54 protein-coding genes, 1 tRNA gene and 3 pseudogenes (1 of these 58 running past the window's edge) are annotated in these 57,173 nt (G+C 73.2%); 30 read left to right on the forward strand and 28 right to left on the reverse strand.

Going from position 1 to position 57,173, the window contains the following annotated elements; all coding sequences use genetic code 11:
* Positions 1–86: 86 nt before the first annotated feature.
* From arfA to KME75_RS05540, 6 genes are all read right to left on the reverse strand, one after another.
* Complete coding sequence (arfA, locus tag KME75_RS05515) at positions 87–1,601, reverse strand: arabinosylfuranosidase ArfA (RefSeq protein WP_219413437.1); 1,515 nt, start codon at positions 1,599–1,601, stop codon at positions 87–89.
* A gap of 130 nt (positions 1,602–1,731) precedes the next feature.
* Complete coding sequence (locus KME75_RS05520; protein ID WP_219413438.1) at positions 1,732–2,526, reverse strand: SCO1664 family protein; 795 nt, start codon at positions 2,524–2,526, stop codon at positions 1,732–1,734.
* A gap of 10 nt (positions 2,527–2,536) precedes the next feature.
* Positions 2,537–3,103, reverse strand: coding sequence for a DUF3090 domain-containing protein (locus KME75_RS05525; RefSeq protein ID WP_219413439.1), 567 nt, complete (start codon positions 3,101–3,103; stop codon positions 2,537–2,539).
* Positions 3,104–3,154: 51 nt separating this feature from the next.
* Entirely contained in the window at positions 3,155–3,859 is a 705-nt protein-coding gene (locus KME75_RS05530) for a histidine phosphatase family protein (protein WP_219413440.1), read from the reverse strand.
* Between the two features lie 38 nt (positions 3,860–3,897).
* On the reverse strand, positions 3,898–5,085 hold the full coding sequence (locus KME75_RS05535) for a Fic family protein (RefSeq protein WP_219413441.1): 1,188 nt from the start codon (positions 5,083–5,085) through the stop codon (positions 3,898–3,900).
* 129 nt (positions 5,086–5,214) lie between these two features.
* Positions 5,215–6,036, reverse strand: coding sequence for an undecaprenyl-diphosphate phosphatase (locus KME75_RS05540; protein ID WP_219413442.1), 822 nt, complete (start codon positions 6,034–6,036; stop codon positions 5,215–5,217).
* 50 nt (positions 6,037–6,086) lie between these two features.
* On the opposite strand from KME75_RS05540, the gene KME75_RS05545 reads away from it, so the two are divergent.
* Positions 6,087–7,031 carry an aldo/keto reductase gene (locus tag KME75_RS05545; RefSeq protein WP_219413443.1) on the forward strand — a complete coding sequence of 315 codons (945 nt, stop codon included), beginning with the start codon at positions 6,087–6,089 and terminating at the stop codon, positions 7,029–7,031.
* Between the two features lie 110 nt (positions 7,032–7,141).
* Positions 7,142–7,381 (forward strand): DUF5703 family protein, encoded by a 240-nt coding sequence (locus KME75_RS05550; protein ID WP_219413444.1) that lies wholly within the window; start codon positions 7,142–7,144, stop codon positions 7,379–7,381.
* A 16-nt stretch (positions 7,382–7,397) separates the two neighbouring features.
* Here the strand turns inward: KME75_RS05550 and KME75_RS05555 are convergent, their stop codons facing one another.
* Together KME75_RS05555 and KME75_RS05560 are read right to left on the reverse strand one after the other, a co-directional pair.
* On the reverse strand, positions 7,398–8,159 hold the full coding sequence (locus KME75_RS05555; protein WP_219413445.1) for an SDR family oxidoreductase: 762 nt from the start codon (positions 8,157–8,159) through the stop codon (positions 7,398–7,400).
* Positions 8,159–9,475, reverse strand: a complete 1,317-nt coding sequence (locus KME75_RS05560) for a M20/M25/M40 family metallo-hydrolase (protein ID WP_219413446.1) — start codon at positions 9,473–9,475, stop codon at positions 8,159–8,161. The genes KME75_RS05555 and KME75_RS05560 overlap by 1 nt, the downstream gene beginning before the upstream one ends.
* Before the next feature lie 72 nt (positions 9,476–9,547).
* Between KME75_RS05560 and KME75_RS05565 the strand changes: the two genes are divergently transcribed.
* The 5 genes from KME75_RS05565 (at position 9,548) to KME75_RS05585 (ending at position 12,048) form a co-directional block, all read left to right on the forward strand.
* Positions 9,548–9,634, forward strand: a tRNA-Leu gene (locus KME75_RS05565).
* Between the two features lie 150 nt (positions 9,635–9,784).
* Entirely contained in the window at positions 9,785–10,282 is a 498-nt protein-coding gene (locus KME75_RS05570; RefSeq protein ID WP_219413447.1) for a hypothetical protein, read from the forward strand.
* Positions 10,272–11,285, forward strand: coding sequence for a tyrosine-type recombinase/integrase (locus tag KME75_RS05575; RefSeq protein WP_219413448.1), 1,014 nt, complete (start codon positions 10,272–10,274; stop codon positions 11,283–11,285). The genes KME75_RS05570 and KME75_RS05575 overlap by 11 nt, the downstream gene beginning before the upstream one ends.
* Before the next feature lie 86 nt (positions 11,286–11,371).
* Complete coding sequence (locus KME75_RS42650; protein ID WP_308282577.1) at positions 11,372–11,734, forward strand: type II toxin-antitoxin system RelE/ParE family toxin; 363 nt, start codon at positions 11,372–11,374, stop codon at positions 11,732–11,734.
* Entirely contained in the window at positions 11,731–12,048 is a 318-nt protein-coding gene (locus KME75_RS05585; RefSeq protein WP_219413450.1) for a helix-turn-helix domain-containing protein, read from the forward strand. The genes KME75_RS42650 and KME75_RS05585 overlap by 4 nt, the downstream gene beginning before the upstream one ends.
* A gap of 166 nt (positions 12,049–12,214) precedes the next feature.
* Here KME75_RS05585 and KME75_RS05590 read toward each other — a convergent pair whose 3' ends face one another.
* Positions 12,215–13,075 (reverse strand): hypothetical protein, encoded by an 861-nt coding sequence (locus KME75_RS05590; protein ID WP_219413451.1) that lies wholly within the window; start codon positions 13,073–13,075, stop codon positions 12,215–12,217.
* 249 nt (positions 13,076–13,324) lie between these two features.
* Between KME75_RS05590 and KME75_RS05595 the strand changes: the two genes are divergently transcribed.
* From KME75_RS05595 to KME75_RS05605, 3 genes are all read left to right on the forward strand, one after another.
* Entirely contained in the window at positions 13,325–14,953 is a 1,629-nt protein-coding gene (locus KME75_RS05595) for a plasmid pRiA4b ORF-3 family protein (protein WP_219413452.1), read from the forward strand.
* Entirely contained in the window at positions 14,953–15,741 is a 789-nt protein-coding gene (locus tag KME75_RS05600; protein ID WP_219413453.1) for a hypothetical protein, read from the forward strand. Before KME75_RS05595 ends, KME75_RS05600 begins: the two co-directional genes overlap by 1 nt.
* A 189-nt stretch (positions 15,742–15,930) precedes the next feature.
* Positions 15,931–18,234 carry a 2OG-Fe(II) oxygenase gene (locus KME75_RS05605; protein WP_219413454.1) on the forward strand — a complete coding sequence of 768 codons (2,304 nt, stop codon included), beginning with the start codon at positions 15,931–15,933 and terminating at the stop codon, positions 18,232–18,234.
* A gap of 54 nt (positions 18,235–18,288) precedes the next feature.
* On the opposite strand, the gene KME75_RS05610 is transcribed toward KME75_RS05605, so the two are convergent.
* Complete coding sequence (locus tag KME75_RS05610) at positions 18,289–18,447, reverse strand: hypothetical protein (RefSeq protein WP_219413455.1); 159 nt, start codon at positions 18,445–18,447, stop codon at positions 18,289–18,291.
* Positions 18,448–19,184: 737 nt separating this feature from the next.
* Between KME75_RS05610 and KME75_RS42655 the strand changes: the two genes are divergently transcribed.
* Complete coding sequence (locus KME75_RS42655; RefSeq protein WP_308282578.1) at positions 19,185–21,323, forward strand: DEAD/DEAH box helicase; 2,139 nt, start codon at positions 19,185–19,187, stop codon at positions 21,321–21,323.
* A 156-nt stretch (positions 21,324–21,479) separates the two neighbouring features.
* Here KME75_RS42655 and KME75_RS05620 read toward each other — a convergent pair whose 3' ends face one another.
* Positions 21,480–21,950 carry a DUF6223 family protein gene (locus KME75_RS05620; protein ID WP_308282579.1) on the reverse strand — a complete coding sequence of 157 codons (471 nt, stop codon included), beginning with the start codon at positions 21,948–21,950 and terminating at the stop codon, positions 21,480–21,482.
* Positions 21,951–22,171: 221 nt separating this feature from the next.
* On the opposite strand from KME75_RS05620, the gene KME75_RS05625 reads away from it, so the two are divergent.
* Together KME75_RS05625 and KME75_RS05630 are read left to right on the forward strand one after the other, a co-directional pair.
* Positions 22,172–23,461 (forward strand): sensor histidine kinase, encoded by a 1,290-nt coding sequence (locus tag KME75_RS05625; protein WP_219413457.1) that lies wholly within the window; start codon positions 22,172–22,174, stop codon positions 23,459–23,461.
* An 81-nt stretch (positions 23,462–23,542) separates the two neighbouring features.
* A complete protein-coding gene (locus KME75_RS05630; RefSeq protein WP_308282580.1) occupies positions 23,543–24,223 on the forward strand; it encodes a response regulator in 681 nt (226 codons plus the stop codon).
* 32 nt (positions 24,224–24,255) lie between these two features.
* Here KME75_RS05630 and KME75_RS05635 read toward each other — a convergent pair whose 3' ends face one another.
* Positions 24,256–25,422 carry an ROK family transcriptional regulator gene (locus KME75_RS05635; RefSeq protein ID WP_219413458.1) on the reverse strand — a complete coding sequence of 389 codons (1,167 nt, stop codon included), beginning with the start codon at positions 25,420–25,422 and terminating at the stop codon, positions 24,256–24,258.
* Positions 25,423–25,525: 103 nt separating this feature from the next.
* On the opposite strand from KME75_RS05635, the gene KME75_RS05640 reads away from it, so the two are divergent.
* On the forward strand, positions 25,526–26,788 hold the full coding sequence (locus KME75_RS05640; RefSeq protein WP_219413459.1) for a YbiU family protein: 1,263 nt from the start codon (positions 25,526–25,528) through the stop codon (positions 26,786–26,788).
* Positions 26,789–26,870: 82 nt separating this feature from the next.
* On the opposite strand, the gene KME75_RS05645 is transcribed toward KME75_RS05640, so the two are convergent.
* From KME75_RS05645 to KME75_RS05680, 8 genes are all read right to left on the reverse strand, one after another.
* Positions 26,871–27,632 (reverse strand): pirin family protein, encoded by a 762-nt coding sequence (locus tag KME75_RS05645; RefSeq protein ID WP_219413460.1) that lies wholly within the window; start codon positions 27,630–27,632, stop codon positions 26,871–26,873.
* Between the two features lie 77 nt (positions 27,633–27,709).
* The gene (locus KME75_RS05650; protein ID WP_219413461.1) at positions 27,710–28,318 is read right to left on the reverse strand and encodes an energy-coupling factor transporter transmembrane component T family protein; all 609 of its coding nucleotides are present in this window, start codon (positions 28,316–28,318) and stop codon (positions 27,710–27,712) included.
* Positions 28,315–28,989 carry an energy-coupling factor ABC transporter ATP-binding protein gene (locus KME75_RS05655; RefSeq protein WP_219413462.1) on the reverse strand — a complete coding sequence of 225 codons (675 nt, stop codon included), beginning with the start codon at positions 28,987–28,989 and terminating at the stop codon, positions 28,315–28,317. Before KME75_RS05655 ends, KME75_RS05650 begins: the two co-directional genes overlap by 4 nt.
* On the reverse strand, positions 28,986–30,116 hold the full coding sequence (locus KME75_RS05660; protein ID WP_219413463.1) for a thiolase family protein: 1,131 nt from the start codon (positions 30,114–30,116) through the stop codon (positions 28,986–28,988). The genes KME75_RS05655 and KME75_RS05660 overlap by 4 nt, the downstream gene beginning before the upstream one ends.
* Entirely contained in the window at positions 30,113–31,405 is a 1,293-nt protein-coding gene (locus KME75_RS05665; RefSeq protein ID WP_308282581.1) for a class I adenylate-forming enzyme family protein, read from the reverse strand. Before KME75_RS05665 ends, KME75_RS05660 begins: the two co-directional genes overlap by 4 nt.
* Entirely contained in the window at positions 31,402–31,971 is a 570-nt protein-coding gene (locus tag KME75_RS05670) for a biotin transporter BioY (RefSeq protein WP_308282582.1), read from the reverse strand. Before KME75_RS05670 ends, KME75_RS05665 begins: the two co-directional genes overlap by 4 nt.
* Positions 31,972–32,059: 88 nt before the next feature.
* A complete protein-coding gene (locus tag KME75_RS05675) occupies positions 32,060–32,740 on the reverse strand; it encodes a PucR family transcriptional regulator (RefSeq protein ID WP_219413464.1) in 681 nt (226 codons plus the stop codon).
* A complete protein-coding gene (locus KME75_RS05680; protein WP_219413465.1) occupies positions 32,647–33,261 on the reverse strand; it encodes a hypothetical protein in 615 nt (204 codons plus the stop codon). Before KME75_RS05680 ends, KME75_RS05675 begins: the two co-directional genes overlap by 94 nt.
* Positions 33,262–33,412: 151 nt before the next feature.
* On the opposite strand from KME75_RS05680, the gene glyA reads away from it, so the two are divergent.
* Positions 33,413–34,750 carry a serine hydroxymethyltransferase gene (glyA, locus tag KME75_RS05685; RefSeq protein WP_219413466.1) on the forward strand — a complete coding sequence of 446 codons (1,338 nt, stop codon included), beginning with the start codon at positions 33,413–33,415 and terminating at the stop codon, positions 34,748–34,750.
* Between the two features lie 112 nt (positions 34,751–34,862).
* Here glyA and KME75_RS45640 read toward each other — a convergent pair whose 3' ends face one another.
* Entirely contained in the window at positions 34,863–35,048 is a 186-nt protein-coding gene (locus KME75_RS45640) for a DUF1737 domain-containing protein (RefSeq protein ID WP_219413467.1), read from the reverse strand.
* Here KME75_RS45640 and KME75_RS45645 point away from each other — a divergent pair.
* Together KME75_RS45645 and KME75_RS05705 are read left to right on the forward strand one after the other, a co-directional pair.
* A complete protein-coding gene (locus tag KME75_RS45645) occupies positions 35,039–35,236 on the forward strand; it encodes a hypothetical protein (protein WP_308282583.1) in 198 nt (65 codons plus the stop codon). The two genes, KME75_RS45640 and KME75_RS45645, sit on opposite strands and share 10 nt — an antisense overlap.
* Positions 35,237–35,422: 186 nt before the next feature.
* Positions 35,423–36,633 (forward strand): annotated as a pseudogene (locus tag KME75_RS05705) (DUF2254 domain-containing protein).
* Positions 36,634–36,649: 16 nt separating this feature from the next.
* Here the strand turns inward: KME75_RS05705 and KME75_RS05710 are convergent.
* Positions 36,650–37,414, reverse strand: a complete 765-nt coding sequence (locus KME75_RS05710) for a TetR family transcriptional regulator (protein ID WP_219413469.1) — start codon at positions 37,412–37,414, stop codon at positions 36,650–36,652.
* Positions 37,415–37,459: 45 nt separating this feature from the next.
* Here KME75_RS05710 and KME75_RS44755 point away from each other — a divergent pair, with 45 nt between their 5' ends.
* The gene (locus tag KME75_RS44755) at positions 37,460–38,779 is read left to right on the forward strand and encodes a glycosyltransferase (protein WP_281424419.1); all 1,320 of its coding nucleotides are present in this window, start codon (positions 37,460–37,462) and stop codon (positions 38,777–38,779) included.
* Between the two features lie 15 nt (positions 38,780–38,794).
* Positions 38,795–39,277 (forward strand): DUF2231 domain-containing protein, encoded by a 483-nt coding sequence (locus KME75_RS05720; protein WP_219413470.1) that lies wholly within the window; start codon positions 38,795–38,797, stop codon positions 39,275–39,277.
* 550 nt (positions 39,278–39,827) lie between these two features.
* Here KME75_RS05720 and KME75_RS05725 read toward each other — a convergent pair.
* Both KME75_RS05725 and KME75_RS05730 read right to left on the reverse strand, forming a co-directional pair.
* Positions 39,828–40,091: pseudogene (locus KME75_RS05725) on the reverse strand (NAD(P)-binding domain-containing protein); the annotation flags it as partial.
* Positions 40,092–40,300: 209 nt separating this feature from the next.
* Positions 40,301–41,158, reverse strand: coding sequence for a helix-turn-helix domain-containing GNAT family N-acetyltransferase (locus KME75_RS05730; protein WP_219413472.1), 858 nt, complete (start codon positions 41,156–41,158; stop codon positions 40,301–40,303).
* Positions 41,159–41,260: 102 nt separating this feature from the next.
* Between KME75_RS05730 and KME75_RS05735 the strand changes: the two genes are divergently transcribed.
* Together KME75_RS05735 and KME75_RS05740 are read left to right on the forward strand one after the other, a co-directional pair.
* Positions 41,261–42,586, forward strand: a complete 1,326-nt coding sequence (locus KME75_RS05735; RefSeq protein ID WP_219413498.1) for an NAD(P)-binding domain-containing protein — start codon at positions 41,261–41,263, stop codon at positions 42,584–42,586.
* 31 nt (positions 42,587–42,617) lie between these two features.
* Positions 42,618–43,826 (forward strand): MFS transporter, encoded by a 1,209-nt coding sequence (locus KME75_RS05740; RefSeq protein WP_219413473.1) that lies wholly within the window; start codon positions 42,618–42,620, stop codon positions 43,824–43,826.
* 57 nt (positions 43,827–43,883) lie between these two features.
* Here KME75_RS05740 and KME75_RS05745 read toward each other — a convergent pair whose 3' ends face one another.
* A complete protein-coding gene (locus tag KME75_RS05745; RefSeq protein WP_219413474.1) occupies positions 43,884–44,555 on the reverse strand; it encodes an ArsR/SmtB family transcription factor in 672 nt (223 codons plus the stop codon).
* 60 nt (positions 44,556–44,615) lie between these two features.
* Here KME75_RS05745 and KME75_RS05750 point away from each other — a divergent pair, with 60 nt between their 5' ends.
* From KME75_RS05750 to KME75_RS05760, 3 genes and pseudogenes are all read left to right on the forward strand, one after another.
* Complete coding sequence (locus KME75_RS05750; protein WP_219413475.1) at positions 44,616–45,998, forward strand: rhodanese-like domain-containing protein; 1,383 nt, start codon at positions 44,616–44,618, stop codon at positions 45,996–45,998.
* Complete coding sequence (locus tag KME75_RS05755; protein ID WP_219413476.1) at positions 45,995–47,266, forward strand: MFS transporter; 1,272 nt, start codon at positions 45,995–45,997, stop codon at positions 47,264–47,266. Before KME75_RS05750 ends, KME75_RS05755 begins: the two co-directional genes overlap by 4 nt.
* Positions 47,263–48,309, forward strand: a pseudogene (locus tag KME75_RS05760) (cysteine desulfurase family protein); the annotation flags it as partial. The gene KME75_RS05755 and the pseudogene KME75_RS05760, both read left to right, overlap by 4 nt.
* Before the next feature lie 75 nt (positions 48,310–48,384).
* On the opposite strand, the gene KME75_RS05765 reads toward KME75_RS05760, so the two are convergent.
* Positions 48,385–48,984 (reverse strand): class I SAM-dependent methyltransferase, encoded by a 600-nt coding sequence (locus KME75_RS05765; protein ID WP_219413499.1) that lies wholly within the window; start codon positions 48,982–48,984, stop codon positions 48,385–48,387.
* A gap of 50 nt (positions 48,985–49,034) precedes the next feature.
* Positions 49,035–50,222, reverse strand: coding sequence for a cytochrome P450 (locus tag KME75_RS05770; protein ID WP_219413477.1), 1,188 nt, complete (start codon positions 50,220–50,222; stop codon positions 49,035–49,037).
* Positions 50,223–50,276: 54 nt separating this feature from the next.
* On the opposite strand from KME75_RS05770, the gene KME75_RS05775 reads away from it, so the two are divergent.
* Entirely contained in the window at positions 50,277–50,855 is a 579-nt protein-coding gene (locus KME75_RS05775; RefSeq protein WP_219413478.1) for a TetR/AcrR family transcriptional regulator, read from the forward strand.
* 98 nt (positions 50,856–50,953) lie between these two features.
* On the opposite strand, the gene KME75_RS05780 is transcribed toward KME75_RS05775, so the two are convergent.
* On the reverse strand, positions 50,954–51,835 hold the full coding sequence (locus KME75_RS05780; RefSeq protein WP_219413479.1) for a MurR/RpiR family transcriptional regulator: 882 nt from the start codon (positions 51,833–51,835) through the stop codon (positions 50,954–50,956).
* Between the two features lie 194 nt (positions 51,836–52,029).
* Here KME75_RS05780 and KME75_RS05785 point away from each other — a divergent pair, with 194 nt between their 5' ends.
* The 5 genes in view from KME75_RS05785 to KME75_RS05805 are tightly spaced (each overlapping or abutting the next) and all read left to right on the forward strand, a layout consistent with a single transcriptional unit that may run on beyond the window.
* The gene (locus tag KME75_RS05785) at positions 52,030–53,562 is read left to right on the forward strand and encodes an ABC transporter substrate-binding protein (protein ID WP_219413480.1); all 1,533 of its coding nucleotides are present in this window, start codon (positions 52,030–52,032) and stop codon (positions 53,560–53,562) included.
* Entirely contained in the window at positions 53,559–54,527 is a 969-nt protein-coding gene (locus KME75_RS05790; RefSeq protein WP_219413481.1) for an ABC transporter permease, read from the forward strand. The genes KME75_RS05785 and KME75_RS05790 overlap by 4 nt, the downstream gene beginning before the upstream one ends.
* A complete protein-coding gene (locus KME75_RS05795) occupies positions 54,524–55,411 on the forward strand; it encodes an ABC transporter permease (protein ID WP_219413482.1) in 888 nt (295 codons plus the stop codon). The genes KME75_RS05790 and KME75_RS05795 overlap by 4 nt, the downstream gene beginning before the upstream one ends.
* The gene (gene murQ, locus KME75_RS05800; protein ID WP_219413483.1) at positions 55,408–56,463 is read left to right on the forward strand and encodes an N-acetylmuramic acid 6-phosphate etherase; all 1,056 of its coding nucleotides are present in this window, start codon (positions 55,408–55,410) and stop codon (positions 56,461–56,463) included. The genes KME75_RS05795 and murQ overlap by 4 nt, the downstream gene beginning before the upstream one ends.
* On the forward strand, positions 56,460–57,173 hold the 5' portion of the coding sequence (locus KME75_RS05805; protein WP_308282584.1) for an anhydro-N-acetylmuramic acid kinase. It continues 468 nt past the right edge of the window; the window shows 714 of its 1,182 coding nt (coding positions 1–714); the start codon lies at positions 56,460–56,462; the stop codon falls past the right edge of the window. The genes murQ and KME75_RS05805 overlap by 4 nt, the downstream gene beginning before the upstream one ends.

Below are 57,173 nucleotides of genomic sequence, written 5' to 3' on the forward strand. Positions count from 1 at the left end.
GCCCCGCGAGTCGCCCAGTCCCGCCCCGCGAGTCGCCCAGTCCCGCCCCGGGCGACTCGCGGGCGGATTCCGGGCGACTCGCGGCGTCAGGAGGGGCGGGGGCCGAGCCGCAGCATGCTCCACGACACCGGCGGCAGCTCCATCCGCAGGTGCCCGTCGACGAGGTCGGCGCTGGCGTTGGGCCGGGGCACGACCCGATCCGGCCGGTCCGCGGTGTTGCGCGCCGTGCGGTCCGCGTCGGCGAGCGTCACCGCCTCGAGCACCGCCGACACGCGCACCGCGCGCAGGTCGACGTCCAGCACGATCGGTTCGGCCTGGTCGCGGTTGACGGCGAACAGCACCGCCTCGCCCGTCTCGGCGTCCCACGTGCCGACGGCGGCCAGCACGGGGACCGGGCCGTACCGGGCCGTCTCGTAGGCCGGGGCCCGCGGCTCCACGCGCAGCACCTCGCCGCGCGCGTACCGCGACGTGAGCGCGAACGGGTGGAAGATCGTCTGCCGCCACGCGGGCCCGCCGGGCTCGGTGCGGATCGGTGCGATGACGTTGACCAGCTGCGCCTGGGCCGCCGCCGTCACCCGGTCGCTGTGGCGCAGCAGCGAGATCAGCAGGCTGCCGACGACGACCGCGTCGGTGACGTCGTAGACGTCCTCCAGCAGCCGAGGGGCCACCGGCCAGTCGGACGGGAGACCGGCGGCCCGGTGCCGGTCCTGGTACCAGACGTTCCACTCGTCGAACGACAGCATGATCTTCTTGCGGGACCGCAGCTTCGCTCCGACGTGGTCGGCCGTGGCGACCACCGCGTCGATCATCGTGTCCATGTCCACCGCCGCGGCGAGGAAGCTGCCGACGTCGCCGTCCACCGGGTGGTGGTAGGCGTGCAGCGACACGAAGTCGACGTCGTCATAGGCCTCCGCGAGGACCGTGGCCTCCCATTCGGCGAACGTCGGCATCCGGGAGTGCGAGCTGCCGCAGACGACGAGCTCGAGGTCCGGGTCGAGCTTGCGCATCGCCCTGGCCGTCTCGGCGGCGAGCCTGCCGTACTCGGCCGCGGTCTTGTGCCCGATCTGCCACGGGCCGTCCATCTCGTTGCCCAGGCACCACATCCGTACGCCGTAGGGCTCCCGCGCGCCGTTCGCCACCCGTCGGTCGGCGAGGGCGGTGCCGGGCGGGAGGTTCGCGTACTCGAGCAGGTCCAGGGCGTCGGCCATGCCCCGGGTGCCCAGGTTGACGGCGAGCATGGGCTCGGCGCCGGCCTTGCCGGCCCAGCGCACGAACTCGTCGAGGCCGACGGTGTTCGGCTCCGTGGAGTGCCAGGCCAGGTCGCGGCGGCGCGGGCGCTGCTCCACCGGGCCGACGCCGTCCTCCCACCGGTACCCGGACACGAAGTTGCCGCCCGGGTAGCGCACGGTGGACACGCCCAGCTCGCGCGTCAGCGCCAGCACGTCACCGCGGAAGCCGTCCTCGTCGGCGCTCGGATGGTCCGGTTCGTGGATCCCGGTGTAGACGCAGCGACCGAGGTGCTCGACGAACGAGCCGAAGGTGCGGCGGTGGACCGGGGCGACCGCGAAGGCGGGATCGAGGGTGACGACGGCACGGTGCACGAGCGGCTCCCCCCACCCCCGAGCCCGGACCGGCTACCCGCACCCCGTCCGAGTGATCCAGCCACTCGATTGTGGTGCTCAGGCTACTGAGCGTCAACAGCTGCTTACTCAGGTGCGCGCGCAGGTCCCTTCAGAAGGCTGGCCAGGGGATGGCGGGCCCATACCCGGACGGCTCCGGGTAGCAGGGGTTGGCGAGCAGCGCGTCGACGCGCGCGGTGAGCATCCGCATCTCCCGCAGGGTGATGTGCTCGTTCAGCGCATCGGGCAGCCCGTCGTCGAGCTCGGAACGCAGCCGCTTCAGCGCCTCGACGACGTCCTCGGGCAGCGGCCTGCCGACCCAGCCCCACAGCACCGTCCGGAGCTTGTCCTCGGTGTGGAGGCACAGCCCGTGGTCGACGCCGTAGACGTTGCCGTCGAGGCCGGCGAGGACGTGGCCACCCTTGCGGTCGGCGTTGTTCGTGACGATGTCGAATGCGGCCATCGCCTGCAGCGGCGGGACGTCGGCGTGCACGAGCACGGCGGGCTCGCCGCGGGACCCGCGGGCGCGCAGCACCCCGAGCCAGCCGGGCGGCACGTCGGCGGGTGCGCAGACGTCGACCAGCTCCCGCTCGTCGTCGGTGTCGACCCAGACCTGCACCATCCCCGGCCCGAACGGCCCGTCGCGCAGCACGGTGGGCGGGACGACGTGGAAGCCGGCCGCCTCGGACACCAGGTAGGCCGCGACCTCCCGCCCGGCGAGGGTGCCGTCGGGGAAGTCCCACAGCGGGCGCTCCCCGCGCACTGGCTTGTAGACGCACTGCACCTGCGCCCCGTCGGCCGTCACGGTGCCGAACAGCGTGGCGTTCGACGCGTCGACGAGCCTGCCGGTGATCTCGATGCGGCCGTGGCGCAGCAGCGCCGGCACGGCCGGGTCGCGGGGGTCCACGTGTACGGGATCAGTCCCCGACCGGGGAACGCTCGCGGTAGCCGTTCAACCGGGCGCAGACGTGGCCTCCGGAGTCGAGCGGCGCGGCGCACAGCGGACACGGCGGCCTGCCCGCGGAGACGACCCGCTCGGCCCGGTCGGCGAACGCCTTGGCCTGCGTGGGGGTGAGGAACACCCGCAGCGCGTCGGGCCCCTCCTCGGTGTCGTCGAGGACGACCGACTCGTCGATCTCCTCCTCGGTGACCGCGAGGAGCTCGACCACGATCGAGCGCGAGTCGGCGTCCCAGCCCAGGCCCATCGTGCCGACGCGGAACTCCTCCTCGAGCGGCACCGCGAGCGGATCCAGGTCGGTGCCCTCGGCCTCCTCCGGCAGGTCGGAGCCGAAGCGGCGGGCCACCTCCTGCAGCAGCGCGCTGATGCGATCGGCCAGCACGGAGACCTGCTGCTTCTCCAGCAGGACGCTGATCGTGCGGGCGTCCTGGATGGCCTGGAGGTAGAAGGAGCGGTCGCCGGGCTCGCCGACGGTGCCGGCGACGAAGCGCTCCGGCTGACGGAAGACATGGATGACGCGTGACATGGCGATATCGAGAGTAGGCCTTCCCGGCCGTCGAAGCACGTCCGCTCGGCGTTACGAGCCCGTATCGCCCCCGACGACCGCGTCCGAGCTGCGCGCCGGCGCCCTGCGCCTGCGCCGCGGCTTCGGCGGGATCAACCCGGCCACGTCGCCGCCCAGGTCGTTCACGCGCGCGACGAACGGGCGCGTCTCGGTGTAGTGCACCACGCTGATCGAGCCGGGGTCGACGACGATCCGCTGGAAGTTGTCCAGGTGCGTTGCGAGGGCGTCGGCGAGCAGGGCCTTGATCACGTCACCGTGGCTGCAGGCCAGCCAGACCGCCTGCGGCCCGTGCGCATCCGCGATCCGCGCCGAGTGCCTGCGGACCGCGGCGACCGCGCGGGCCTGCATCCCGGCGAGGCCCTCCCCACCGGGGAACACCGCGGCGGACGGGTGCGCCTGCACCACCTTCCACAGCGGCTCCTTGGCGAGCTTCTTGAGCTCACCCCCGGTCCACGAGCCGTAGTCGACCTCGGCGAGGTCGGGCTCCCCGGCCGGGTCGAGCCCGCGGTCGGCGGCCAGCGGGGCCACGGTCTGCTCGCAGCGCAACATGGGCGAGCACACGATCTCGGCGATCGGGACGCCCACGAGCCGCTCGACCACCTTCCGGGCCTGGGCCTGGCCCGTGTCGTCGAGCTCGACGCCCGGCGTGCGCCCGGCGAGGACGCCGCCGGCGTTGGCGGCCGACCGCCCGTGGCGGAGCAGGATCAGGGTGGTCACGTCGGGCGAGCCTACGGGCCCGCCGTCGAGCGGGAACATCACCCGTCGCGGCCTGCAGCGCGGCAGGCCGGCGGGGCCTCGATGACGTCGAACACGTCGCGGGCGACCCAGTAGGTGCGCCCTCCCCTCCCCACCACGTCGAACACCTGCAGCCATCCTCGCGCCTCGGCATCGCGGATCAGGTTCCGCGCGCCCTGGTTCGTCAACGTCAAGTCGGCCTCGACGCGTTTCACGGTGACGAACGGATTGGCGAACAGCAGCTTGATCAGCTCGCCGATCCGAGACCGGGCGCGGGCGGCCTCCGCCAGATACCGCTCGCGCAGTCGAACCAGGGCAGTGGCACGGTCGACACCGTCGGTGGCCTGCCTTCGCACCGCGGTCAGGAAGAACTGGACCCACTGCTGGATCTCGCCGCGCTCCCTGACTGCCTGCAGCCGCTCGTAGTACTCGCGGCGGCGGCTCTCCAGGTAGCCGGACAGGTACAGCAACGGGTGGGTGAGCCGCCCCTCCTGATGCAGCAGCAACCCGATGAGCAGTCGCCCGATCCGCCCGTTGCCATCAAGGAAGGGGTGGATCGTCTCGAACTGGTAGTGCATCAGCGCGCACCGGACGAGCACAGGCATGCGGCCCGGCTCGTTGACGAACCGTTCCCAGTCCTGCAGGAGATCACCCAACAGCTCGGGAATCGGCGGAACGTAGACGGCGGTGTCCGGACTGTCGGTCGGCGAACCCACCCACACCGGACCCCGCCGTAATTGCCCCGGCAGGCGGTCCTGACCGCGCAAGCCGGACAGCAGCACGTGATGGACGTCGAGGACGAGGCGCTGCGTGATCGGCAGCGTTCGGATGAGATCGAGTCCGCGGTAGGTCGCCGCGATGTATCGCTCGACCTCCGCGACGTCCTCCGTGCGCGACTCCTCGCCATCGCCTGCACCTGCCTGCAACACCTCTGCCAGCGATGCACGCGTCCCCTCGATCCGCGAGCTCGCCAACGCCTCACGAGATACATACGGGCCGACCAGGAGCTGTGGATCGGTGATCAGGTGCCCCAGCCCCTCGAGGTGCCCCAGCGCGGCGTCGGCCTCCGAGAGCGCCAGGATCGTCGCGGCGTCCAGCGGGAGTTCGCGCGGGATCGGGGCCGGGTGGAAGAACCAGAAGCCGTGAGGATCCCCTGGCCGGCGCGTGGCGTTCCCGAAGGCCGGGGCCTGGAACTCAGTTGGATCCACAACCCCACGCTACAAGACAAGGGCCCCTCAGTTGGAATGAATGCCTGCGCGACCCACTTCCGTTGGAATGAAGCGAGGAAGACCCACGCCGTTGTGGGATGAAACAGTCGCGCTCCCGGCCGCGCCACCTCAGGTCGCGGAGATCCAGCCCACGCCCAGTGCCAGGAACAGCAGCGCACCCAGCGCGATGCGGTACCAGACGAAGACGTAGACGCTGTGCCGCTCGACGTAGCGCAGCAGCCACGCGATCGCGGCGTAGCCGATGGCGAACGCGATCAGCGTCGCCACGATCATCTGCAGCCCGCTCGGGCCGTCACCGGCGAAGACGTCGGGGATCTGGAAGATGCCCGACGCGACGACCGCCGGGATCGCGAGCAGGAACGAGTAGCGCACCGCGGCGGGCCGGGTGAACCCGAGGAACAGCCCCGCGGTGATCGTCCCGCCGGACCGGGAGACCCCCGGGATCAGGGCCATCGCCTGGGCGAAGCCGAGCAGGATCCCGTCCATCGGCTTCATCTGATGCAGCTCGATGCGCTGCCTGCCCACCCGCTCGGCGAGCCCGAGCAGCAGCCCGAACGCGACGAGCGTGGTCGCGATCAGCCAGAGGTTGCGGGCCGCGGTCTGGATCTGGTCCTCGAACAGCAGCCCGAGCACCCCGATCGGGATCGTGCCGATGATCACCAGCCAGGCGATCCGGTAGTCCGGGGTCGCACGCACGGCCGCGTCGCGGAAGCCGCGGAACCAGGTCGCGATCAGGTGGCCGATGTCCCGGGCGAAGTAGACGATCACTGCGGCCTCGGTGCCGAGCTGGGTGACCGCGGTGAACGCGGCGCCCGCGTCGCGGCCGAAGAAGACCTCCGAGGTGATCCGGAGGTGGGCGGAGGACGAGATCGGCAGGAACTCCGTCAACCCCTGCACGACACCCAGAACGAGCACTTCGAGCCAAGTCACGGCGGGACCGTATCGAGGGGGCCGGAGGGGCCCGGCTTAGGCTCGGCGGCGTGCGGCGGCGACGGGTCGGAACGAGCGGTCTGGAGGTGTCGCAGATCGGGATCGGCACCATGACGTGGGGCGCGGACACCGACGTCGAGGGCGCAACCGCCCAGCTCACGACGTTCGTCGACGCCGGAGGCACCCTCGTGGAGACCGCTGACGGCTACGGCGACGGCGCCGCCCAGGAGGTCCTCGGCGAGGTGCTCGCGACCACGGTGCCGCGCGAGGACCTCGTGATCGCCGGACGCGGCACCCTGCCCGGCGGCCCGCTCGGCGACGGCGCCGCCCGCGGCGCGCTGCTCGCGGGCCTCGACGCCACACTGAAGCGACTCGGCGTCGACCACCTCGACCTGTGGCAGCTCCCCGGCTTCGACGCCACCGTTCCGCTGGACGAGACGCTGTCCGCCGTGCAGGTCGCCGTGCTGGCCGGCAAGGCGCGCTACGCCGGGCTCGTCGCGCCGCAGGGCTGGCAGCTCGCCACCGTGGCCGAACGCGCCCGCGTGGTGGGCAACATCACCGTCCCGATCTCGGCGCAGGTGGAGTACTCGCTGCTGGCCAGGGACGTCGAGAAGGAGCTGCTGCCCGCGGCCACCCACCACGGCGTCGGGCTGCTGGCCTGGGCCCCGCTCGGGCGCGGCGTGCTCACCGGCAAGTACGCCGGCGGCACCCCCGCCGACTCCCGCGCGGCCTCCGCCGCGCTCGCCTCGTACGTCGAGGCACGCCGCAACGAACGCTCCGCGCGGATCGTGCAGGCCGTACTCACCGCGGCCGACGGGCTGGGCACCTCCCCCCTCTCCGTCGCGCTGGCATGGGTGCGGGACCGGCCCGGCGTGGCCGCCGCCGTCGTCGGGGCGCGGGACTCCGCCCAGCTCGCGGCGTCGACCGCCGCGGACTCGGTGGTGCTGCCCGCCGAGATCCGGGCCGCGCTGGACGACGTGAGTGCCACGACCTGAACGCGTCGCCGACCTGGCACGCCATTCGTGGCGCGCCTATCGTGTGGGGATTCCACCCGGTGTTCACGCGCGCGCCGGGTGCTGCAGTCGAGCTGGCGGGAGGTGAGCCGGTGAAGTCGAGCGGCCCGACCGGCGCGGTCGAGGGGGATTCGGTCGACGGGGATTGGGAGTACCGCCCGGTCCAGCTGCCCGGGGACGTGTCCCGGATGACCGCGGCGGTACGCCTGGCGATCCAGGCCGAGTTCGGTGGGTGGGAGCTTTCCCGGGTGCGGCTCTACCCCGGCGGTGTCCGCAAGGTGTGGCTGCGCAGGCGCCGCACCTCGCACATGCTCCCCGAGCTCTCGGTCTAGCCGTGCACGGCCGGCCTCAGTGGTCGGACCAGGACACCCCGGGCGGCGGTGTGCTGCCCTTCGGCCCCGGCACCCCCCGGAAGCCGTAGGGGCCGGGCTCCCGCCCGGGCTGGACGAACCAGCACTCCCCCGGCTCGCCGCGCTCGAGGATCGCCTCGATCCCGTCGACGACGGCATCCGCCGTGAGCAGCGGGAAGTCGCCGAACTGCGCCTTGGCCCGCGCGATGAGCGGGGTGTCGGCGAAGCCGGGGCACACGGCGTTGACGCGGATGCCCTCGAGCGCCAGCGTCGGCGCGGCGGCCCGTACGTACCCGACCACGGCGTGCTTGCTCAGCGTGTAGAGCGCGTCGCCCGGCATCCCGATCAGGCCCGCCAGCGAGGCGGTGGCCACGATGTTCCCACCGCCCGCGCGGCGCAGCGCGGGCACCGCCGCCGTGAGCCCGAACACGACGTGGTCGACGTTCACACCCATGATCCGGCGGTAGCCGTCCAGGTCGAGGTCCTCCACGCCCGACTGCCCCGCGGTGACACCCGCGTTGAGCAGCACCGTGTCGAGCCTGCCGAACGCCTCCTCGGCCGCGGCGACGGCCCGCGGCATCGTCCCCGGGTCGGCCGCGTCGCCCGGCAGGGCCAGGCCGCCAACCTCGTCGGCGAGGGCACGGGCGCCCGCCTCGTCCCGGTCGGCGACGGCGACGCGCCCACCCGCCGCGGCGAGCCTGCGCACCGCCGCGGCCCCGATCCCGGACGCTCCACCCGTCACGAGCACCGCACGGCTCATCAGCAGCTCCTGAGGAAGCGATCGAGCACCCGGGTGCCGAACTTCAGCGCGTCGACCGGCACCCGCTCGTCGATGCCGTGGAACAGCGAGGCGAAGTCGAGGTCCGGGGGCAGCCGCAGCGGCGCGAAGCCGTAGCAGCGCATCCCCAGCTCGGCGAACGACTTGGCGTCGGTGCCCCCGGACAGCATGTAGGGGACGGTGTGCGCGGTCGGGTCCTCCTCGCGCAGCGCGGCGAGCATCGCGTCGGTGATGTCGGCCTCGAACGGCGTCTCGACGGCGGGCAGGTGGGTGACCCACTCCCGTTCCACGTCCGGCCCGATGAGCTCGTCGACCTCGCGCAGGAACGCCTCCTCCCGGCCCGGCAGCACCCGGCAGTCGACGACCGCCTCGGCCGAGGACGGGATGACATTCGCCTTGTAGCCGGCCGAGAGCATGGTGGGGTTCGCCGTGTCGCGCACGGTCGCCCCGATGATCCGCGACAGCGGCCCGAGCTTGCGCAGCGCGCCCTCGAGGTCCTCCTCCGGGAACTCCAGCCCCGTCAGCTCCCGCATCCGCTCGATGAACGCGCGCACGGTGTCGGTGACCACCATCGGGAACGTGTGGTTGCCCAGCCGCGCCACGGCCTCCGCGACCTTCGTCACGGCGTTGTCGTCGTGCAGGAACGACCCGTGCCCGGGACGCCCGCGCGCCCGCAGCCGCATCCAGGCGATCCCCTTCTCGGCGGCCTCGATCAGGTAGACGCGCTCGTCCTCGCCGACCGTGAGGGAGAACCCGCCGACCTCGCCGACGGCCTCCGTGCAGCCCTCGAAGAGATCCGGCCGGTGCTGCACCAGCCACTGCGCCCCGTACTTGCCGCCCGCCTCCTCGTCGGCGACGAACGCGAACACGATGTCGCGCGGCGGCACCACCCCGTCGCGCTTGAAGCGGCGGGCGACCGCGATCGTCATCGCGACCATGTCCTTCATGTCGACCGCGCCCCGGCCCCACACGTAGCCGTCCTGCACCGCACCCGAGAACGGGTGCACCGACCACTCCGTCGGATCGGCCGGCACGACGTCGAGGTGGCCGTGCACGAGCAGCGCACCGCGTTCCGGGTCGGCCCCCTTCAGCCGACAGACCACGTTCTCCCGCCGCGGCGCCCCCGACTCGACCACCTCGACCTCGTAGCCGACCTCGGAGAGCTTCGCCGCGACGAAGGCCGCGGCCTCCCGCTCGCCCGTCACCGTCTCGGGGTCGCCGGTGTTGGTGGTGTCGATCCGGATGAGCTCGGAGGCCAGCTCGACGACCTCGTCCTCGGCTGCTTCTACGCGGGTCACGCGGGCCTTCCTACCATCACCCGGTACCCCGCGCGGCGGCCCGGAAGGCGTCGGCTATCCTCGTTCCAGCAAGTCCGAGTGGCGGAATGGCAGACGCGCTAGCTTGAGGTGCTAGTCCCCGTGTAGGGGGTGGGGGTTCAAGTCCCCCCTCGGACACCAGTTGTGGTGGAACGTCACCAGCCGTGTGACAGCTCGCCGGGGCTCCCGGATGCGGTCACCGTGGCGTCCCTGGGCATCAAACCCGATCAGGCGGCACCCGCGCAGAGGTGATCGTGATCGAGACCTACAGCGCGGCACGAGGATCGCTCGATGAGCATCCGCGCCCACGAACCGCATCTCGGCACCCATGAGCAGCTGATCGCCGCCGTCCTGCCCGACGTCACCGCCCCGCGGCCGACGCCTCGGCCGGTTTCGCTGCCGTCTCTGCCCGCACCGGACCTGCCCAGCCTCGACGATCCGGACACCCTCCTCGTCGGCACCGCACGTGTCGATCGTTCCGGTCGCGTCCACGAACGGGCGCTGCTCCATGCACTGGGTTGGGAGCCGGGCCACGAGCTGGAGCTGGACACGGGCAGCGGCGTGATCGCCGTCACCTCCGTTCCCGGCGGCCGGTACCGCGTCGACGGCCGAGGAGCGCTGGCCCTACCGGCCGCGGCGCGCCGGATGTGCGGCATCACGATCGGCCCGCCGGTCGTCCTCGTCGCGGCTGCACACGAGCAGATTCTCCTCGTCCACCCCGCTGCGACCGTGGCTCGGCTGCTGGCCGGGCACTATGCCACGGTGATCGGTACCCGCGATGGCCGCTGACCCGTCTCGGATCGCGATCGCGCGCGATCTCCTGGCCCAGCTCGGGGTCACCCTCGCCGACCTGCGCGACGGCGAGACGCCGGCCGCTGTCGTGCCGACGCTGGCCGACTACCTGCCCTGCGTTATCGCGGCAGCTGGACCTGGCGCGAACCGTACCTACGGCAGCTACTGGATCAGAATGGCGGCCGTCTGGGGCACCAGGCCGCTGGACCAGATCTCGGCCAGCGACATCGAGGCCATGCAGCACCAGATGGCCGCGACCGCGCGGTCGCGGCGCAACAGCCGCCACGGCCGGCACGCCGGCGAGCACGTGATCGCCGCCGCCCGCGCCATCTACAACAGGGCCATCGCCGACGGGCTCATCGAGCGGGGCGCGAGCCCGGCGCACCGCGTCGCCAAGCCGCGCCGACTCCCGAGCGCCCGTAGGGCCCTGACCGCCCACGAGCTCGACCAGATCAACACCGCCGCCCGCACCAGCGGCAACGACGTCGTCCTCGACGCGTTGCTGCTGCGGCTGCACACCGAAACCGCGTGCCGCCGCGGCGGCGCGCTTGCCCTCCGCCTCGCCGACCTCGACACCGACAACTGCCTGATCCAGCTCCACGAGAAAGGCAGCACCACCCGGTGGCAACCGGTCAGCCCGGCCCTCGCGGCGAGCCTGGCCGAGCATGCCGCCTGCCGTGGCGCGATCCTGCCCACCGACGCCCTGCTCCGCTACCGCGAGGGCCGCGCACTGACCAGCCGCCGCTACGACCACCTCTGGACCCGCCTCGGCCAACAACTCCCCTGGGTCTCCGCACAGGGCATCTCCACCCACTGGCTCCGCCACACCACCCTGACCTGGGTCGAACGCCACTACGGCTACGGCATCGCCCGCGCATATGCCGGCCACACCGACAGCACCGGCGCGGCGACGACCACCTATATCAAGGCCGACCTCCAAGCCGTCGCCACCGCCTTGTCGGCCATGACCGGCCAACCGCACGCACTGACACGGCCATGAACAGAGGTCACGGTCATTCCGCAACCGGGGAACGAGCGGGCGGAAGAGATCCTGCCGGGGTGTATACCTACCGCTATACTGCCGGTGTGGACGTAGGTGGGTGGCAGATCTACATCGCCAACGAGGTCCGCGACTGGCTCGATCGCCTCGACGGCGCCACCCACACGCGGGTGGTCCACGCCATCGACACCCTCGCCGAGGCCGGGCCCGGCCTCGGCCGTCCACTCGTCGACACGATCCACGGCTCCTCGATCGCCAACCTCAAAGAGCTCAGACCCGGCACCGTGCGGATCTTGTTCGCGTTCGACCCCTGGCGCTCGAGCATCCTCCTCGTCGCCGGGGACAAGGCGGGCCACTGGAACACCTGGTACCGCGACGCGATACCGCTGGCCGAGCAGCGGTACGAGCGCTACCTCAAGGAACGCACTCAGGAGGAGGAACAGCGATGAACAACTTCGTGAGCTGGAACGACATCCGCACCGAGCACGTCGAACGGGCTGGCGGCGAGGCCGCCGTCGAAGCCGGCAAGCGCGAGCTGATCGCCGAAGTGATCGGTCATCGCCTCGCCGACATCCGTCGGGCGCGCAGCATGACCCAGCAGCAGGTCGCCGACAAGATGGGTGTCACCAAGGGCCGTGTGTCCCAGATCGAACAGGGCAAGGTCTCCGGACACGACGTCCTCGCTCGCTACGCCGCCGCGCTCGGCGGACGACTGCACCAGGCGATCTACTTCGACGACGGCGATATCACAGCCATCGCATGAACCCGGCATGAACCCGAGGTCACCGAAGCTGCGAGTTCGCACTGCCTGCCACCCCGGTTCGACGCCGTCCGGGTGGGTCATCAACGCGGGGTGGCGGTCGCAGGAAAACGGACGAGGTCCCGCAGGCAAGCCAGATCTCCGCCCCGGCGCCCTTCGCACGCGGCGACTACACGAAGTCTGTTGCAGAGGCGTCGTCGATCTCGGCAGGAAGGGCTGGCCGAGGCGCGCGCAGGTAACCGATCCCAGCCCAGACAAGCCAATCGGCTGACTCAGGATCGAGCGACCATGGTCGGTACATCAGGACTCGCCTCAAACCAGTCCGATCCATCACCTGGGCCGGTTCCGGCGGCAACCGCGCCCGCCGATCGCCGTCTGCCCCCCAATGCGCATGAACCGGATCATCGAGCACCCACAGCAACGTGTCGACGAGCTGCGGCCACGTGGGTGTGCCCCACCAGTGCGGACACGCCAGTCCACCATGTGCGGAAGCCCGCCACGACGCGTAGCGGCCGCCCCGGTGCTCCGCCGTGGCGGCGAACAACCCGAGCGTGGCGTCCACGTGGTCGGAGAACTCGTCGAGGCCGGCACCGGCCAGCTCGGCGAGCGTGGTGCCGATCGGGAGTCGACGTCCCGGATTCACCAGCCAACGCCAGATCCGCACAGCGAGTCGATCCGTCGCCTCGACATCGAGATCATCGAGCGTCGCGGTTGGCGCGTCGGGCGTGAGGCCGGTCTCGGCGCGCCAGCGCCTCATGATCTCCCGGATGCGCCACGTGGTGTGCGCATTGATGCGCAACATCGCCCCGTCGGTCAGCGGACCGTCCGCGGCGTGCCAGTCCTCGACCGGGCTGTTGCGCCACGCGCTGTTGACGATCCCGACCGCGGCGAGGTCCAGCACCTGCCCGAGGTGACGAGGATCGATTCCGGCTTGGTGGCGAAGCACTCTCTCCACCAAGACCGCCTCCTCCTGGCGCGTGAACTCATCACCATCCGAGTCAGAGTCCCTGTCCTCCACGTCGGCGAGCATGCCAGCACGTATCGACCTCCAGATCGACGAGCAACCCGATCGCAACGGCGCGACTGTCCGCAGGACTCGCCGAGCGCATCGCGGGCTGCGGCGAGCTCGCAACGGCAGCATCGTGCGGACGTTGCGGGTCCAGCTCGCCGAGACGCGGTCGGGACGTGATCGAGCGCATCGACATGTATCGACGAGTCGTGGATCTTCCCCACGGTGCCGCCCCAGGATTCGCTTACGGGGGCGGCTAACGTGCGCCCCGTGGTTTCTCTCCCCGCGTCCGCCATCGAGGTCACCGCCGCGGCACGCGAGTGCGCCGCGTTCCGCGCGGCGCATCGTCTGGCCATCTGGGTGGGCGAGGGTCGCCGCGTCACGCCACGACACGTCCTTCGTCCAGCGGACGTGTCGGCTGCCGCCCGGGCCTTGGGTATCGCGGCCCCTGCGCGGGTGCGCACGGCAGGCGATGTCGTCGCCCTGCATCGCCCGTGGCGGATCGCCATGACCGTCGGATTTCTGGACATCGTCGACAGCCACGCCCGGCCCGGCCCCGCCCTCGTCAGCTGGCCCGACGCGGACGACGAGACCGTCCGTGGGATGTGGCTGGCCGCGCTGCCCGCAGCGCTCGCCGCGACGGCCCCCGACGTGGACGAAGCCGAAGCGACCATCTGCGCTCGTGTGCTCCTCACCAAGCTCGCCGCGGACCCGGAAGCCGCGCCTGACGAGTTGCGCAGGTTCGGCCGCGAGGCCGTCGCCGAGGAGCACTCGGAGGCGGTGTTCCGGTTCTTCGCCGGCTGGTACCACCTGACCAGCCCCATCCCCAAAACCCTGGACTGCCTGGCCGAGCTCGGTGCCGTGCAGCTCGGCCACGCCGGAGCGGCGCTGACCCCGCTGGGCCGCTGGGGGCTGGACGAGCTGCTGGCCCGGGCGCCCCGCCCGATCAGCAGCGAGCTCACGGTAGGCGAGCTGATCGCGCGGCTCGCGGAGGTCGAGCCGGACGAGCAGTGGCGAGCGGCACAGCCCTGGCTCGCGGCCCGGGATCCGCTGGCGGCCGCGCACGACCTTCTCGCCGCCGCCGCCACCGCACCTGCGGACCAGCGAGTCGCCGCGGTAGAGCTCGTCGACGCCCTCGGGCCGCCCGCCGACCCAGCCTGGGCGGCTGCGGCCACGGACCAGACCCTCGGCCCGCACGTCCGGACCCGGCACCGCTCGGTGCCCAACGAGCCGGACGCGGCCTGGCTCGCCGTCGAGTACGCGGCCGCCGCCCTGCGACGCGAAGGCCCTGACGAAGCGCACTCCTGGCTTGACGAGTGCCTGCCGGGCGACGGCATCGACTCCCGGCTACGGGTCGTCGAGCGCACCGGCCACCCCGCGGCCTCCGAACTGGCTGCCGGCATCACCGCGTTCCTCGCCACCGGCGTCACCCCGACGAGCACACGAACCGTCCAGCTCAAGATCTCCCTGGACCGCATGCGGCCTCCCGTATGGCGCCGCGTACTGCTGCCCGCGGCCGCCCCCCTCAGCCTGCTGCACCGGGTGATCCAGATCGTCATGAACTGGGACGATGACCACCTGCATGCGTTCACCGTCGGCCGCAACCGCTACGGCGATCCCTCCTACACGCCAGACCTCGGCGACGAGGAACGGCTGCGGCTGAGTGCCGCTTTCGCCGCCACCGACACGATCACCTATCGCTACGACTTCGGGGACTGCTGGGACCACACCGTGCGGTGCGAGACAATCCTCGATCCCCCCGCGGGCGCGGCAGTTCCCGTCTGCGTCACCGGCCGGGGCGACGCTCCCGTCGAGGACTGGATCGGCGGCGCCGCCTGCGTCGCGTTCGACCTCGAGGGCATCAATCGACGGCTGGCCCGGTACGGGGCGGACCGTTGATGGACGATGACGTCGCCGCCGACGACCTCGCCGAGCTCCGGGCCGCCGCATCCGTCGCGGACCTGCACCGACTCCTGGTCACGCGCCAAGTGAGCGGACGCAGCACCCGGCACCAGGAGGCGGTCGAACTGTTCGTGCTCCATCACCGGGAGGATCCGGTCGGCGCCGTCGACACCGCCGTGCTGCTGTGCACCGAATGGCGGTGGAACCGGTGCACGGCGAAACTCATCGCCGACATCTGCGCCGCCGGCATCCTCGACGACGACGCGCTCGACGCGCTCGCGGACCGGCTGCTGTGGGCGGATCAACCGTCGGTCCGCCATCCCCTGTCCTGGCTCGGGCTGGGATGGATGTCGATCGACCCGGCAAGCGGCCACGTCGTCGGCCGCGGCACCGACCGCGACCGGCTCATCGACCATCAGCGCTCACCCGCCGAGCCGCCGTTGCTGCGCTGGGCCGCGGGACACCTGCTATGCCGCAAGCGGACCACCGTCGACCGGCTGCGCAGCCGGGCCGCGTCACTCGACTCCCGGCGCGGCCCAGCCGTTCTCGCGGGCGCCCTCGACGCGGCGGACTCGCTGACCCACCCCGACCTCCAGGCCGCAATCGACCTCGGCCTGACAAGCGGGCGCGCACAGGTCCGTAAGCTGGCGCTGCACGTCATGGCCGACCGGATCGACCCCGCCGAAGCCGTCCGCCTGGCCCGGATCGATCCGGACGCCTCAATCCGCCGCTGGGCGCCGATTCTGGAGACCGAGAGCAGCCTCACGCCCGCGACGTTGTTCTGACTGCGCCCCGCCTGAACGAGGCGGCCGCAACGTCAACGGGTGTTGACCGGAGCACAAACCCGCACCGGGATCCCGGCCCGGGTCGCGGCCACGCCGATCACGACCTGGAGCCGGTCGTCGCGGGAATCCTTCGGCTTGCCACTACGGTCTGGCTGCGGAAAGAACAGGGACGAGCGCGAGTGAGGACACATGGCAAAGACGGCGCGGGAACGGCTGGCGCGGCTACTCGACGACTCCGAGCCAGCCGGGTCGTTCGCTGCTCAGCTGCTGGCGCCCGCGCATTTGCTCCAGCTCGAGGTGTCTGGCGTCGGACCAGTGCGCCTTCCGGTCCGCGCACCCCTAGCGAAGAAGCTGATCGCAGTGGCGCGGTCAGCGATGTTCGGGCGAGGGGAACAGACGCTGTCCGACACCAACGTTCGCGACACGTGGGAACTCACCCCGGATCAGATCACGCTCGGCGGACCCGACTGGACAGCGCTGATGAATCACGCGCTGGAACACTTTCGCGACGAGCTCGGACTCCCGCAGACGTCACGCCTGCGGGCCGAGCCGCACTCGATGCTGGTATACGGCAAGGGACAGTTCTTTCTCCCCCACCAGGACTCGGAGAAAGACGACGCTATGGTCGGCACGCTAGTGGTGTCACTACCTTCGGCGCACACCGGTGGGGAACTGGTCATCGACCACGCCGGGGAGAGCACCGCCTACCGAGCGTCGAAGGAGGAGTTGACCTTCGTCGCGTTCTACGCCGACTGTCGTCACCAGGTCACACCGGTCAGATCCGGGTACCGGGTGACGCTCACGTTCAACCTGCTCGCCAGCCCCGCGACCCCGGCTCCGGAGGCGAGCCCCGCAACCGAGCTGGCGCACTGCCTGAGCGAACACTTCATCACCACGCCGGCCACCACGCGATACGGAACCCGCGACGTCGGCCTGCCGAACCGGCTGGTCTTCCTCCTCGACCACGAGTACACCCAGCGAGGGCTGAACTGGCGTCGGCTCAAGGGCGGCGACGTGGAGCGGGCCAAGCTGGTGCGCGCCGCGGCGGAGCAAGCCGGGTGTGAGACGGTGCTCGCACTCGCCCAGGTGAAGGAGACCTGGGACGCCCTGCCATCCGACAGCGACCCGTGGGACGGCTACTCCTACTACGAGGACGAGGACGAGGACGAGGACGACGGTCACAGCAGCCCGAATGAGGACCCCAGCGACTTTCAGCTCAATGAGTTGATCGACGACGAGATCACCCTCGGCTGGTGGACCAGCCCGGACGGCACCGGCGGCGAGCCGATCTCGCTGCACGTCCCCGACTACGAGGTGTGCGCCACCACTCCGAGCGTGGGCCTGGCCCCCTACCAGTCCGAGTACGAGGGCTACATGGGCAACTACGGCAACACGCTGGATCGGTGGTACCGGCGAGCCGCGGTTGTCGTATGGCCGCAGGACAAGGCGTTCGCGGCGCGTGCCGAGGCCGGATCGCAGTGGGCTCTGCACGAGCTGCGTGACCGCATCGAGGCCGGAGACCTGGAGGGCGCACGTGCCGCGGCAGAGTCGCTCACGCCGTTCTGGAAACGGATAGGAACGCAGGCGGGACTGCTCGGTGCGGCACTGGATGTGGCGGCGAGCCTCGACGTCGCCGGGACGGCGGCGATGCTGCTGGAACCATTCCGGGTGGAAACGGTCACGCAGGAGCATGCGGGCGGGTTGGCGGCGACGGCCGGCCGGTACGGCGAGGACTGGACGCGAAGCGTCATCGACGGGTGGTTCGGGCCGACGAACCACTTCGGAACCGACCTGTCCGAGTGGGTCGGCAACAGCCTGCCTGGGCTGTGCGAGACGCTGCGCACCACCGGGAGGCCGGAGGTGGCACAGCTACTGGCCGCCAGAGCCTGGCGCTGGATGGGCGGCCGACTCCGCCTCTGGACTACCACCGCGCGAAGCGAGGTCCGCCAGCCACAGCTGGAGATGATGAGCTCGCCGTTGGTGGGGCTGCTGGAGGCGGCCGACGACAAGCTATGCGACGAGATCACCGGAGCACTGCGCGAGTGCGGGGACAACGTACTGGAGTGCCTGATGCCTGCGCTGCGTCTTGCGGACGCGCGCCAGGCGGCGGGGCTCGACACGGTCGCGCGGGACTGCGTGGAGCGGCTCGGCACGATCATCGCGCGGCCGCTGCGCGACGAAGACGACTGGTCGATCGAATGGACCGGCTGCGGGTGCGGCCTCTGTGACACGTTGGGGACGTTTCTCGTCTCCCGATCACAGCGGATCTTCGAGTGGCCGCTGGCGACAGACGGACGCCGGCACGTGCACACCCAGATCGACTCCGGAGGGCTGCCGGTGCGACACCAGACCCGGCGGCAGGGGCGGCCATACACGCTGACGCTGACGAAAACCAACGAGCTGTTCACACGCGCCACGAACGCGCGGCACAAGGCTGTGACCGACCTGGCGTGGCTGACGTCGACGCGAGGTGCCCCATCGACGCGAACGTAAGGTACGCCAGGTAGCCTGCGCTCGGGCAGTCCGCCTTGTACCCGACGGACAGGATCACCGCGACGGTCCGGTGGCGGCGAAGATCAGCCCGATCAGCCCGTTCGCGACGTAGTGGAGCTCAACGTCACGCAGCGGGCGACGTGGCCCGGTGAGCCGTCGCGGTGGACGCTCGAAGCGCGCCTCGGACTGCACGCGATCGGTGGTGGTCGTCATGCGGCACGTCCCCCGCTCGGGCGCGACTACCTCGAGCCGTGGATCGAGCAACGTTGAGACCCGGGCGTTGATCGAGGTGCTGCTGCCAGCGTCCTGCATAGCGTTTACCGACCCCGGCTACAATGGGCCACGTGAACACCTGCCACGTGCAGGTATGCCACGTTCTCGTGTTCGATTCCCCCCTCGGACACCAGATCAAGTCTCTGATCAGCAGGTTCTCGCAGCTTCTGCTCGCGTTTGATCTGTATGCGCTGGGCACGGACGTGGGGGTGCACGTCCCACTGGGACGTGCCCGTGCCGCGGGGCGCACGAGTCCGGAACGGTTGCTTCTCGGAGTGGTTCGGTCGCGCGCGAGTTGTTCCATCGTCTCGGCCGCTTCGGCGGGATCCTCGTGCTCCCAGATCCTGACTACGAGCCAGTCCCGACTGCAACCTGCGCCGCAGTCCTCACACCGCCCGCCAGGCGCTAGAATCAACCGGAGAACCGACCCCGGACGCCGCTCGTCTGGCGACGGCTGGCCCTGTGCGGTGGGTGCCGCGGCCGTCTACCGGTGGTCGATCAGTGGCCATGCCTTCCCGCCGTATGCGGGCGGGCTGTCCGGCCCGCGGATCCGTGGGTCCGCTCGCGTCTCGGAGGAGCCACCTCGGCCTCTCCCCGCGACGCCCATCGCCCGACCGCAGCACTGTACGCGGCACGGCTGCCACGGCGGCCGTGCCGGGCACGAGGAGGAGGAGTCAGTGGCTCGACGAGGCCGGCCCCAGACCAGGGCTCGCCGTACCGCCCCGCGCGACCGTCGTCACGGCCGCCGCCGCGACGACGTCAACTCGGTGCTCGCCCGCGCCGTCCGGGAGGTCGAGGCAGCCCTCCGGAGCGGTCGGGTCACGCCCGCGACGCGCACGAAGTTCCAGGCCCTCGCACTGCTGCTGCGCGATGAGCGCGCCCGGGTCCGGGCGGAGGAGAACAGCAGCGACACGCACCGGGCTGAGCAGCTCAAGCGCCTCGACGGCATCGCGACGATCCTCGCGAAGAGCGCCGTGCGTGATTCCGAACTCCTGGCGCTCCTCGCCGAGGACGCCGTCGTCTCCGACGAGGCCCGGTCGCTCAAGCGGGACATGCTGAGGACCGCGGGCATCGAGTCGGGCGCCGACGAGCTCCCGCCGGTGGAGCCCCCGGCCGCCGCCACCGAGGACCGGGTGGTGCCGCGGTCGGTCGTCTCGCGGCGACTGGCCAACCCCTTCCTCGCCCCCGACGTCTCCGCCGTCCGGCCGAGCGCACCCCGTCCGACGCGGTTGGCCACTTGGGAGCTGATCGGCCCGCTGCTCAGCTCGTTCGAGCGCGCCGGAGGCGGAGCCGCGGCGTGCATGGCCCTCCCCGCGCCGACCTCCCGGTACACGCCGCGCGGCCTGGAGCTGATGCCGCACCAGGCCCGGCTGGTCGCCGCGGCCGCGGCCGGCCACCGGACCTTCCTGCTCGCCGACGAGCCGGGGCTGGGCAAGACGGCCCAGGCGCTGCTCGCCGCGGAGGCGGCGAACGCCTACCCGCTGCTCGTCGTCGTGCCGAACGTCGTCAAGACGAACTGGGCGCGCGAGGCCGGGATGTGGACGCCCCACCGCTCGGCCACCGTGATCCACGGCAACGGTGACTCGATCGACGGATTCGCCGACATCGTCGTCGTCAACTACGAGGTGCTCGACCGCCACGTGGGATGGCTCGGCGGCTTCGGCCTGCGCGGCATGGTCGTCGACGAGGCGCACTTCATCAAGAACAAGTCCTCCCAACGCTCGCGGCACGTCCTGGCGCTCTCCGAGCGAATCCGGTCCTTCACCGCGCGCCCGCTGCTGATGGCCCTCACCGGCACCCCGCTGATCAACGACATCGAGGACTTCCGGGCGATCTGGCAGTTCCTCGGCTGGATCGACGAGACGAAGCCGCTCGCCGAGCTGATGAACGCGCTCGACGAGACCGGCCTGACACCCGCCGACCCGGGGTTCTACGCCGCGGCCCGCCAATGCGTCGTCGATCTCGGCATCGTCCGTCGCCGCAAGGTCGACGTGGCCGCCGACATCCCGGCGTGCCGCATCGCCGACCTCCCCGTCGAGCTGGACGGGCCGGCCGGTCGGTCGATCCGAGCGGCCGAGCGCGAACTCGCTCGCCGCATGGTGTCGCGGTACGAGGAGGCACTGGCCGGCCGCCGGTCCGGTGCCGTCGTCGAGGGCGTCGACCACGACCTCGTGCGCCAGGTGGCCAGGTGGGAGCAGAAGGACGCGACCACCTCGACGACCGGCGAGAACGTCTTCAGCATGATGCGGCGCATCGGTCGGGCGAAGGCCGGCCTCGCCGCCGACTACGCGGTCCAGCTCGCGCGCAGCGCGGGCAAGGTGGTCTTCTTCGCCAAGCACGTCGACGTGATGGACGTCGCCGAGGAGACGTTCGCCGAGCAGGGGGTCCGCTTCTCGTCGATCCGCGGCGACCAGACGCCCACGTCGAGGCAGCGGAACATCGACGCCTTCACAGGCGACCCCGACGTGGCCATCGCGGTCTGCTCGCTGACCGCGGCCGGCGTGGGCCTCAACCTCCAGGTCGCCTCCGACCTCGTGCTCGCCGAGCTCTCCTGGACCGCCGCAGAGCAGACCCAGGCGATCGACCGCAGCCACCGCATCGGCCAGGCGCAGCCCGTCACCGCGTGGCGCATCATCGCCGCGCAGACGATCGACGCCCGGATCGCCGAACTGATCGACAGCAAGGCCGGCCTCGCCGCCCAAGCGCTCGACGGCTCGGAGGAGGAGGTCGGGTCGTCGGCCGACGTGCAACACGAGGCGCTCGTCGCGTTGCTGACCGACGCGCTGTCGGCGGCCCCGACGCGCCTCGTGAGCTGACGGGGGGCGCGCCGCGTCTCGTGCGGTGGCGGGTAAGGACGGACCCGATTCGCCCGGCGCTGCCCGGTTGCATTCCGTGTCCTCAGGAAAGGTCGGGAACGGCAGCGGTCGGCCGCGGCGACGGCACCGCTGTCGGACCAGGCGCACATGGCCCAGTCAGCCGGTGCGGCGGGAGCGGGCCAGACCCAACCCACCGAGGTTCATGCCGATCAGCCCCACCACCAGGGCCACGATCGCCCCGGCTCGCCCGTTGCCGGTACCGAAGCCACCGGTGGAGCCGGCCAGATGCAGCACACTGAGGACCATGCCGATCAGCCCCACCACCAGGGCCACGATGGCCCCGGCTCGCCCGTTGCCGGTGCCGATACGACCGGCGGAGCGGGCCAGAGCCAGCCCACCGATGACCACGCTGATCAGCCCCACCACGGCGGCCACGACGGCGCCGAGTCGCCCGGAGCCGGTGCCGATACCACCGGCGGCGACGGAGAGCTCCGCGGCCGCCGGTGCGACAAGCAAATGACGGACGGACATTGAGGATCCTTTCGGTCGAATGACGGGTAGGCGCCCGGGAAACCGGCCGACCACCACGGCTTGGGCGAACACCCCGTGCAGGTGCACGGTGACCACCGCGCGCAGTGCCCACCGCATCGGCCGGACCACCAGATCCGGCACCTCTGATCAGCTCCCCTCCTGGCGACGGCTTTCTGGGAGCGATCGTGGTTGCCGGGGTGGTGCCCGCGCGTCGGGCAACGGAGGTGTCTTCGGGCTGAGGCCCGCGGCGTACGGTCGGCCGCCGGTAGTAGACGCTCTCAACCCGTGCGGTAGTGCCGAGGCACCACACCCGGTGGATGCGCACCCCCGGCGGCACACGCAACATGGGACCGGGCGGCGTGCCCGGTCGAGCCCGGATCGAGGGCGGGGGAATGGTCAGCACCATGCGTGAGGCGGCGCGCCGCGGCGCGCTGTCGCCGGTTGTGGCCGACGCGAGTCTCGGCGTCTGCGTGGCGGTTGGTCTCCTCGCTGCCGCTCTCGCCGGGGTCGGCCCGGCGGTGGTGAGCCCCCGCCCGCTGGACGCCGGAGCGGTCGCGCTGGCCGCGACCGTCGCCGCCGCGGTCGCGGTGCGCCGCCGCTACCCGATTGCGGCGCTGGTCGTGCTCAACGCGGTCCCCCTCGCCTGGTTCGTCAGCGCCTATCCCGGGCGGCTGATCACGCTCGCCCCGCTGATCGCCTGCTACACCCTCGCGGCCTACCGGGGCTGGCGGTGGGGTCTCGCGGGCGCCGTGCTCACCGCGCTGACCCAGATCATCGCGATCCGGATCGTGCTCGCCGACGCCGAGACCGCCGGGGTGGTTCCCAACCTGGTGCTGTCGGCGGCCACCGCGGGCAGCGCCGGCGCGGCCGTGGGCTACTACCGGGCGGTGCTCGCGGCCACCCGCGCCCAGCTCGCCCGGGAAACCCGGACCCGCGAGGAGCGGGCGCGCCGGCTCGCGGTCGAGGAACGGCTACGCATCGCCCGCGAGCTGCACGACGTCTTCGGGCACACCATGGCCACCATCAGCGTGCAGGCCGGTGTCGGTCTGCACGTCATCGAACAACGCCCCGGGCAAGCCCGCGAGGCACTCACCACGATCAAGAAGATCTGCGACGACGGCCTCATCGACGTCAAGACCATCCTCGGCATCCTGCGCGCCGACACCTCCACAGAGGAGGAGCCCGGGCAACCGCGTGCGCCCCGAGGCGGGCTCGACCGGCTCACCGAGCTGCTCGACACGGCCGAGGCCGCAGGCCTACGGGTCGAGCTGAACGTCGACGGCGACCTGCGGCCGCTGCCCGCGCCGGTCGATCTGGCCGCCTACCGGATCATCCAGGAAGCGCTGACCAACGTGCTACGCCACGCCGACGCGCACGCCGTGAGGCTCGCGCTGACGCACGAACCGTCGCGGTTGCTCATCCGGATCCGCGACGACGGGCCCACTACCAGCGCGGACACCCGGCACACCGCGGCGGGGCATCACGGGCACGGCATCGACGGGATGCGCGAGCGTGCCCGCGCGTTGTCAGGTCAGCTCACAGCAGCCCCACACCCCGAGGGCGGCTTCGAGGTGTGCGCCGAGCTGCCCGTCCCGCACCCGCGATGATGTCCACGTGCGCCCACCCGACCCGCTCCTGAGCCACCAGTGCGCCACGGCCGCGACCGGCGAGACTCAGGGTGCTGTGCGGTGACCGAGCCCATCCGCGTGCTCATCGCCGACGACGAAGCCCTCGTCCGGGGCGGCTTCCGGGTACTCGTCGACAATGAACCCGGCATGATCGTGGTCGGCGAAGCCGGCGACGGAGCCACCGCGGTGGACCTGGCCCGGCAAACCCGCCCCGACGTCGTGCTCATGGACATCAGGATGCCCGGCGTCGACGGACTGAGCGCCACCCACCAGATCGCCGCCGACCCCGACCTCACCGACGTCCACGTACTCATCCTCACCACCTTCGACCACGACGAATACGTCATCGAAGCACTCGGTGCCGGCGCCGCCGGCTTCCTGATCAAAAACACCGAACCCCGCCAGCTGCTGCACGGCATCCGCATCGTCACCGGCGGGGAGGCCCTCCTGTCCCCTGGGCTGACCCGACGACTCATCGCCCGACTGACCAGCCGAACCACAACTCCACGACTCGACACCGACGTCCTGGCCCAACTCACCACCCGGGAGAAGCAGATCGTCGGACTCGTCGCCCACGGCCTGAGCAACACCGACATCGCCACCGCCCTCACCATCAGCCACGCCACCGCCAAGACCCACGTCAGCCGCGCCATGACCAAACTCGGCGCCCACGACCGCGCACAGCTGGTCGTCCTGGCCTACCAACACCGCCTCGTCGAACCACCCGACCCCACCCCGTGACGTGGTTGCGCGGCGTGCTCGCCGACGTGGTCCTACAGGTTGTCCCGGGCGTGGCGCCGCGCCAGCTCGAGAGCGCCCTGCAAGGGTGCGCTCTCACCGAGGGCACTCGCGGCCACCGGTGTCGGCGCCGGGGCGAGGTCGTCGAGCGTGCGCTGGAGCTCATCGCGCAGCAACGCGTTCGTGCCGATCGGGCCGCCGAGGACGATCAGCCCGGGGTCGAGGATCGCGCAGATCGCCGTCGCCGCCTCGCCGAGTGCGCGTGCGGCGTGCGCGACCGCGTCGAGTGCGTGCCGGTCCCCGTCCTCCGCAGCCCGTAGCAGCGAGCGCGCCTCGGCGACGGTGTCGAGATACCAGGCGTCACGACGCCGAGGCCCGAGCCCGAACCCCGACACCGCACGCGCCAGCCCGTGCTGCTCGCCCGAGGTGTCCGCCCGGCTCGGGAGGTAACCGATCTCGCCCGCGAGCCCGCGGGAGCCCCGGACGAGCCGGCCGTCGACGACGACGCCGAGCCCGAGGCCGGCGCCCACGTAGAGGTAGGCGAAGTCGTCGACGTCCTTCGCGACACCATTGCGCTGCTCCCCCAATGCCGCCAGGTTCACGTCGTTGTCGACGAGCAGCGGTGCGGAGATCCGCGCGGCCAGGATCTCCGCAGGCTGGACGAGACCTTCCGGGTAGGGCGTGTCCGGAAGTTCGATCACCGACAGGGTGCGTGGATCGACCGGCTTGGCCACCGAGATCGCGGCGGCACGCAGGAGTGTCCGCTCGCGGCGCGCGTGCTCACCGGCCTCGACGACGATCCGCTCGAGCTGATCGGCCACGTCCTCGGGGCTCCGCGGCGGGTCGAACCGGTCCACGCTGACCTGCCGGCCCAGGAGATCGCTGACCGCGACGCGGATGACGCCGGGGTTGAGCTCGACGGCCACGACGGCACCCGCCGTGTCGGCGAGCTCGTAGAGCGTCGCCACGCGACCCTGCCGGCCGGTCTGCAGCCCCGCGGGGGCCAGCACACCCTCGTGCTCGAGGCGACGGACGGCGGCGTTGACCGTGGGCTTGGACAGGCCGGTGCGACCGGCGATGTCGACCCGGGTCACCGGACCGGGCTCGGCGAACACGACATCGAGGACGGCCTGCTCCGTGCGGTCACGGAGAGCCGTCGGGCCGGCGACCCGTTGCACCTCGTCACTCGTGCCGGCCGTCATCGCCCTCCTTGTGTGGTCGAGGCGCCGATGCTACCTTCACTCGGCCTAGTTAGGTAGCTTTACTAACAAAAGATCCGGAACCTCCGGTCGGAGAGGACCTGAGATGACTGCAGCGCTCCACGGCACCGAGACACCCACGGACATCTCCGCTGCGATCCGCGCCGCCAAGACCGAACTGCGGGCGCGGATCGGCGACTACACCGGCGTGTTCGCCGAGGTCGAGGACGCGATGAAGCGCGCCGTCGCCGAGATCGTCGCCCTCCGCGAACGCGGCGAGGAGGTGTGGCCCGTCGTCCGGTTCGCCGACATCGCGGCCGGGACCGTGCCGGGCGAGACGGTCGAGGCGATCCGGCGCCGCGGCTGCGCGATCGTACGCGGCACGTTCCCCCGCGAGCGGGCCGAGGCGTGGGACGCCGAGCTGGTGTCCTACCTCGAGGACAACGACTTCATGGGCCGCTACACCTACCTCGACGACGGCATCTTCGGCGGGCTGGCCGCCGGGAAGCCGTCGATCTTCCCGATTTACTGGTCACGCCCGCAGATGCAGGCCCGCGAGGACGCGAACATGGTCGCCGTCCGCGGGTTCCTCAACAGCTTCTGGAAGCACGAGTCCGAGGGCCGCGTCTGGTTCGACCCGGACCGCGACACCGCCTACCCGGACCGCGTCCGCCGCCGCGCTCCCGGCGCCGACTCCGACGGCCTGTCCCCGCACACCGACTCCGGCTCGGTCGAACGCTGGCTGCTGCCCGCCTACCAGAAGGTGTTCCGGCACGTCTTCGACGGCAACTGGACCGAGTACGACCCGTGGGACGGCGCCTACCGCACCGACGTCCACGAGTACCGGTCCACCGTGATGTGCTCGGCCTTCCGCACGTTCCAGGGTTGGACCGCGCTTTCGGACATGGCCCGCACCGCGGGCGTGCTCAACGTCCTGCCGATCCCTGATGCGATGGTCTACCTGCTGCTGCGGGCCCTGCAGGACGACATCGCCGACGACGACCTGTGCGGCGCCGCGAACGGCCAGGCGTTGCCCATCAACGAGAAGTACCACTCGATCCTGCTCCCGGGCATGAGCCCGATCCCGGACGTCGAGCCCGGTGACACGGTCTGGTGGCACGCCGACGTGGTGCACGCGGTGGACCCGGTGTCCGACCAGAAGGGCTGGGGCAACGTCATGTACATCCCGGCCGCGCCCCACTGCGCCAAGAACGCGGCGTACGCCACCGAGTGCGGCAAGGCGTTCCTGACCGGCGAGAGCCCGTCGGACTTCGCCCCGGAGCACTACGAGATCGGCTGGTCGGGCCGCCCGGGCCGCGACGACCTGAGCCCGACCGGGCTTCGCCAGCTCGGCCTCCAGGACCGGTGATCCGCTCCTCGCCGAACGTCACCCGCTCCTCGGCGAGCTCCGTTGCTCGCCGAGGAGCGAGACGTCATCTCCCGGCGCTCCGTCAAGCGAGCGACGCGTGCATCTCCCAGACCAGGATCTCGGCCGGGGAGGCGGCGGTGAGCTTCTGCCCGCCGCCCGCGGTGAACCGCACCGCGTCGCCGGCGGCGAGGCTGCCGGCCCCCTCCAGCACGACCTCGCCGCGCGGCACGAACAGGTGCAGGAACGGCGCTTCCGGCAGGGTCGCCTCCTGGCCCGGCTGCAGCCGCGCGGCGTGCAGGGCCGCGTACCGGTTCGCGATCCGGATCGCGCTGTCGTGGCCCGCCATGCCGGACGCGACGGGCACGAGCGCACCGGAGAGCAGCTCGCCGTCGATCTCGCGCTGCTCGTAGCCCGGGGTGATGCCCTGCTCGTCCGGGACGACCCACATCTGCACGAAGTGGACGGGGTCGATGTGCGGGTCACCGCCCTGCAGGCGCCAGGAGTCGTTCTTCTCCGAGTGCAGGATCCCGGTGCCCGCGCTCATCCGCTGCGCCAGGCCCGGGTAGATCACGCCGGAGTGGCCGGTGGAGTCCTGGTGCACGAGCGAGCCCTGCAGCACCCAGGTCACGATCTCCATGTCCCGGTGCGGGTGGGTCTCGAAGCCGCGCCCGGGCTGCAGGATGTCGTCGTTGTTGACCAGCAGCAGCCCGTGGTGGGTGTTGCCCGCGTCGTAGTGCCCCCCGAAGGAGAACGAGTGGTGCGAGTCGAGCCACGCGATCTTCGTGGCGAACCGGTCGTCCGCCCGCCGGACGTCGATCTGCGGGACCAGCATCGTCTCGGTCATGCCCCCATCCTTCCGAGAAGTTGCTCCCGCAACAACAGCGTGCCCGCGGGCATTCCGCCGCCGCCACCAGGGTCCGGTCAGGCGTCGTCCCCCGCACCCCGGGCCGCGAGCGCCTCGCCGAGCTCGTCGGCATGGCGCAGGGTGCGCACGAGGAACGGCACGGCGAAGGCGACGACGGAGCGGTCCACCCCGCGGGCGCGGGCGGCCTCCCGGACGGACCGGGCGATCTCGGACAGCGTGCTCACGGCCTGGAGCGTGAGCCCGACGAGCAGACCGACCCGCTCCGGCCGGACGCCGAAGCGGCGCAGCGGCCGGAGTCCGCGCTCGACGGCGGAGATCACGGCCTCGATGCGGGTGGTGAGGGTGAACAGGGTCGCGGCGCCGATCGCGGCGACCAGCCGCAGGCTGGTCAGCGCCGCCTCCCGCGGGCTCAGCAGCCACGCCTGCAGCGCGAACACCAGCGCGACGACCACGAGCAGGCCGCGCACCAGCGGCACGACCCGGCGGGCCGGGATCCGCGCCACCGCGTAGCCGGCGGCGACCACGACGCAGGCGGCGGCGGGCCACGCGAGCGAACCCGGCACGAACGGGACCGCGGCGAGCACCAGCACGCCGAGGAACTTCAGCGTCGTCGGCGCGCGGTGCAGCGGGCTCGTACCCGGCTCGTAGAGGCCGAGCGGGCTCACTCGACCAGCTTCCGGTAGTACTGCACGGCGGCGCGCGGCTCGTCGTCGGCCACCACCCGGCCCTCGTCGAGCACGACCACGCGGTCGAAGTCGTCGAGCAGGTCGAGGTCGTGGGTCACGAGCACCACCTGCTGCCGCAGCCGGGTGAGCACCTCGGCGAAGCGCCGCTTGTTGCGCAGGTCGAGCAGGGTCGTCGGCTCGTCGCACACCAGGACGTCGGGGTCGAGTGCGAGCATCCCGCACAGCGCGAGCAGCTGCTTCTGCCCGCCGGAGAGCTGGTGTGCCGGGTGGTCGGCGTAGCCCGCGAGCCCGTGCTCGGCGAGCACCTCCGCGGCCCGCCGGGCCCGGTCGGCGCGACCGAGCCCACTGCGGCGCAGGGAGAACGCCACGTCCTCCCCGGCGGTGGGCATCACGATCTGGCTGTCCGGATTGGTGAAGACGAAACCGACCCGGCGCCGGACCGCACGGCCCTGCGCCACGGGGTCGAGGCCGTCCACGCGCACGCGGCCCTCGGTCGGGAGCACCAGCCCGTTGATCATCCGGGCCAGGGTGGACTTGCCCGACCCGTTCGCGCCGACGAACGCCACCCGCTGCTCGGACAGCGCGAGGTGCACCTCGGCGAGCACCACCCGCTCGCCGAAGCGGTGCCCGACACCGTCGAACTCGATCACGCCAGGCCCTCCCCCTCAACCGCCTCCCACAGCGTCGCAATGCCCAGGCCCCCGCCCGCGGAGAGTGCGGCGAGGCCCATGCGCGCGCCGGCGGAGCGGACCAGCCGGGCGAACAGCCGGACCACCAGCACCGCCCCCGAGGCGCCCCACGGATGGCCCAGCGCGATCGCCCCGCCGTCCGGGCTCACCGTGTCCTCGTCGATCCCGGCGGCGTCGAGGCAGGCCAGCGCCTGCCCAGCGAAGGCCTCGTTGAACTCGACGACCTCGGGCACCCGCCCGGCGAGCACCTGCCGCATCGCGGGGACCGCGCCGAGCCCGAGCCGGTTCGGGTCGAGCGCCGACGTCGCCGCCGCGACCAGCCGCAGGCCCGCCAGCCCGCGCTCCCGCCGCAGCCGCTCGCTCACGACGAGCACTGCCGCGGCGCCGTCGTTGATGCCGCAGGAGTTGGCGGCGGTCGCGGTCCCGCCGGGCGTGAACGCCGGGCGGAAGCGGGCGAGCCGTTCGACGGTGAACCCCGCGCGCGGCCGTTCGTCGGCCGGCACGCCCCCGACCGGGACGAGCTCGGCGGCGAACCGCCCGGCCCGCTGCGCCGCCACCGCGCGCTCGTGGCTGCGCGCCGCGAACCGGTCCTGCCGCTCGCGGGAGATCCCCGCCTCCGCGGCCACGAGGTCGGCGGCCGCACCCATCTCCGGGTCGCCGATCTCGGCGGGGGCGAACGGCGCCCGGGTGTACGGGGTGGGCGGATCGGTGCGCCACGCGCGGTGCGGTGCGGTGGAGGCGCTCTCCACCCCGCCCGCGAGGTAGGCCTCGCCCTCGCCGGCGCGGATCAGCGCCGCCGCCAGGGTGATCGCGGCCAGGCCGCTCGCGCACTGCCGGTCCACGGTCACGCCGGGCACGGCCGGGCCGAGCCCCGCCCGCAGCGCCGCCACCCGCGCCGGGTTGCCCCCCGGCCCGAACACGTTGCCCAGCACGACGTCGTCGACCGTGGCGAGCCCGGCGTCGTCGAGCAGGGCCCGCAGCACCGGTGCGGCGAGCGCGTCGACCGGGAGCGCCCGCAGCGCACCGCCGGCATTGCCGATCGGTGTACGGCGGGCCGCGACGACGACCGGCGCGAGATCGCCCGTCACCGGAGGGGCTCCGCCGGGAACGTGCCGGCCGCCAGCTGCTCGGCGACGGCGGCGCGGGCCGGTTTCCCGGACGCGGTGCGCGGGAGGGCCGCCGTCACCAGCCAGCGGCGCGGCCGCTTGCCCGGGGCCAGGCCGGCCCGGGCGGCGGCACACAGCTCGCGCAGGGCGGGCGGCGAACCGGCCTGGACGACGGCGGTGACGACGGCGCCGAGCGTCGCGTGCGGAGTGCCGCTGACCAGGACGTCGTCGACGCCGGGAACGCCGCGCAGCACCGACTCGACCTCCTCGGCCGCGACGAGCCGGCCCCCGCTGGAGATCGTCGCCGAGCCCCGCCCGAGCACGACCAGCTCGCCGGAGTCCGTCAGCTCCGCCCGGTCACCCACGGTGGACCAGCCGGATCCGCTCGCCACGACCGCGCCCGAGCGCAGGTGGCCGTCGAACGCGAGCGGCGACCGCACCCACAGCTCGCCGTCGCGGACCGCGACCTCGACCCCGGGCACCGGGCGCAGCGCGGGCCCGCCGCGCCGGACCGCGATCAGCGAGTGCTCGGCCGACCCGTAGTACTCCATGAGCTCGGCGCCCGGGAGCACCCGGGCGAACCGCGCGCGCAACCCGTCCCCGACGTGGGCGCCGCCGCAGACGACCGTCCGCAGCGCGCACGGTCCGGGCGTGCGTTCCAGCTCGGCGAGCAGGTCGGCGAGCATCGCGGGCACGACGTGCAGGCTCGCGACCTCCCGCGCGTCCGCGGCGCGCAGCCGCGGCCGGACCCGCAGCTCCGCGCCACACCACAGGGCGTGCAGCGCCCCGAACAGGAACAGCGACGAGCTGAGCGGCCCCGGGACGAGCACGGGCCCGGGCAGCGGACCGAGCGCGGCGAAGCTGCGCAGCCACGACGCCCGGGAGCGCACGAGGACCGCGGGCCGCCCGCTGCTCCCGGAGGTCGTGGGGAGGTAGAAGCGCGTGCTCTCGTCGCCGTGGGGCACGACCGGGGTCGTGGTCGGTGCCGGCGCGCCGGTGACGACCACGTGCGGCCGCGCGTCGCCGAGGACCGCGGCGCGCTCCCGGTCCGTCCAGCCCGGCTCCACGACGAGCGTGGCCGCGCCCAGCAGGTCGGCGCCGAGCAACCACGCCAGCACGTCCACCGGCCTGCCTGCCGGGCCGGGGTCGACGGCGACCCGAGACCCCGCGCGGACAGCCCGGCCGGTCAGCTCCCGGGCCGCCCCCTGGGCGAGCGCGAGCAGGTCGGCGGGGACGTCCGCGGACCCGAGGACCGGCGGGTTGGGCGTCACCGCATCGCCGCGCTGGTGAGCCGGTCGGGCAGGGCACGGTGCACCACGGCGGCGACGACCGCGGCGAGCACGACCTTCACGAGGTCGCCGGGCACGAACACCAGCGAGCCGACGACGGCCGTGCGGAGGTCACCCGTGTAGGCCCAGAGCCACGGGACGCCGACGGCGTAGTCCGCGAGCAGGCCCGCGGCGGTCGCGAGCAGCAGCACGGGCAGCCGCGGCCGGGCGGCGCGCTGCACGATCAGGCCCGCGACCAGCGCGGACAGGATGAAGCCGAGCAGGAAACCGCCGCTGGGACCGAGGAACGGGGCGATGCCGCCCCGGCCGCCGGAGAGCAGCGGCAGCCCGATCGCGGTCAGGCCGAGGAACAGCACGACCGCGCCCGTCCCCCGCCGGGCGCCGAGCACGGCGCCGGCGAGCAGCGGGCCGATGTTCTGCACCACGATCGGCACCCCGGACAGGCCCACGTAGAGGCCCGGGAAGATGCCGAGCACCGCGATGAACGCGGCGAACACGACCGCGGTCGCGAGATCCGCCGCTGACGATGACCCTCGGGACGCCGGCACGACGAGCAGGTTAACTCCGCGTCCGCCGGGTGGCGGCCCCTCCGCGGTGGACCGTCGCCGGGCTCACACCACCGCCGGCCGCCGCGGCCTACCGGAGGGTCCTCCTGCGGGCCCGGCGGGCCTTCAGCGCGAGGTGCACGTCGAGACGGACGAGCCCGTCGCCCAGGTCGCGGCCGAGCAGCGCGGCGATGCGGTCGAGGCGGTAGTAGAGGCTGCTGCGGTGCAGGCGAAGCCGCGCGGAGGTGGCCCGGACGTCTCCGGCCAGGTCGAGGAACACCTCGAGTGTCTCGAGGAGCATCCGTCCGGACGCGCCGGCGCCGTCGAGCGGTGCGAGGGCGTCGTCGACCAGGACGTCCGCGGTGATGAGGCTGCGGTAAGGGCCGAGGTCCGCCCAGCGACAGCGGCGGGGCAGCGCCGGGTCGAGCGCGGCGAGCTCGGCGGCGGCGAGCGCCTGGCGGCGGAGGCCGCGGACGGCGTCCATCCCGAAGGGTGCGGGCTCGCTGAGCCCGAGGGTGGGTTCGTCGCCTGCGGCGAGGCAGCGTGCGACGACCTGTTCGATCTCGCCGAGGACCCGGTCGTCGGTGTCACGTCCGGTGCGGTGGCGGAGAAGGGTCAGCGCACAGGCGGCCAACACGGAGGAGCCGACGTGGCTCGCGCCGGTGCGCAGGATCGGGGTCAGCGCCGCGGACAACGCGCCGAACTCCGAGGCGCGCAGCGGGCGCACGCCCCCGCCGTCGCGGTGCGCGGCGATCGCGGCGACCAGTTGCACCGAGCCCTCCACCAACCCCGGCACGGCGGCGACGAGCTGTCGTAGGCCTCGGCCTGCCCGTCCTCCACCAGCCTGCGGACCAGCCGGTCCACCTCCCGGCCCGGCGCGTGCGCGCGCGGTTGCGGCGGGATGTCGAGCAGGTCCGCCAGCGCCTGGGCGCCGCGCCTCAGCGCGGACGTCTCGACCGGTGACAGGGTCGCGCCCGACCCCAGCATCCACAGGTAACCGAGGGTGCGGTCGTGCCGGCGCAGCGGCACGCAGAGCCGGGCGTTCATGCCGAGGTCCGGGTTGGCCGGGATCGACACCGGTCCGGTGGCGTCGGCGACCCGGTGCCGCTCCTCCCACCGGCGGACCTCGGGGGCGACGTGCCGAAGCAGGATCGACGAGACCCGGGCCTCGTCGGCGTCGTCGCGCTGCGTGCTGTAGGCGAGCAGGTCGCCGTCGACACCGTCGATGGTCAGGCTCCGCCCGAGCCGGACGGCGAGCGCGTCCAGCTCGTCCTGCACCTGGTCGACGACCACACCCGCTCCTCAGCCGCGCTGACTCTCCGACAAGTGTAGGAACGGGCGCGCACGACTCCGGGCTTTCGCCCGGTGCGCGGGCGGCTCGTACGCCTCTACCGTCCGGCGGAACGACCGGCCACCAACGCGCACGAGAAAAGGGGCTTCGAACATGACCGCAGCTCTCGCCCACCGGCCCTGGGTTCCCGAGCAGCCCGAGCACCGCGTGCAGACCGTGGCGACGGCTGCGGCGAGCGCCACCCCGGCCGCCCTGCTCACCGAACTGGACCGGCTCGTCGCCGAGAACCGGCAGATCCACGACGTCGACTCCGTGAACCTCAACCCGGCGACGAACATCATGAACCCGCGGGCCGAGGCGATGCTGTCGGCGAACCTCGGATCGCGCCCGTCGCTGGGCTACCCCGGCGACAAGTACGAGATGGGCCTGGAGGCGATCGAGCAGATCGAGGTCATCGCCGCCGAGCTCGTCGCGGAGGTCTTCGGCGTCCGCTACGCGGAGATCCGGGTGGCCTCCGGCGCGATCGCGAACCTGTACGCCTTCATGGCGACCTGCGAGCCGGGCGACACGATCATCGCGCCGCCGCCCTCGATCGGCGGGCACGTCACCCACCACGCCGGCGGCTCGGCGGGCCGGTACCGGCTCACCACCGTGCCCGCACCGGTCGCGGCCGACGGCTACACCGTCGACGTCGCGGCACTGCGCGATCTGGCCCGCGAGGTCCGGCCCAAACTGATCACGATCGGCAGCAGCCTCAACCTCTACCCGCACCCCCTCGGCGCGATTCGCGAGATCGCCGACGAGGTGGGCGCAAAGGTTCTCTTCGACGCCGCCCACCTCTGCGGGCTGATCGCCGGACGGGCCTGGCAGCAGCCCCTCGACGAGGGCGCCCACCTGATGACGTTCAGCACCTACAAGAGCCTCGGCGGCCCCGCCGGCGGCGCGGTGGTGACCGATGACCCGGAGCTCGCCGAGCGCATCGACGCGATCGCCTTCCCCGGCCTGACCGCCAACTTCGATGCCGCCAAGGCCGCCGCGCTCGCGGTGACGATGGTCGACTGGAAGGTCGCCGGGGCCGCCTACGCCACGGCGATGGTCGACACCGCCGCCCGGCTGGCCGAGGAACTGGGCGCGGCCGGGCTGCCGGTCTTCACCGGTACGCACGGCCCGACCCGCTCGCACCAGTTCGCCCTCCGCGCCCACCGGTGGGGCGGCGGCCAGCACGCCGCCCGCCGACTGCGGCGGGCGAACCTGCTCGCCTGCGGGATCGGGCTGCCCGAGGCGCCGGTCGACGGCGACGTCAACGGCCTGCGCATGGGGACGCCGGAGCTCGTCCGCCTCGGCATGCAGCCTGCCGACATGCCCGGCCTGGCCGAACTCATCACCCGCGGCCTCGACACCGACGGCGACCCGGCCGCGGTGGCCCCGGACGTCACGGCGTGGCGCAAGCAGTTCTCCGGCGTGCACTACACGGCCGACCGGCCGCAGTGAGCACGCGGAGATCGTCCGCTCCCCGCTGCCCGTGCACCCCGTACAGCCGCTTGCCCTTCCTCGGTGAGACGGTGAGAGCGGTTGCGGCAGCGGATCGTGTGTCGTCGGCCGGCTACTCGTCGCTCGGCCAGCGCACTGCCTGCGCGACGATCACCCGGCTCCCGTCGAACGTGATCGCCGGGCTGCCGTACAGCTCGTAGCCGAGGCCGAGGGCGTCGCTGACGCGCCGGCAGAACGCCGGGTCGTCGGGGCCGGTGAGCACGCGGTAGACCGGGAGACCGTCGGGTGGTGGCGCCACGGACCCCAGTCTGCCCGCCCACGATCTGCACGGCCGCGGAGAGGAAGCAGAAGCTCGGTCGCCGGGTGAAGGGGCTCTACGCCCCGGCCGACCCGCCGCGACTGTGGCTGCGGGATCTGCCCCTGCGGATGGCCGCGCTGCCCCCGATGGGACGGCTCTTGCAGCGCAGACTCCAGCTGAAGGGCTGACGGCAACGGTCGGGGCACACCCGCGCATCCCCCGAGGACGCGTGGGTATCCCCGCCGCATGCCCCGCAGCCGGACACCCGTCGACCCATGCAGCTGAGGCTGACCGCGGCGGCCGACCGGCTGCGCACGAGCTAGTTCGTCGTCCCGATGTTCGGGGTGCTCTTCGGCGTGGTGCTGGGCGAGCTGATGCTCGCGGTCGACCGGTCCATCGGCACGGGCGTCGAGCTGCCGCTGATCCTCACCTCGACCGTGGAGAACGCGCGCGCGGTGCTCAGCACCATCGCGACGGCGACGATCTCGGTGGCCGGCATCACGTTCTCGGTCTCCCTGCTGATCATTCAGCAGGCCTCGGCGCAGTACTCGCCGCGGGTGGTCCACGGGCTGTTCCGTGACCCGTTCAACCGCCGGATCATGGCGGTGGCCGTCGGGCGTTCGCCTACGACCTCGTGGTGCTCCGCGCCGTCCGGGCCCCGGAGGACACCGGAGCCGAGGTCGTCGTCCCCAACCTCTCGGTCGCGGTGGCGGTCCTGCTCGGAATCGCGGCGATCCTCGCCATCGTCGCGTTCATCGACCACAACGCCCACACCATGGAGGTCAGCGAGGTGCTGAACCGGGTGCTGACCGAGGCGTTGGCGGCGACGCCCGAGGCCGACGACGGGCGGGCCGAGGGCGCCGGGAGCATCGCGGACCCGCCCGGGACGGAGGGGTACCTCGTGCGGTGCGAGCGGGACGGGTGGGTGCAGCACCTGGACGTCGCCGGGATGCTCGGCGCGGTGGGCGACCGCGGGACCGTGCGGCTGGAGACCGGCGTGGGGCAGTTCGTGTTCGCAGGCAGCCCGCTGTGCACGCTCTGGCCGATCCCGCCGGACCGCCGGCGCGCCGAGGGGTGCGTGCACGCCGCGGTCCGCGTCGGCAACAGCCGGACGGTGCACGGCGATCCGGCGTACGGGATCCGCCAGCTCGTCGACGTCGCCCTCATCGCACTGTCCTCCGGCGTCAACGACGCCACGACCGCCCGCGACGCCGTGCTGCACGCGGCCGCCCTGCTGACCCGGCTCGTCGCCACGCCACCACGGCGGGCGCACCGGGACGAGTGCGGGCGGGTGCTGCTCGTGCCGCACGCGCCGACGCCCGCCGATCTCGTGGCGCTCACCTTCGGCGAGGTGCGCCGGTCCGCCGCGCCGCTGCCCGACGTGTCCGTGCAGTTGCTGGAGACCATGCACATGGTGTGCCGGGCGCTCGAGGGCCGCCGGCTGGACCCCGCCGTGCGTCCCGCGATCCACGAGCAGGCCCGCCTCGTCGTCGCCGGGGTGGAGCAGGCGGACCTGCTACCCGCGGATGCCTCCAGGGTGCGGCGGGTCTACAAGCGGTACTTCGCGGACGGCGCGGAGCTCTGATATCGAAATCAACGTCTCATAACTCGGGCGCATTCAGGTGTCGGTAGACCGTGGCCCGGGAGACACCCAGCTCCTGCGCGATCCGCTCGACCGGCTCGCCCGACCGGTAGCGCTCCCGCGCACGGTCGACCGCCCCCTGCCCGAGCGCGCGTGGCCGCCCACCCGCGCGACCGCGGGGCCGGCCCCGGGGAGCCGGGGGCGCCTCGTCGGCGGCCGGGAGGCCCGCCAGCACGACCCGTGCGCCGTCGAGCAGGTGCACCCGCAGCACCTCGGCCGGCACGTCGGCGAACCGCGTGATCGTGTTCGCCAGCCCCGACGTGAGCTGGAACGCCCTGATCCGCTGTCCGAGCCCGGCATCGGGACCGGCCAGGAGATCCTGGCCGCGGACCATGACCGCGGCGAGCCGCGCCCCGACCGCGGTCTCCGACAGCAGCGCCAGATCGCGCAGCAGCATCGTGAGCACGTCACGGTGGGCGAGCATCGCGGCGACCGAGCCGTCGACCACGTGCCGACGAACCCGCGCGAGGCCGCGCTCGGCGGCCGCGGCGTCGAGCGCGGCATCGAGCGCATCGAGCAGCGGGGCGGTCAGGCACTGGAGGATCTCGTCCTTCGAGCGGAAGTGGTAGTAGAGCGCCGCCTTGGTGACCCCGAGCCGCTCGCCGATCTGACGCATCGACGTGGCCCGGTAGCCGCCGGGCCGCGCGAAGAGCTCCCGCGCGGCGTCCAGGACGCGCTGACGCGTGTCCCGCCGGAATTCCTCCGGCGCCTGCCGACCGTCCACGTGGACACCGCCCCTCCGTCTCGGGAACTCTCTACCACCGGTCAATTGCTGCTACGGTTCCTGACCGCCGGTAAGTACGAGGCAGTCGCGGAGGCGCTCGTGAAGCTCGTGATCATGACCGTGGGGTCGTACGGCGACGTCGCGCCGTTCCTCGGCCTGGGGACGCGGCTCCGGGGCAGCGGCCACCACGTGACCCTCGCGACGCAGGAGTCGTTCGCGGACGTCGTGCGGGAGCACGGCCTGGGGTTCGCGCCGCTCCCCGGTAACACCCGCGAGGTGATGGCCTCCGACGAGGGCCGGAGCTGGACCCGGTCCGGGAGCGGGCTGCGGGCGATGAAGGCCCAGTCCGCGATCTACCAGCAGTTCATGCGCGCCCTCGCCGAGCCGGTGATCGCGGCTGCCGACGGGGCCGACGCCCTGCTGCTGCAGGCCGTGCCCGCCACGCACGGCTATCTCGTCGCGAAGGCGATGGGGATCCCCGGCGTCCTGTTGGGCCTGACACCGAGCGTGCCCACCGAGGAGTTCCTCCCCGCCATGTTCGGCGACCGCTCGCTGGGTCGCTGGGGAAACCGCGCACTGATGCGACTCGGCCCCGCGATGCTGAAGTCCCTCGACGGCGTGGTCGACGACCTCCAGACCCGCCTGGGCCTGCCGACCACCGGGATGGCCGCCGTCCGCCGCGAGATGTTCTTCGACGACGCCGACCTGCCGATCCTCGACGGCTACAGCCCGCTCGTCTCGCCCCGGCCCCGCGACTGGCGCCCGGGAGCGAACGTGGTCGGCTACTGGTGGCCGCCCCACCCACCCCGTTGGGAGCCACCCGCCGAGCTGACCGAGTTCCTGGCGGCCGGGCCGGCACCGGTCTTCGTCGGCTTCGGCAGCCACGGCCACGGCGACGCCGAGCGGCTCGGCGAGATCGTCGCCGCCGCCACCCGCCGGGCCCGGGTCCGCGCGGTCGTCCAGGCCGGGTGGGCCGGCCTGCCCGGGACCGACGGCGACGTGCTGACGGTCGGCAGCGTCCCGCACGACTGGCTGTTCCCGCGCATGGCCGCGGTCGTCCACCACGCCGGGGCCGGCACCACCGGGGCCGGGCTTCGGGCGGGCGTCCCGGCGGTCCCGGTCCCGGTGCTCGCCGACCAGCCGTTCTGGGCCGCCCGGCTCGTCCGGCTGGGCGTCGCCCCTGGCGCGGTCCGCCTGAAGCGGCTCACGGCCGACCGGCTGGCGGAGCTGATCCGGCAGGCCGTGTCCGAACCGGGCTACCGCAGCCGTGCCACCGCAGTGGCCGAGCGGGTGCGAGCCGAGGACGGCGCCGGCCGCGTCGCCGAGACGCTGCATCGGCTCGGCTCCACCTCACGCCATCACTGACCGGGCAGCATCGACGTGTCCAGCCGCGGGTGGTGGAGGTCATGGCCACCTCCGCCCCGCCGCCCGCGCGCCCCGGGGACGACGCTGCCCGCGCTCGCCACGCCCGTGCACCGCCTCCAGGACGCCGCTTCGCTCGACCGCCCGGCCGGTGTCCTCGACCGGGTCGCGGACACCGCGCTGCCCTCGCCGCGGGCGCGCTCGGTGCTGCGCGGCGACCAGTTGGGGCAGGCGCTGCACCCGCTGCTCACCGACTTCCCGCTCGGCGCCTGGACGTGCACCTCGCTGCTGGACCTGTTCGGCGGCCGCCGGGCCCGCGGCGCGGCCACCGGGCAGCTGGCCTTCGGGCTCGCCGCGGCCGTCCCGACCGTGCTCGCCGGACTCGCCGAGTGGCAGACGGCGAGCGGCGCGGCGCGGCGCGTCGGCCTCGTGGTACGCGGTCGTGAACAAGCACCGCGCTGGCCCTGTACGCGTCCTCGCTGGCGCTCGGCTCACCGGTAGGCACGCCAGGGCCGTCGCGCTGGGCGTGACCGGCGGCGTGGCCGCCACCGCAGGCGGATACCTGGGCGGGCACCTGAGCCTGACGCTGAAGATGGGACCAGCGACCCCGGCGCTCGTGCCGGACGGTCAGGCGCCCGCACCGCGCTGACCTGCGCCGCTCCCGCTTCCCGTTCCGCCGACCAGCAGAAGCGCATCTCGCGGCGATCTTCACCGGCCGCCGCCGACGGCCACGCCCTCGCTCGCGTTCCGCGGAACACCCGCCGCATGGCCCCTACGAGAGGGCACCTTCCGCCGACGGGACGACGCGAAAGCGCACCTCACGGCGATCTTGCCCCTGTCGCGACCCGGACTCCCCCGTGATCGCCGCGAGCGTGCGGTTATCGCCGCCGCGGCGACAACAACCGCCACCTCACGACGATCACCACCACCCCGGGCACCACGAGAGCGCACTTCCCGTCCCGTCGGCAACACGGAAGCGCATCTCGCGGCGATCTTCACCGGCCGCCGCCGACGGCCACGCCCTCGCCCCGCGTTCCGCGGAACACCCGCGGGTGGCGGCGTAGCGGCGGAGGTACTCGACGACCTCGTCGCGGTGCGGGTAGCGCTCCGGATCCCCGGGGAACGGCAGTCCGAGCAGCGCGCTGTAACGGGCGGGGGAGAAGAGCGTGAGGCTGTCGTAGTAGTTGGGCCAGGAGCCGACCGGCTCGGGTCCGGCCTCCAGCACGACGGGCCGGAGGCCGTGCGCGCGCAGGGCATGTGCGGCGGCGAGACCGGACTGACCGGCGCCGACGACGATCGCGTCAGGGCTGTTCATGGGTACCTCGGAGCTCGGGCCCTCCCCGGGGAGGACGAATGGGCAGGATCGGGCGACCGACACCGCGCGAGTCGGGGCCTACGAGTGCGCGAGTCGGGGCCTACGAGTGCGCGAGTCGCGGACTACGAGTGCGCGAGTCGCGGACTACGAGTGCGCGAGTCGCGGACTACGAGTGCGCGAGTCGCGGCCTACGGGCGCGCGAGTCGGCGTCAGGCGTCGGCGCGCCGGCGTTCCAGGAAGACCGTGTCGCGCCAGACGCCGTGGTGCCGGCCGATCCGTTCCCGCATCCCGAGGGTGCGGAACCCGGCGGACCGGTGCAGGGCGACGGCTGCGCGGTTCTCCGGGAAGATCGACGTCTGGAGCGTCCACAGCCCGGCGTCGTCGGCGGCGGTGACCTGCCGGTGGATCAGTGCCTTGCCCACTCCGCGGCCCCGGAACCCGTCGCCGACGTAGATCGCGGTCTCCGCCACGCCCGCGTAGGCGGGCCGGGACGACACCGGCGCTGCGGCGGCCCAGCCCACGACCCGGCCGTCGAGCTCGGCGACCCAGCGGTGCTCGGGCAGCCACGCGGCGTCCAGGTCGTCCCGGTCGGGCACCTCGGTCTCGAACGTCGCGTGTCCGGTGGCGATGCCCTCGGCGTAGATCCGCCGCACGTCGGCCCAGTCATCGGCCCCGAGTGCCCGGACGGTGACGTCGGCGGGGAGGTCGTCCGGGCAGCACGGGCGCGGGCCGAGCATCCCCATCACCGCGTCGGCGGCGTGCGGCAGCCCGGTGCAGCAGGCAGCGTTGATCGAGACCAGCGTCGAGGTCCCCTCCTTGCGCAGCCGGACGAACCCGACGTCGGCGAGCTTCCGCAGGTGGTGGGAACACGTGGACTGGCTGACGCGCAGGCGCTCGGTCAGCTCCCCCACCGTCGTCTCCCGGCCTGCGACCGCCACCGCGTGCAGCAGTCGCACCCGCATCGGCTCGGCCAGGCAGGCGAACCACTCCGCGTAGGTCGCGGCGTCGCGGGGCGCCAGCTGGGCGGGCGGCGACGGCAGGACGGTGAGGGACAGGGGCTCGCTCATGCCAACCAGTATCGACACACATCGATGGTTGCGTCAATCGATGCCCGTCGATACAGTTCGGCCATCAATCGACTCGGATCGATGGAGGATTCGGTGAGTGACGTGACCGAGCTGCCCGTGGTCGTGATCGGTGCCGGACCGGCCGGGCTGGCCGCCGCGGCGCACCTGGTCGACCGGGGCCTGACCCCGCTCGTGCTGGAGGCCGGGCTCGCGGCGGGCGCGGCCGTGCGCGAGTGGCACCACGTGCGACTGTTCTCGCGGTGGGGCGAGCTCGTCGACGCCGCCGCGGAGAAGCTGCTCGCCCCCACCGGATGGCAGGCCCCCGACTCGGACGCCTACCCCACCGGCGCGGAGTGGGCGGAGCACTACCTCCAGCCGCTGGCCGACACGCTCGGCGACCGGGTCCGCTACGGCGCCCGGGTCGTCGGGGTGGCCCGCCGGGGCTGGGACCGCGTGGTCGACGCGGCTCGCGGGACGGAACCGCTCACCGTCCGCGTGGACACCGCGGGCGGCGAAGAGCGGATCGACGCCCGCGCCGTGATCGACGCGTCCGGGACGTGGACGTCACCCAACCCCCTGGGCGGGGACGGGCTCCCCGCCCTCGGCGAGCGGGCCGCGGTCGACCGGATCCGCTACCGGGTGCCGAACCTGACCGACCCGGCCGAGCAGGCGCGCTACGGCGGCAGGCGCATCGCCGTCGCCGGCAGCGGCCACTCGGCACTGACCGCACTGGTCGCGTTCGCCGAGCTGGCGCAGGCCGTCCCCGGGACGCACGTCGAGTGGCTGCTGCGCCGCGGCGAGATCGGCACGACCTTCGGCGGCGGCGACGCCGACCAGCTTCCCGCGCGCGGGGCGCTCGGGAAGCGCGCCGCGGAGGCCGTCGCCGCCGGGCACATCACCACCGTCACCCGGTTCCGCACCGCCGCCGTCGAGCGCGACAGCGCGGGCCGGCTCGTGCTGGAGTCCTTCGCCGGGACCCGGCTCGACCCGGTCGACGAGGTCGTCGTACTCACGGGCTTCCGCCCCGACCTGGGCTTCCTGTCCGAGGTCCGCCTGGACCTGGACCCGGTGCTGCAGGCCCCGCGCGCGCTGGCCCCGCTGGTCGACCCCAACGTGCACTCCTGCGGCACCGTCTACCCGCACGGCGCCGTCGAGCTCGCCCAGCCGGAGCCGGACGTCTACCTGGTCGGGATGAAGAGCTACGGCCGGGCGCCGACGTTCCTCGCGCTGACCGGGTACGAGCAGGTCCGTTCGGTCGTCGCCGCGATCGCAGGCGACCGGGCGGCCGCGGAGCGGGTGGAGCTCGTGCTGCCCGAGACCGGCGTCTGCAGCGGCGGTGGGCTGCTCGAGGAGACGTCGGCGGAGTCGGCGGGCGGATGCTGCGGGCCCGCCGAGCCGGTGGCGGTGCCGATCGGCGGCCAGGCCTGAGAACGGCGCCGCCCTGATGCACCCTGTCGGGATGAGCGCAGGGCAGCCCGGGACGTTGAGCGCGTCCGGGCTGCGCCGCGTGCTCGTGGTCCTCTGCGTCACCGAGATCACCAGCTGGGGCGTGCTCTACTACGCATTCCCCGTGCTCGCGCCGAGCATCGCCGCCGACAGCGGCTGGTCGATCAGTGCCGTCACGGCGGCGTTCTCCGCCGGGCTGCTGGTCTCCGCGATCGTCGGGATACCCGTCGGGCGGCTGCTGGACCGGATCGGTCCGCGCGCTGTCATGACCACCGGCTCCGTGCTGGCGCTCCCGGCGGTACTGGGCATCGCGTGGGCGCCGACGCTACCGGTGTTCGTCGCCGCGTGGCTCCTCGCGGGCGTCGCCATGGCCGGCACGCTGTACGCGCCCGCCTTCGCCGCACTCACCCGCTGGTGGGGTCCTCGACGCGTCACCGCGCTGACTGCGGTGACGCTGCTGGCCGGGCTGGCGAGCACGGTCTTCGCCCCGCTGACCGCGGCACTGCTCGGCCCGCTCGGGTGGCGGCAGACCTACGTCGTGCTCGCCGTGGTGCTCGCCGTCGTCACGGTCCCGGCGCACCTGTTCGGGCTGCGGGGCCACTGGCCCGCGCCGGACCCGGCCGAGCACGCCGAGCACGTGGACCGGACGCCGGCCGCGATCGTCCGCAGCCGCCCGTTCGTCCTGCTGGTCATGGCGGTCGGGCTCGCGTCGTTCGCCGCGTTCGCGGTCGTGGTCAACCAGGTGCCGCTGTTCATTGAGCGGGGGATGTCGACCAGCGCAGCCGCCTGGGCACTCGGGCTCGGCGGCGTCGGGCAGGTGCTGGGCAGGCTCGGGTACCGGCGGCTGGCGGCCGCCACCGGAGTGCGCTCGCGGGGCGTCGTCGTGCTGACCAGCGCTGCCGCCGCCACCGCGATGCTCGCCGCCCTGCCCGGGCCCGCGGTGCTGCTCGTCGGGGCCGCGATGCTCGCAGGCGCGGCCCGCGGGGTGTTCACGCTGCTGCAGGCCACCGCGATCAGCGACCGCTGGGGCGCCACGCACTACGGACGCCTCAACGGCCTGCTCTCCGCCCCGGCCATGGTCGCCACTGCGGTCGCGCCGTGGGCGGGCGCCGCCGTCGCCCAGGCGCTCGGCGGCTACCCGGGTCTCTTCGGGCTGCTCGCGGGGCTGGCCGCCGTCGCGGCGATCCTCATGGCCGGGAGCGTTCCGCGCCGGCCCGAGTGACTGCGCGAACGGCACTTTCGACCAAACCTGTTGACCGAGAGTGCCGTTCGCGCGTGGTCACGAGGCCGCGACGACGGGCTCCCCGGCCAGCTGCCATTCGAGCATCCCCTCGGCCAGGCGCACCGCCCGGCGGCCCTCGGCGGCGAGCAGCCGCACCGCCTCGTGCGCGAAGACGCAGTAGGCGCCGCGACAATAGGCGACGACGTCGAGCTCGGGCGGGAGGTCGGACAGCCGCGCGGGAAGCTCGTCGATCGGGATGGAGACCGCGCCGGGGATGTGGCCGGCGGCGAACTCGGGCGCGGGCCGCACGTCCAGGACGACCACCTCTCCGGCCTGCGCGCGCCGCAGCAGCTCCTCCCGGCCGATCTGCTCGACGTCCTCACCGTCGTGCGTGCCCAGGTACCGGGCCCGAGCCGCATCGACGTCGGGGAGGTGCGCGGCGGCGACATCGCGCAGCTGCGCGTAGAGCGCGGCGACATCGCCGTCCGCGAGCCGGTAGAAGATCGTGGTGCCCTCACGGCTGGTGGCGACGAGCCCCGCCTGCCGGAGGGTCTGCAGGTGCGCCGAGGCCGTGGTCAGCCCGAGGCCGGCCGCCCCTGCGAGGTCGGCGACACTGCGCGTCCCCTGCGCGAGCAGGTCGAGCAGCTCGAGGCGCTTCCCGTTGCCCAGCGCCTTGCCCACCCGGGCCAGCTGCTCGAACAGCTCCGACTTCCGCGTCGCGTCACCCATAGACTCCTCCAATGCTCCGTGGAATAGTGTAGCAGCAACGCCGGACCCCGGGAGGGCGAGATGGGCGACACCACGACGGGACTCGCGCCGACCGCGGTCGCCGACGAGGGCCTGGGCAACTCCTGCCACCTGCTCGACCTCGGCGACGGCGGCGCCCTGGTCGTCGACCCACCACGGGACCTGCGCGCCGTGCGCGCGGCCGCCGAGCGGGCCGGCCTGCGCATCCGGTTCGTCGCCGACACCCACCTGCACGCCGACTTCCTCTCCGGCGCCGTGCAACTGGCCCACGACGACGCCGCCACCGTGCTCGCCGCGGCGGCGGGTGAGCGCCGGTTCGACCACCGCGGGCTGCGCGACGGCGACGAGGTCGATCTCGGCGGGCCGACGCTGACCGCGCTCGAGACACCGGGGCACACCGACGAACACCTGGCGTTCCTGCTGCGGGACGGCGCCCGGCCGGTCGGGGTCTTCAGCGGCGGTTCACTGATCGTCGGGTCGGCGGCGCGCACGGACCTGCTCGGCGCCGACCGTGCCGAGAGCCTGGCGCGCGCCCAGTTCGGCTCGCTGCGCCGGCTGGCAGCGCTGCCGCCTGCGACGGCCCTGTGGCCCACGCACGGCGCCGGTTCGTTCTGCTCGGCCCCGCCCGGCGCCGACCGGACGTCGACGATCGGGCGGGAGCTGGCCGCCAACCCCCTGCTGGCCATCGACGACGAGGATCGGTTCGTCGAGCACCTGCTCGGTTCGCTGGGCAGCTACCCGCCCTACTTCCTCCGACTGGCCGAGATCAACCGGCGCGGCCCTGCGGTGCTCGACCCCGGTGCGACGGGGCGGCTCGACGCGCTGCCGGTGGCCGCGGTCCGGCGGCTGCTCGCCGACGGCGCCGTCCTCGTCGACGCGCGTCCGGTCGCCGACTACACCCGCGGCCACGTCCCCGGCGCGGTGTCGATCCCGCTGCGCGCCCAGTTCGCCACCTGGCTGGGCTGGCTGGTCCCCGCCGACACCCCCGTCGTGGTGCTGCGCAACCCGGACCAGGACCTCGCCGACCTCGTCTGGCGCGCCCTGAACATCGGCGTCGAACGGCTCGCCGGCGAGCTCGACGGCGGGATCGACGCGTGGATCGCGGCCGGGCACCCGACCGCGAACACGCCGCTGCTGCGGCCCGGGGAGGTCGACGGGCGGTACCGGGTGCTCGACGTCCGCCAGGAGGCGGAGTTCAGCGCGGGGCACCTGCCCGGCGCCCTCCACGTCGAGCTCGGCGCGCTCGGCCCGGCCGCGGGCCGGCTCCCCGACGCACCGACGCTGGTCATGTGCGGGCACGGGGAACGCGCCGCCGGTGCCGTCGGCCTGCTCGAACGCGCCGGGCACCGGGATCTGGCGGTCCTGGCCGGCGGGCCCGGTGACTGGGCCGAGGCCGCCGGGCGCGACTTGGCCACGGGCCGATGAGCACCCCTGCCACCCGCGCCCCGCTGCGGCTGGGGCTGCGGGCGAACCTCGCCCAGTTCGTCCTGCTCGTCGCGGTCAACGCCCTCGTCGGCGGCATGTACGGGCAGGAACGGACGGTGCTGCCGCTGCTCGCGGAGCAGGAGTTCGGGCTCACCGCCTACACCGGCGTGCTGACCTTCATCCTCGCATTCGGGGCGACGAAGGCGGTGGCGAACTACGCCGCCGGGACGCTGTCGGACCGATACGGGCGCAAGCCCGTGCTGGTCGCCGGCTGGCTGATCGCCGTCCCCGTCCCGCTGCTGCTGATCTGGGCGCCCAGCTGGGGCTGGGTGATCGCGGCGAACGTGCTGCTCGGGCTCAACCAGGGGCTGACCTGGTCGACCACGGTCGTCATGAAGATCGACCTCGTGGGCCCGCAGCGGCGCGGGCAGGCGATGGGGCTCAACGAGGCCGCCGGGTACCTCGCCGTCGCGGCCACGGCGATGGCCACCGGGTACATCGCCGCCCGAGCCGGGCTGCGACCGGAGCCGTTCCTCCTCGGGATCGCCTACGCCGCACTGGGCCTCGGCCTGTCGACCCTGGCCGTGCGCGAGACCCGCGACCACGCCCGGCTCGAAGCCGCAGGCCACACCACTCGCGGGCACCTGCACGCCGGCCTCGGCAGCCGCGAGATCTTCGCCCAGAGCAGCTTCCGCGAACCCGCGCTGTCGGCTGCCAGCCACGCCGGCATGGTCAACAACCTGATGGACGGGCTGGCCTGGGGGCTGTTCCCGCTGCTGTTCGCCGCCGCCGGGCTGTCGGTCGCGCAGATCGGCGTGCTCACCGCCCTCTACCCCGCCGTCTGGGGGCTCGGGCAGCTCGGCACCGGCGCGCTGTCCGACCGCACCGGCCGCAAACCGCTCATCGTGGGTGGCCAGCTCCTGCAGGCCGTCGCCCTCGTGCTCGTCGCCACCGGGGGATCCTTCGGGGTGTGGGCGGTGGCGATGGTGCTGCTCGGCGCCGGCACCGCGCTCGTCTACCCGACCCTGCTCGCCGCGGTCGGCGACGTCGCCCACCCCGCGTGGCGCGCCCGCGCGGTCGGCGTCTACCGGCTGTGGCGCGACGGCGGCTTCGTCGTCGGCGCGCTGGTCGCCGGGCTGGTCGCCGACGCCTACGGCCTCCCGGTCGCCGTGGCGGTCGTGGCCGCGGTGACCACCGCCTCCGGGCTCGCCGTCGCCGTGCGGATGTACGAGACGCACACCTCGGCCTCCCCCAGGAGCCCGCGTTGACCCACCCCGGCCTGGCCGACGGCCCGATCTACCTGGACTACAACGCGACCACCCCGGTCGACCCCGCGGTCCTGGAGGCCGCCCTGCCGTTCCTCGCCGCGCACTTCGGCAACCCCTCCAGCAGCCACCGGTACGCCGACGCCCCGCGGTCGGCGGTCGACCGCGCCCGTGCGCAGCTCGCCGCGCTGCTCGGCGCCCGCCCCGACGAGATCGTGTTCACCGGTGGCGGGTCGGAGGCCGACACGCTCGCCGTCCGCGGCGCCGCGAGGGCCGCGCCAGCCGGCCGCCGGCATGTGATCACCCTGCCCACGGAGCATCCGGCCGTCCTGCAGGCGTGCCGCGGCCTGCAGGACGAGGGCTTCACGGTCACCCACCTCCCGGTCGACGGGTTCGGCCGCGTGCGGCCCGCCGATCTGGAGGCAGCAATCAGCGACCAGACGGCGCTGGTGTCGGTCGCCTTCGGCAACAGCGAGACGGGCACCCTGCAGCCGGTAACCGAGCTGGCGGCCGTCGCCCGGGCACACGGCGCGGTGTTCCACACCGACGCCGCACAGGCCGCAGGGAAAGTGGACATCGACGTGGCCGCGCTCGGCGTGGACCTGCTGACCGTGGTCGGCCACAAGATGTACGCGCCCAAGGGGGTCGGCGCCCTCTACGTCCGCGACGGCGTCCCGATCCGGCCGGTCGTCCACGGCGGCGGGCAGGAGCGTGGCCTGCGCGCGGGCACCGAGAACGTCGCGTTCATCGCCGCCATCGGGCAGGCCGGCGTCATCGCCCGCGCCGAGCTGCCCGGCGGCACCGTGCGGCTGACGGGGCTGCGCGACCTCCTGCACCGGGAGCTGGAGCGGCTCCTCCCGGGGCGGGTGCACCTCAACGGCCATCCCGTCCACCGGCTCCCGGGCACCCTCAACGTCAGCATCGACGGCGTCCGCGGGCGCGACCTGCTCGCCGCCCTGCCCGAGATCGCCGCGGCCACGGGCTCGGCGTGTCACGAAGGCATCGACAGCCCCTCGGAGGTCCTGCTCGCCATGGGCATCAGCGCCGAGCGGGCGAACGCCGCACTGCGGCTGTCCCTCGGCCGGTGGACCACCGAGGACGAGCTCCGCGCGCCGCCGGGCTCATCGCGCGGCAGGTCGAGCGGACCGCGCCGTGGCGAGGACGTGCCACGAGAACGGCGCCCGGGTGTCTGGGAACAGGAAGCGGTCCAGTCGATCCAGGGTGAAGCCCGCCTGCTCGATCGCCGCGACGGTGTCGCGGCCGGTGTGGCACCCACCCGCGAGCCTCGGCCAGATCGTGGCATCGAGCAGCCGCTGCACCCGGGCCACGCCCGGGGCGTCGGCGCGCCCGTGCTCCAGGACGCGCAGCTGCCCGCCGGGCCGCAGCACCCGACGCGCCTCGGCCAGCGCGGCGGCCGGACCGGGCACCGAGCAGAGCACCAGGCAACACACGACGGCGTCGGCGGTGTGGTCGGCGACGGGCAGCCGATCGGCCAGGCCGTCGACGACCTCGACCGGGACGGGGGCGGCCGCCGCGGCGCTGCGCGCGAGTGCCCGCAGCCGCGGTTCGGGCTCCACCGCCAGCACCCGGGTGACCGTGGGCGGGTAGTGCGGGAAGGTGCCGCCCGGGCCCGCGCCGATCTCGACGACCTCGCCGCGCAGCCCGGACAGCAACTGCCGCCGGTGCTCGGTGAGGCCGCCCTCGTCCATCGCCCGGGCCATCCGCGGGTACAGGCGCGCGAAGACCGGGTGCCGCACTCCGGACACGGCCGTCACCACGTCACCGGGATCTCGCGCAGGCCGCCGGTGAGCGTCCCGGTGTGGACGGCCAGTCCGTCGACGCCGACGGCGAGCCGCATCTCGGGGAAGCGCGGCACCAGCCGGGAGAAGACGGCCTGCAGCTCGATCCGGGCCAGCGGCGCGCCGATGCAGTAGCGGGCCCCGTGCCCGAACGTGACGTGCCCGGCGTCGCGCCTGCTCACGTCGAACCGGTCCGGCTCGGGGAAGACCGCGCCGTCGTGGTTGGCGGAGCCGGTGTCGAGCAGCACCAGCTCCCCCGCGCGGACCGTGACGCCGGCGATCTCCAGATCGGTGCGCGCGTACCGCGGGATGCCGCCCCCGCCCGTGCCCTGCGCCCGCAGGATCTCGTCGACCGCCGACCCAATCCGGTCGGGGTCGGCGAGCAGGGCCTGCCACTGGGCCGGGTTCGACAGCAGCAGCACGGCCCCCATGCCGATCGCCACCACCGTGGTCTCGTGCCCGGCGAACAGCAGGAACATCCCCATCGCGGCGGCTTCGCCGTCACTGACGCCCTCGGTCGCGCAGAGCTGGGAGATCACGTCGTCGCCCGGCTCGCGGCGCTTGCGCGCCACCAGCTCCTGGCCGTAGCGGAACAGGTCGGCCAGGCCCTGCTGGGAGCGCGCCCCGTCCTGCACGTCGGCGGCCGCCCGCGTCCACGTCCGGAACTGCGCCCGGTCCTCGAACGGCACCCCGAGAAGCTCGCAGATCACGGCGATCGGCAGCGGCAGCGCCAGCGCCTCGACCAGGTCGGCGGGCGAGCCGTGCTCGGCGAGCTCGTCGAGCAGGCGGGCGGTGAGGGCCTCGACCCGTGGGCGCAGGGCGCGCATCCGCTTCGGTGAGAAGTGCGGCTGCAGCAGCGCCCGCATCCGCGCGTGATCGGTGTGTTCGGTGGTGAAGTCGCCCACGGGCCCGCCGAACAGCGCCGACTCCCCCGTGCGCGCCGCGGAGGCCGGGTCCGGGTGGGACCGCCCGAGCCGGTCGTCGTCCAGCAGGCTGCGCACCTGCTCGTACCCGGTGACCAGCCACGCCTCGTCGCCGACCGCGGTGCGGATGCGGTGGACGGGCCCCGCGGCCTGCAGCGTCCGCAGCAGTGGGGCCGCCTGCAGGGGATGCGGCTTCTCGAACGGCAGCTGGATGTCAACATCTCGTTGTACACTCACGAGTAAACAAGCTACTTTTAGACTCCGGCGTACACAAGAGGGAAGCGGGTGAGCATGAGCGACGGCAACGCTGCAACGCCGGTGCGCCGGATGCGCCGCGCCGACCGGCGCGAGCAGATCCTCGGCGCGGCCACGCGCGCGTTCGCCCGCACCGGGTTCGCCGGCACGGGCCTGGACGACGTCGCCGCCGAGGCCGGGATCACGCGCGTGCTGCTCTACCGGCACTTCGACTCGAAGGCCGACATGTACCGCGCCGCCCTCGACCGCGCGTGCGGCCGCCTGCAGGAGCGCGTCGGCGACGACGACTTCGACGACCGGTCGATCCCGGCGCTGCTCCGCGCCGCCGCGACCGATTGCGACGCGTTCCGCCTGCTGTTCCACCACGCCGCCCGGGAGCCGGAGTTCCGCGACGTCGTCGACGACCTGACCGCCGCATCGACCGATGTCGCCCGGCGCAACCTCGCCCCGCTGATCCCCGATGGCCCCTGGCTGGACTGGGCCGCCCGGCTGATCCCGGCGCTCACCGTCGAGGCCGTCATCGCCTGGCTCGACGCCGGTCAGCCCGACCCCGAGCACGCCGCCGAACGGATCGGGCAAGCCGTGCACGGGGTCATCCGCGCCGCCGCACAGTAGTGCGACCCGGGCGTGTTCATGGCGCCGATGCGCCCCGTCGTGGCCCGTGCGCCCCGTCGACGGGGCGCATCCGCCGAAACGGGGTGCATGAGGAACCGTCAGGGGCTGCGCCGGGAGCGCACCGCCCGGTAGGTGCGGTCGAGCGCGGTCATCGTCCGGTCGTAGGACTGCTGCGCCACCCCGACGAAGAGGCAGTCGATCACCGCGAGCTGGGCGATCCGGCTCGCCATCGCGCCGGAGCGGAACGTCGTCTCCCGGGCCGCGGTGGTGAGCACCAGGTCGGCGCACTCGGTCAGGGGCGACGGCGCGAAGTTGGTGATCGCGATCGTGCGGGCGCCGGACTCGCGGGCGACCCGGAGGGCGTCGACGGTGTCCGTGGTGGTGCCGGTGTGCGAGATCGCGATCGCCACGCAGCTGCCGTCGAGGAGCGCGGCCGAGGTGAGCGCGGCGTGCGGGTCCGGCCACGCGAAGGCGAGCAGGCCGATGCGGTGCAGCTTCTGGTGCAGGTCCTGGCCGACGAAACCGCTCGCGCCCAGCCCGTAGATGTCGATCCGCCGGGCACTCGCCACCGCCTCGACGGCCCGCCCGAGCGCGGCCAGGTCCAACGTGGCCGCGGTGTCCTCCACGGCCTTCGCGTCGCTGAACGCGATCTTGGCGACGACGTCGGCGAGCGTGTCGCTGCGGTCGATGTCCGAGGAGAGCACCGCGCCGTCGGGGCTGCCGGCGGCCTCGCGGCCGGTCTCGCGCGCGAGGGCGAGCCGCAGTTCGGGATAGCCGTGGAAGCCCGCCGACCGGCAGAACCGCATCACCGTCGCCACCGAGGTGGAGCACTCCTGCGCGAGCCTGCCGATCGACAGCTCCGCGGTGCCGTCCGGGTCGCGCAGCACGGCCTCGGCCACGCGCCGCTGCGCGGGCCGCAGCGACGGCAGCACGGCGCGGATCCGCACCAGCACGCCGCGGGCCACAGGCGATGACGTCATGCAGCGGAGCGTATCCGCACCGTCGATAACTTGTTACATCTGGATGCGAGTCTGCGACAACTCTTGACCACCGCTCGGCGCTGTGGTCCTGTAGCCGCCAACAGCAGCGGCGCAGCCCAACAGGCCGCACCCGATCCCGCGCGAGTGGAGGTCCAGGCGAGATGCTTCGAGACGTGTTGAGGAGCCGGCGGGGGGTGCGGCTCGGTGCGTTCGCGGTGGCGGGGGCGGTGCTGCTCAGCGCGTGCTCGGGCTCCGGTGGCGGCGACGCGCCCGCGGGCGGCGGCACTGCCGGGCCCGGCGGCCTCGTCATCGGCGCCACCTCCGACCCCGACACCCTCTTCCCCTGGAAGGCCACGCAGTTCCAGGCCGTCAACGTGCTGGAACAGCTCTACGGCACGCTCACCGAGCTGGACGAGGACCTCGAGGTCGTGCCCGGGCTCACGGAGTCGTGGCAGCTCTCCGAGGACGGCACCACCCTCACCCTGACGCTGCGCCAGGGCGTCACGTTCGCCGACGGCAGCACGTTCGACTCCGCCGACGTCAAGTCCTCCCTCGACCGGATCCGCGAGGAGGCGACGGGTGCCGTCGCGGCCGCGAGCCTGGCCTCGGTCACCGCGGTGGAGGCGCCCGACCCCTCCACGGTCGTGCTCACGCTGTCCGGCCCCGACGCCGGCATCCTCGCCGCGCTGGCGTCGGTGAACCTCGCGATGCTCTCCAGCGAGGACACCGAGGAGACCCTCGCCGAGACGTCGAACGGCACCGGCGCGTTCACGTTCGCCGAGCGCTCGCCGAACGAGTCGATCACCCTCACGGCCAACGAGTCCTTCTGGGGCGGCGCGCCCGCGCTGTCCTCGCTCGAGTTCCGGGTGATCCCGGACGAGACGTCGATCGTCTCGGCGCTGCAGTCCGGCAACGTGCAGTTCGCGGTGTTCGACGACCCGCTGGTCGCGCAGAGCGCGGAGGCCTCCGGGGTGCAGATCACGAAGACTCCGCAGCTGTCGTACCACGCCCTGCAGCTCAACGCCCGCAAGGCGCCACTGGACGACGTCGACGTGCGGCTGGCGATCCAGTGCGCCATCGACCGCCAGCAGGTGCTCGACACCGCGGCGCTCGGCGAGGGGGAGGTGACCGGGCCGATCACCTCCCCGGCCTACCGCTCCGACCCGGCGGCGCGCCCGTGCCCACAGCGCGACGTCGCGAAGGCGAAGGAGTACCTCGCGCAGGCCGGCCACGCGGGCGGTCTGACGATCTCGACGATCGTCTCCCAGGGCGAGTACGCCACGTCGGTCAACGAGGCCACGAACATCCAGGCGCAGCTGGCCGAGGCCGGTATCACGATGAACCTCGAGGTGCTGGAGTCCGGCGCCTACGTCGACCGCTGGGTGGCCGCCGACTTCCAGAGCGCCGTGGCGCTCAACGGCGGCCGGCCGGACCCGGACGGCATGTACGGGCGGTACTTCACGAGCACGGGCAACCTCAACGAGGTCGCGGGCTACAGCTCGCCCACACTGGACGGGCTGTTCGCCCAGGGCAAGGCCACCGCCGACCCCGCCGAGCGCAAGGCGATCTACGAGCAGGTCTCGGCCGAGCTGGAGAACAACGCGGCCTGGGTGTGGCTCTTCACCAGCTTCACCTACACCGCCACGACCCCCGACGTCAGCGGCTTCACGCCGATGGCCAACGGCTCGCTGAAGTTCCTGCGCGAGACCACCGTCAGCGGGTCATGACCACGATCCTCCGGCATCCACTGGCCAGGCGGCTCCTCGAGGCCGTCCTCACCCTCCTCGGCGTGGCCGTCCTGGTCTTCGTCATGCTCCGGGCGATCCCCGGCGACCAGATCACGGCCGGCCTCGGCACCGAGGCCGCTGCGCTCACCCCCGCGCAGCGCGCGGCACTGGAGGCCTACTACGGGCTCGACCAGCCCCTGGTGGTGCAGTTCTTCACCTGGCTCGGCGCCGTCCTCGCGGGCAACCTGGGCGCGTCGGAGCGCAGCGGCCAGTCGGTGCTGGAGATGACCGCGGCGGCCCTGCCGATCACGCTCGAGCTGGCGGTGTTGTCGCTGGTCGTCGGGCTGGTCCTCGGGGTCGCCGCGGCCATGCTGTCGGCGTCGCGGCCGAACTCCGCCCGCGACGCCGTCGGCCAGACGTTCGGCCTGGCCGGGCTGTCGATCCCGGCGTTCCTGCTGGGCTCGGCGCTGCTGGCGGCGTCGGCGCGGTTCCTCGGCTACAACCCCAACGCCGAGCAGTTCGCGCCGCTCTTCACGAATCCGGCGCTCAACCTCCAGCAGATGCTCATGCCGGCGCTGGTGCTCGGGTTCGGGCTCGCCGCCCCGATCATGCGGACGGCCCGCTCGGCGTTGCTGGAGGTCCGGTCCCAGGACTTCGTGCGCACCGCCCGAGGCAAGGGCGTGGGACCGCGGCGGATCCAGTACCGGCACGTGCTGCGCGGCGCACTCGTGCCGATCGTGACGATGACCGGCCTGCAGTTCGGCTACCTGCTCGGCGGGGCCGTCGTCGTCGAGCAGATCTTCTCCGTGCCGGGGATCGGCCGCCAGGTGCTCCTCGGGATCCAACAGAAGGAGTACGCCGTCGTGCAGAGCACGGTGCTCGTCATCGCGCTGACGTTCGTGCTGGTCAACCTGGCGACGGACCTGCTGTACCGCGTCATCGACCCACGGGTGCGTGCGGCATGACGGCCGACGTCGCCACCGGGGTCGGGCCGGCTGCGGCCCCGGGCCGGAGGGGTCTGCTGCGGCGGACGCTCGCGAGCCGCAGCGGGCTGGTCGGCGCCGTGCTCGTCGGGATCGTGGTGCTCGCCGCACTGGCCGCCGCCGTCGGTGCGCTGCCGTTCGACGCCATCAGCCAGAACCCCGCCGACCGCCTGCAGGGGCCGTCGGCGACGCACTGGTTCGGCACCGACCAGTTCGGCCGGGACGTGTTCGCCCGCTCCGCGGCGGGCGCGGCGAACTCGCTGCTCATCGCCGTGGTCGCCGTCGCGATCGCCACGGCCGTCGGCACCGTCTCCGGGGTGGTTGCCGGCTTCTTCGGCGGGTGGTCCGGCCGTTCGATCCTCGGGGTGACGAACGTGCTGTTCGCGTTCCCCCCGCTGCTGCTGGCGCTGGCGCTGGCGTCGGCGTTCCAGCGCAACTGGCTGACGGTGGCGATCGCCATCGCGATCGTCTACACCCCGATCTTCGTGCGGGTGACGCGCGGCCCGGTCCTGTCACTGCGCGAGGCCGACTTCGTCCGGGCCGCGACCGTCCTCGGGTTCTCCTCGCTGCGCACGCTGGCCCGGCACGTGCTGCCGAACATCGCCCCGATCGTGATCGTGCAGATCACGCTCTCGCTGTCCTGGGCGGTGCTGACCGAGGCATCGCTGAGCTTCCTCGGGCTCGGCACCCCTCCCCCGGCCCCGTCCCTGGGCTCGATGGTGCTGGAGGCGCGGGTGCTGGTGAACGTCGCGTGGTGGACGATGGCCGCCCCCGGCGCCGTGATCGTCGCGCTCGTCGTGGGGCTCAACCTGCTCGGCGACGGGGTGCGCGACGCGCTCGACCCGAAGAACGGAGAGCGTGGATGACCGGGTTCGCGGGCGAGCCGGACGAGCCGAACGGATTGCAGCAAAGCCACTTTGCTGCAACCACGTTGCGGGAAAGTGGCTTTGCTGCAACGGCGGATGGGGCTGCAACGGCGGATGGGGCTGCAACGGCGGATGGGGCTGCAACCCCGGGTGGGGACCTCGGCGGGCTCGAGACCGAGCAGGCCGACCCGCGCTACGCGGGGATCGACACGGCGAGCGTCGGCGAGCTCGCCGCGCTGATGAACGAGGCCGACGCGGAGGTCCCGGCCGCCGTCCGCGCCGCGCTCCCGCAGATCGTGCCGGCGATCGAGGCCGTGGTCGAGCGGATGCGCTCGGGCGGACGGCTGCTCTACGTCGGCGCCGGGACGCCCGGCCGGATCGGGGTGCTCGACGCGTCGGAGTGCCCGCCCACCTTCGGCACTCCGCCCGAGCTGGTCCGCGGCGTCATCGCGGGCGGCCGGGACGCGGTGTTCGCCGCCCAGGAGGGCGTGGAGGACGACGAGGACGCCGGTCGCGCCGCGATCGCCGGCGAGGACGTCCGCCCGGTCGACTCGGTGGTGGGCCTCGCGGCGAGCGGGCGCACCTCGTTCGTCGTGGCCGCCGTCGCGGAGGCGCGGGCACGCGGGGCGCTGACCGTCGGGCTGTCGTGCAACGCCGACACCCCGCTCTCCGCCGCGGCCGAGTACGCCATCGAGGTGCTGGTGGGCCGCGAGGTCGTCGCCGGGTCCACCCGGCTCAAGGCGGGCACCGCGCAGAAGCTGGTGCTCAACATGTTCTCGACGATCGTGATGGTCCGGCTCGGCAAGACCTACGGGAACCTCATGGTCGATCTGCACGCCTCCAACGGCAAGCTGCGGGAGCGGGCGATCCGCATGGTCACGACGGTCACGGGCGCTTCGCGGGACCGTGCCGCGGCCGCGCTCGAGGCGTCCGACATGCAGGTGAAGCTCGCGATCCTGCGCCTGGAGAGCGGGCTCGACGAGGCACAGGCCGAGGTCCGGCTCGCCGCCACCGGCGGCAGCCTGCGGGCGGCGATGGAGGGAGAGCGGTGAAGGTCCTCGGCATGATCTCCGGGACGTCGCACGACGGGATCGACGCCGCCGTCGTCGACTTCGGCTTGCACGGCGACGAGCTCCAGGGGCAGGTCACGGCCACGTCGAGCACGCCCTACGACCCGGCGCTGCGGGCCCGGATCCTCGCAGCACTCCCGCCCGCCTCGACGACGCTCGCCGAGGTCTGCGAGCTGGACACGCTCATCGGGCAGGCCTTCGCCGACGCGGCCGACAAGCTCGTGGCCGCGGCGTCCGTCGACGCGGTGTGCTCCCACGGGCAGACCGTCTTCCACTGGGTGGACGGCACCCATGCGCTCGGCACGCTGCAGCTGGGGCAGCCCGCGTGGATCGCGGAACGGCTCGGCGTGCCGGTGGTCGCCGACGTCCGGATCCGCGACATCGCCGTCGGCGGCCAGGGCGCGCCCCTGGTGTCCTACCTCGACACCCTGTTGCTCGGGGCGCTGCCGGGCCGTCCCGCCGCGCTGAACCTCGGCGGCATCGCGAACATGACCGTGCCCGGTGCCGCCGGCGGGGCACTGGCCTGGGACATCGGCCCGGCCAACGCGCTGGTCGACGCCGCGGTGCTGCGCACCGGCGCCCACCCCGCGGGCTACGACGCCAACGGCGCGATCGCCGCGCGCGGCCGGGTCGACGAGGACCTGCTCGCCGATCTGCTCACCGAGCCCTACTACCGGCTGCCCGCGCCGAAG

The organism is Pseudonocardia nigra (genome assembly GCF_019396355.1).
Taxonomy (GTDB): Bacteria; Actinomycetota; Actinomycetes; order Mycobacteriales; family Pseudonocardiaceae; genus Pseudonocardia; species Pseudonocardia nigra.

Coding starts and splice junctions, on each gene's coding strand:
- KME75_RS05525 (WP_219413439.1), bottom strand. CDS start 3,103: ATGTCACGCGTCATCCATGTCTTCCGTCAGCCGGAGCGCTTCGTCGCC.
- KME75_RS05555 (WP_219413445.1), bottom strand. CDS start 8,159: ATGAGCCGTGCGGTGCTCGTGACGGGTGGAGCGTCCGGGATCGGGGCC.
- KME75_RS05570 (WP_219413447.1), top strand. CDS start 9,785: ATGAGCATCCGCGCCCACGAACCGCATCTCGGCACCCATGAGCAGCTG.
- KME75_RS05575 (WP_219413448.1), top strand. CDS start 10,272: ATGGCCGCTGACCCGTCTCGGATCGCGATCGCGCGCGATCTCCTGGCC.
- KME75_RS05585 (WP_219413450.1), top strand. CDS start 11,731: ATGAACAACTTCGTGAGCTGGAACGACATCCGCACCGAGCACGTCGAA.
- KME75_RS05590 (WP_219413451.1), bottom strand. CDS start 13,075: ATGCTCGCCGACGTGGAGGACAGGGACTCTGACTCGGATGGTGATGAG.
- KME75_RS05600 (WP_219413453.1), top strand. CDS start 14,953: ATGGACGATGACGTCGCCGCCGACGACCTCGCCGAGCTCCGGGCCGCC.
- KME75_RS05605 (WP_219413454.1), top strand. CDS start 15,931: ATGGCAAAGACGGCGCGGGAACGGCTGGCGCGGCTACTCGACGACTCC.
- KME75_RS05610 (WP_219413455.1), bottom strand. CDS start 18,447: ATGACGACCACCACCGATCGCGTGCAGTCCGAGGCGCGCTTCGAGCGT.
- KME75_RS05625 (WP_219413457.1), top strand. CDS start 22,172: ATGCGCACCCCCGGCGGCACACGCAACATGGGACCGGGCGGCGTGCCC.
- KME75_RS05635 (WP_219413458.1), bottom strand. CDS start 25,422: ATGACGGCCGGCACGAGTGACGAGGTGCAACGGGTCGCCGGCCCGACG.
- KME75_RS05640 (WP_219413459.1), top strand. CDS start 25,526: ATGACTGCAGCGCTCCACGGCACCGAGACACCCACGGACATCTCCGCT.
- KME75_RS05645 (WP_219413460.1), bottom strand. CDS start 27,632: ATGACCGAGACGATGCTGGTCCCGCAGATCGACGTCCGGCGGGCGGAC.
- glyA (WP_219413466.1), top strand. CDS start 33,413: ATGACCGCAGCTCTCGCCCACCGGCCCTGGGTTCCCGAGCAGCCCGAG.
- KME75_RS05730 (WP_219413472.1), bottom strand. CDS start 41,158: ATGAGCGAGCCCCTGTCCCTCACCGTCCTGCCGTCGCCGCCCGCCCAG.
- KME75_RS05740 (WP_219413473.1), top strand. CDS start 42,618: ATGAGCGCAGGGCAGCCCGGGACGTTGAGCGCGTCCGGGCTGCGCCGC.
- KME75_RS05745 (WP_219413474.1), bottom strand. CDS start 44,555: ATGGGTGACGCGACGCGGAAGTCGGAGCTGTTCGAGCAGCTGGCCCGG.
- KME75_RS05750 (WP_219413475.1), top strand. CDS start 44,616: ATGGGCGACACCACGACGGGACTCGCGCCGACCGCGGTCGCCGACGAG.
- KME75_RS05755 (WP_219413476.1), top strand. CDS start 45,995: ATGAGCACCCCTGCCACCCGCGCCCCGCTGCGGCTGGGGCTGCGGGCG.
- KME75_RS05765 (WP_219413499.1), bottom strand. CDS start 48,984: ATGGCCCGGGCGATGGACGAGGGCGGCCTCACCGAGCACCGGCGGCAG.
- KME75_RS05775 (WP_219413478.1), top strand. CDS start 50,277: ATGAGCGACGGCAACGCTGCAACGCCGGTGCGCCGGATGCGCCGCGCC.
- KME75_RS05780 (WP_219413479.1), bottom strand. CDS start 51,835: ATGACGTCATCGCCTGTGGCCCGCGGCGTGCTGGTGCGGATCCGCGCC.
- KME75_RS05790 (WP_219413481.1), top strand. CDS start 53,559: ATGACCACGATCCTCCGGCATCCACTGGCCAGGCGGCTCCTCGAGGCC.
- KME75_RS05795 (WP_219413482.1), top strand. CDS start 54,524: ATGACGGCCGACGTCGCCACCGGGGTCGGGCCGGCTGCGGCCCCGGGC.
- murQ (WP_219413483.1), top strand. CDS start 55,408: ATGACCGGGTTCGCGGGCGAGCCGGACGAGCCGAACGGATTGCAGCAA.